This is a genomic window from Mycobacterium sp. E2733, assembly GCF_001667585.1.
GTDB lineage: Bacteria > Actinomycetota > Actinomycetes > Mycobacteriales > Mycobacteriaceae > Mycobacterium.
Genome location: NZ_LZJZ01000015.1, coordinates 115,344 through 171,337, shown reverse-complemented (window position 1 = coordinate 171,337; position 55,994 = coordinate 115,344). Strand labels below are relative to the sequence as shown.

Sequence of the window (55,994 nt, the reverse complement as noted above, 5' to 3'; positions counted from 1 at the left end):
GCCCGGCGGTACATGGATTGTCCCTCCGGCGCATTCCCCTCGAGATCCGCAAGGACGCCACGGTTATGGCCATCGCGCTCGTCATGACGTAGACGTTCGCCGCCGCCTACACGGTGGCCCTGGGCAGGCCCACCCCCGGGAGCTGCCACGGTCACCGCCATCCACACGGCGACCTACTTTCCGCACAATCAGCGCGCATTGCCGTTCGTCGTTCTGGCCGTGTGTTTTTCGATCACGCTGGTCGCGTTGGTGACGTGCTGCCGGCGCTACAGCGGTCGCCTGAGGGGTGATCAGAGGAGTTCGCGGAGAGTCTCGATCAGCTTGATCCGCTCGGCGGGCGTGGATGCGATGGGCGAGACGTTGAGGGTGGTGACCCCCGCCTCCCGGAACGCGGCGACGCGATCCTTCACGAATTCGCGGCTACCGATGAGGTTCACATCTCGCACGAGGTCGTCGGGCACGACCTTGGCGGCGCCCTCCTTGTCCCCGGCCAGGTAGAGCTCCTGGATGCGGTCGGCCTGCGGGCCGTAACCGTACCTGGTGGCCAGGGTGTGGTAGAAGTTCTTGCCCTTGGCGCCCATCCCGCCTATGTATAGGGCCAGATGAGGTTTGACGAATTCCCTGAGTGTTTCCACGTTTTCGCCGATCGCCAGCACCGGTCCGGCGTAGATGTCGAGCTCACCCAGACTGGGGTCGCGCTTGGCGCGGCCGGCGGCCAGCGCCTCTCCCCACACCTCCCGCGCCTTCTCGGGCAAGTAGAAGATCGGCTGCCATCCCTCGGCGATCTCGGCCGCCAGCTCGACATTCTTGGGACCCAGCGCAGCGACCAGTATCGGAATACGTTGCCGGACGGGCTGATTGATGAGCTTGAGCGGCTTGCCAAGCCCGGTGCCCTGCCCGGCGGGCAGCGGGATCGTGTAGTACTTGCCCTGGTGTTTGAGCGTCTCGCGCCGCCACACCTTTCGGCATATGTCGATCACTTCGCGGGTCCGGGCGATCGGCGCGTCGTAGGGGACACCGTGGAAGCCCTCGATGACCTGTGGGCCGGAGGCACCCAAACCGAGCGTGAACCGGCCGTCGGACACGTAGTCGAGGCCGGCGGCGGTCATCGCGGTCAACGTGGGTGTTCTGGTGTAGAGCTGCAAGATCCCGGATGCCAGTCCGACCCGGTCTGTGCTGGCGGCCAGGTAACCCAGCGCGCTCACGGCGTCGAACGAATACGCTTCGGGGACAAAGACAATGTCGAGTCCGGCGCGCTCGAGGTCGGCCACTTCGGCGGCCACGTCCTTGAAACCGCCGGCGTAGTTGATGCCCAATCCAATTCGCATGCTCGCCTGCTCCTACGCGGTGCTGAACTCATCGGCGAGTTCGAGCGCCTCCCGCTGGATTCTGTCGAACTGGGCACCCATCGCCTCTGACACCGCCCTCGCGCCCGAGAGCGGGCGGACCATCACCATGAAGTCGTCGATGAGACCGTCGTCGTTGAAATGCAGGAAGTCGCAACCGGTGATCTTGAGCCCCGGCGCTCCCACTACCCCGGTCTCGAACACGAACGCGTGGTCGTGACCGTTGGGGTCGTGGATCTCACGCGTATAGCGGAAGTCCTCGAAGATGCGCATCGCACCGCGCAGGATCGCCGAGGCTATCGGCTTGCCGACGTAGGGCTTGAACACGACAGGGCTGGTGAACACCACGTCGTTGGCGAGCAGCGCCTGGATGCCCTTCTCGTCGCGTTCTTCGACCGCCTTGCGGAACGGATGCATCTCGACACCTCGCCTAGAGAATTCGTTTCAGAAGTGCCGTTGACGCTATGCCGTGGGGGCCGGCGTGTCCATAGTGCGATTAATCACTTTGTTGATTAGTCATCTCGTTGTAGCCTTTTTCGATGTCGCTGCGCGATGCGGTATTGGCGGCCCTCCTCGAGGGGGAGTCGTCCGGTTACGACCTGGCCAAAGAATTCGACGCTTCGGTCGCGAACTTCTGGATGGCCACCCCGCAGCAGCTGTACCGCGAACTCGACCGGCTCGCCGGGCAAGGTCTCATCGCGGCGCGGGTGGTGCACCAAGAGCGCCGGCCCAACAAGCGCCTGTTCTCCCTGACCGATGCCGGCCGCAGCGCGATCCAGGAGTTCACCGCGAAGCCGCCGAAGCCGTCGGTGATCCGCGATGAGCTGCTGGTGAAGGTCCAGGCCGCAGATGCCGGTGACACGCGCGCGGTGCGTGAGTCGATCGTCGAACGACTGCAATGGGCGACGGCCAAACTGCAACGCTACGAGCGGTTGCGCGCGCGCTTGCTCGAGGGGCGCGACGAGGAGGACTTTCTGGCCCACGCCCGGCGAATCGGTCCCTACCTGACGCTGCTGCGCGGAATCGCGTTCGAGGAAGAGAACATTCGGTGGGCCGAGCGCGCGCTGGCCGCGGTCGACCGCCGCCTTTCCGCGCCGGCTAAGGAGTAAGCCGGTCACCGCCAGGCGAAGACCGGTTGCTCGAGTTCGTCGACCGGGTCGTGGCGACCTTCCAGGCACCACCATCGCAGCTGCAGCAGCACGGCGCCGGTTGGTGCGTGAATGAGGTCGTTCCCCAGCGGGATCTGCACGACCGGGCGGGGGCTCTCCGGGATGGTGATGAACCGCGGCGAATCGTCGCGTTGCAATTGGTGCAGTCCCACCCGGTACACCGCCACCACCTCGTCCGGCGCCGGCCGGGGATCGAGTCGGCCGCCACCCCAGATCACCACCGGGGTGATGACGTACCCGGACCGGGTCGGGTAGTCGTCCAGGAGTCCGAGCACGGTCGAGTCGGGCAGCGTGATGTCGACCTCTTCGCGCAACTCCCGCAACGCCGCGTCGACGGCGGTCTCGCCCGCGTCGAGTCGGCCACCGGGCAGCGCCCACTGCGCGGCGTGTGAGGTGAGACGGGATGCCCTGCGGCACAACAGGAATGCCGCGCCGCCGGATACGCCGACCATCCGGCCGTCGAGTCCGGCCCCCGGCATCGGGCGGTCACCGTTCCACTCGTCCACCGGCGCCGGATCGACCCGGTCCTCGCCGAGGGTCGAGTCGACCAGCACCACGGCGACCGCCGCGTGCCGCTTTGACGGGTCGGTCACCTCGCGGCGGTCATGGCCCTCCAGATGGCCCCGGATCCGCTCACACAGCGCGTCGTCATACGGGATGGTCACGGGGTCGAGACTATGCGGAGCGGGTCCCCGCCCGTCCCGGGTACTCCCGTGAACGCCGAGCGCGCCGGGCTCGTTGCTCTCCATGTATGGGAGGAGACGGATGAAGGTCGTCGGTATCGAGGAGCACTACAGGTTTCCGGCCATAGCCGAAGAGCACCACAATCAAGGGCTCGGCTCCGCGACCGAATTGCTGAAGCACGCGGGCTACGGTTCCGCCGGGGCGGATGGGGAATGGCCGCCCGGCATCAACGACGTGGGCGAGGGGCGGGTCGCGGCGATGGACGCCGCGGGCATTGACGTGCAGATCCTCTCGCACGCGGTCCCGGGCCCCGAGACGCTGGAACCCGCGGTGGCGATAGAGCTGGCCCGGCGGGCCAACGACGCAGTGGCAGCAGCGATCGCCCGGCACCCGGATCGGTTCCGCGGGTTCGCCACCCTGCCGATGCGCGACCCGGCGGCCGCCGCCGGCGAGCTCGAACGCACCGTCCGCGATCACGGCTTCGTGGGCGCCCTGATCAACGGCCACGTCAACGGCCGCTATCTCGACGACACCTACTTCTGGCCGGTTTTCGAATCCGCCGAAACCCTGGGTGTGCCAATCTTTTTGCACCCCACCGTGCCGCCGGCGCCCGTCATCGATGCCTACTACGCCGGCTTCGACCCGAAGATAACGGCACGGTTGGCAGCCGCCGGGGTCGGCTGGCACATCGACACCGGGGTGCACTGCCTGCGGCTGATCCTCGGCGGGGTGTTCGACCGGTTCCCACAGCTGCAAATCATCGTCGGTCACCACTTCGAGGCGCTGAGCTGGATGGGATGGCGGACCGACTATTCGTTTCCGATAACCGAGACGGGCCTGAAGCGCACGGTGAAGGAATACCTGCGGGAGAACTTCTACGGCGGCATCCTCGCCGGTGATTTCTTCAGCCAGGAGCCCGGCGCGATGGATCCCAGTTGGAGCCTCTCCTTCAACGCCTACCTGGCGATGGTCAACGTCATCGGGATCGACCGCGTCGTCTTCACCGCCGACTATCCCTACGGAAACATCAAGGCGTGCCGGCAGTTTCTCGATCGGATGCCGATCAGCCAGGCCGATCGCGAGAAGATCGCCCACCGCAACGCCGAGCGCCTGCTGAGGCTTTGAGCACCGGCGACCCTGAAGGTGGTTAACTACGACCATGCAACGAGATCCGGTGCTGGCGCGACGCTTCTTCGACCGGTTCGAGCCGGTGCACGCGGTGACGTATTTCGCCCCGGAGGCGCGGGCGGCGCTGGACGGACTGGGCTACCGGGGTTTCTGGATGGGCTACTTCGCGGCCCGGTCGGCGCCCCTGGGCATGGTGCCGCCCGAGGTGGTCACCGCGATCTTCTACAACTTCGCGCCCAAGCGGGTCGCCAAGGCGTTGCCGGCGGCGTGGCAGGTCGCGGGACCCGACGCGGCCTTGCGTGCCCGGCAGGAATCCGCGGTCGCGGCGCTGCGCCGCTGTGGGCTCGAGGGGAACGAGAATCTCGCTGCCGCAGCGGAGTTGGCGGGTAAAGCGGCCCGCCAGGCACCGCTCGACGGGCGGCCGCTGTTCGCCGCGAACCGGGCACTGCCGTGGCCGGACGATCCGCTGGCCGCGCTGTGGCACGCCACCACGTTGTTGCGCGAGCAGCGCGGCGACGGGCACGTGGCGGTGCTGGCGGCCGCCGGCATCTCGGGCCGAGAATCCAATGTCTTACACGCCGCGGCGGGCGGGGTCCCTCGCGAATACCTCGCGCGCACCCGCGATTACGATGAAGCGGCGTGGCGACACCACGAGCAGCGCCTGGCCGCGCGCGGGCTGCTCGGCGACGACGGCTCCCTGACCGCCGCCGGCCGGGAACTCAAGGATCACATCGAGCGGTCCACCGACACGCTCGCTCTCTCGGCGCTCGACGCGCTCAGCGACGACGAAGTGGAGACGCTGTTCCGAGCGCTCACTCCCCTCACCCGCGCCGTGGTCGCGGGCGGGGACGTCCCCGACCTCACGCCGATGACCCTGCGCCGCGACGAATTACACGAGGACAGCGCATATTTGAACGACGGGTAGCCTAACCCTATGAGCAGCCAGCGCGTACCAGGTGGGGTGGTGCACAAACTTCCGGCGGACCTGCGCGAGTCGTTGATCGGCAACGCCACGGCCCTCGCCGCATGGAGGGACATCACGCCCTTGGCCCGCAACGAATTCATCTGCTGGGTCGAGGACGCCAAGCAGGAAACGACCCGACAGCGCCGCATCCGCCGGACGCAGGAGGAGCTGGAAGAAGGCAAACGCCGGCCGTGCTGCTGGCCGGGGTGCAGGCACCGCGAACGCACCGGCAAGTAGTTGTCAACGGGCGAGCGGTTTGTAGAACACCAGGCCGTTGCCCTTGTTGTCGTAGACCACGGCGCGGCGTTCGTGTGCGTCGTCGTACGGGGCTTTGACGATACCGCCCCCACTGGCCTCCACCGCCTTCGCCGCGGCGTCGACGTCGGCGGTCTTGATGCCGACGACGACCTGACCCGGTATGGGATGGTCCACCGAAGTCGCCAGCGCGAGCGTGACCGGCCCGCCGTCGAGGGCAGCGAAGTGCGCTCCGTCGCGGAATTTCAGCGGCATTCCCAGGGTCTCGCTGTAGAACCGGATCGACTCGTCGAGATCGTCGGTCGACAGGATGATCATCTTCACTTCTAGCTCGCTCACGGGGCCTCCTCTGGCTGGATGGCATAGAGACTAGGCCGGGAGGGCTGCCCGGGGAAGGCGTCGAGCGGCAGATTCTTTGCGCCGGGGAGGAATCAGGTGCGGTCGGCCGGAACTATCTGTCCGTCAAGGTAATCCATCGGCGGCCCGTCCCCGTGTCCGGCGTCGCGATCGGACACCGCGGTGGCCAGAACGGTGCCGTCCTGGATGGTTCCGACGATCTCAACGCGGTCGTTGACCGTGAAATGCGTAGCTGCGGCTGCGGATTGGCCGCCGTGACCGATGAGGGTGGTGTTGGGGGTGACAAGGTAGGTCTGGGTGTACCCGTTGGCGCTGCGCGCGGTGACCGAGCCCGCCGACACGGCTATCACCGTGCCCACCTGCCGCACCGGCTGCGCAGCGGCCGGGGGCTCCTGGCTCGCCTCGATCGTTCGCTTTTCGCCGTGCGGTGCGTTGAGTACCAGGGCCGCACACGCCGCCGCGCACAACATCGAGGCGGAGAGGACATCACATACCACCGCGACACCCTTCCCGCGCCGCGCGGTTCGACCCAACCGCAATCTTTGCTCCGGGGTCGCGGTCATTCGATGCTTGGCACCCACGATCGATCCTTCCCTGCGGTTTTGCGTCGACCGAAGGTCGACGCTTACCGAATCAGGTTGTTGCTCGTGGTTTTACCCCGGGCGCAGTGCCGATAAACCGGCCGGCGCGCCGGTTATGGGCCGCCGGTATCGGTGCCGGGGTGGTCAGCCCTTGGTCAGGGTGAATTGCGCGACGTCGGTGTAGCCCTCGCGAAACAGGTCGGCGCAACCGGTCAAATACTTCATGTACCGGTCGTAGACCTCTTGGGATTGAATCGCGATGGCCTCGTCGCGGCGCGACTCGAGCGCGGAGGCCCAGGTGTCGAGGGTGCGCGCGTAGTGCAGGCGCAGCGGCTGGACGAGCTTGACGCCGAACCCGGCGCGCTCGGCGTGCTCCACGACGGTCTTGGCTGCGGGCAAGTCACCGCCCGGGAAGATCTCGTCCATGATGAACTTCATGAACCGCAGCTTCGTCATGGTGATGGGCAACCCGCGCTCGGCGAACTCTTCGCTGCTGGGCTGGATGATGGTGTGCAGCATCATCACGCCGTCGGCTGGCAGCGCCTCGTAAGCCATCTTGAAGAAGTCGGGGTATCGGTCGCGCCCGAAGTGCTCGAAGGCGCCGATGGACACGATGCGGTCCACCTTGTCGTCGAACTGCTCCCAGCCCTGCAACAGCACTCGCTTGCTGCGCGGGCTGGGATGCCGGTCCAGACGCTGCTGCACGTGCGCCTGCTGGTTGCGGCTCAGGGTCAGGCCGACGACGTTGACGTCGTACCGCTCGAGCGCCCGGACGATGGTGGTGCCCCAGCCGCAGCCGATGTCGAGCAGCGTCTGACCCGCTTGCAGACCGAGCTTGCCGAGCGACAGGTCGACCTTGGCGAGCTGCGCCTCTTCCAGGGTCATGTCGTCGCGCTCGAAGTAGGCGCAGCTGTAGGTGCGAGTCGGGTCCAAAAACAGCGCGAAGAACTCGTCCGACAGGTCGTAGTGCGCCTGAACGTCGTCGAAATGCGGCTCTAGGCTCACGGGCTCGCTGCGGTTCTCAGGCACAAGCAACCTCTGACTGTGGTGGATTTTTGCGGCGTGCGACCAAGGCCGATCGACACGCTGGTGACTTAGTGTATCCGCACGGTGTATGCAGCCCCCCGCGAGCGTTCCCGGGCGGTTGACTGGCCCGCCACTCTTGGGACAGCATTGCCGCGAACCGTAGCGGTGAGGGAGGTGGGGCGACGCGATGGCTGATATCACCATGTTGATCCTCGCCGACCATGAGTGGTTCCGCGAACAGTTCGCCAAGCTGGACTACCTGCAGGCGCAGACACCGAACGACGAAACCGCCCTGGAGCGGGTGTGGCGTCCCCTCGCCGACAAGCTGGACGTGCACGCCTACATCGAAGAGAAGATCTTCTACCCGCAATTGCTGAAGCGGGGCACCGACGACGCCGAAGGCGAGACGCTCGACGCCATCGGGGATCACAACGACATTCGCGACGGGGTGCGCGACGCCGACGCGGCCCGGGTCGGCACCGAGCAGTGGTGGGCCGCGGTCGGCCGCACGCGGGAGGCCAACGACGAGCACATGGGCGAAGAGGAGCGGGAAGGGTTGTCCGACTTCCGTCGCGCCGCCCCGGTCGGCCTTCGCGAAGCGCTGGGGCGGCAATACAGCGATTTCATGGCGGAACATCCCACGACTGAGGGATTGCCGATCGTAGACCGCGACCCCCAGCGCTACGTCGAGGACATCGAGACCACCACGCAGTCGACGCCGAAGGAGCAGCCGGCGCCCGAGGATTTCTCGCTTCGCATCGGCAGCCTGAAAGGTCAGTGAGTTCCCGGCCGCGTTGCCCCGGCCGCTACGATCGGCCACCGGCCGATGGGGACGATAGAGCCGGTTGGGAGTGCGATTTGTTCGGCCCACGAGACTTCTGGGTACGCAATCCGTCGATGAGTGCACGGGGCCGCCGGAGGAAATGGGCACGCAAAGACATCAGGGTCGCCGACCCGGCCATGCGCCGAACCATCATGGGGACCGCGATCGGCAACTTCATGGAGTGGTACGACTTCGGCGTCTATGGCTACATCGCCACCACCATCGCCCAGGTCTTCTATCCGGGTAAGAGCGTCAGCGGCGTCCACCTCATCGCCACGTTCGGCACGCTGGCTGCGGCGTTCGTGGTGCGTCCGCTCGGCGGGTTCATCTTCGGCCCTCTCGGCGACCGCATCGGACGGCACCGGGTCCTTGTCGTCACCATCCTGATGATGACGGTGAGCACCACCGTGACCGGTTTGCTGCCCGGCTACAGCATCATCGGCATCTGGGCGCCGATCCTGCTCGTCATCGCCCGCATATTTCAGGGCCTGTCGACCGGCGGTGAGTACGTGGGCGCCATGACCTATCTGGTCGAGCAGGCCCCCGACCACAAACGCGGGATGATGGTCGGGTTTTTGCCGATGGGCAATCTGGTCGGCTTCGTGCTCGCCGGGATGATGGTGACCGGGCTGCAGACCTGGCTGCCCGATGACGCCATGTTGGCCTACGGCTGGCGGATTCCCCTGCTGCTGGGCGCGCCGTTCGGCCTGTTCGCGCTCTTCCTGCGGCTACGACTGAAGGAGTCGTCCGCCTATCAGAACGCGACAGAGGGAGCGCAGCCGTCGGGCGGGCGCCGGCAGCAATTTCGGCGCACCGTCGTGGATCAGTGGCGGGGCCTGCTGATCTGCGCGGCGCTGGTGCTGACCTCCCAGGTCGCCGACTTCATGCTGACCGGCTACCTGCCGACATACCTCAAGCTGTTCGTGCGCGTCGGCCACACCGCCGGCCTGGTGATGATCGTGATCACGTTGGCGATCCTGATGGTCACCGTGGTGCTCGTCGCCGCGCTGTCCGACCGCATCGGCGTCAAACCGATCATGTGGACCGGTTGTGCACTGCTGATCGTGGGTTCCATCCCCGCGTTCCTGCTTATCCGCTTCGGCGGCATCTACCCGGTGATCTTCATCGGGGTGCTGCTGATCGGGCTGATGGAGCTGTGCTTCGACAGCACCGCGCCCGCCATGCTGCCGGCCCTGTTCCCCACCAACGTGCGCTACGGGTCGCTGGCCATCTCGTACAACATCTCGATATCGGCCGTCGGCGGTACCACACCGCTGATCGCGCAGGCGCTGGTGTCGGGCACCGGCAACGTCATGGCACCCGCCTACATGCTGATCTTCGGCGGGCTGGTGGGCGCCGTAACGCTGCTGTTCACGCCCGAGGTCGCCAGGAAGCCGCTGCCCGGGTCCGGGCCCGCGGTGGAAAGCGAGCGGGAGGCGCGTGAGCTTGCCGACGACGTCAGGTAGTCATCGCGAGGGTTCGAAAGCCGTTGGGAGCAAGGCGTTTTCACCGCCCTTCTTGGCCAACGCGACAAGCGGCACACTATCTTCCGGGCCACCGGGCCGTAGGCGAAAGCGGCTGCCGCCAAACGGGTTTCGGTGGCCGGTGTGAGAACTCCCGGCTTGGGTATATATGCGATGTGCCTCCCCGTCATCGTCGTCTCATCGCCCCCGCCGGCTCCCCACCCGAGCCGGCGCGCTGATGGCGAGTCCCAAGCCGGTTCCCGATGACCTGCGTCGGTTGGCTGCGGCACACGGGGTGGCCACCTCCTACCGCAACGAGCGGCGGGAGCCTGTCGAGGTAGACGCCGACGTCGTGATCCGGGTGCTCGGCCTGCTCGACGTCCACGCCGCCGGCGAATCCGACCGTCGCCGCGAGTTGGCCAAGCTCGCCGAGCGTGAGCGCGCCGGCGCCCTGCCACCCACCGTTTCCGTACGCCTGGATGGGCGTCCCCGCCCGCTGCCCGGGGCGGCCCTGTTGGTGAGCGAGGACGGCGACGGGACCGAGGTGCGCGACGAGCTGCCCGGCGAGCTGGCCCCGGGCTGGTATCGACTGCAGCTGCGTAACGGGCAGGAGGCCACCCTGGTCGCGGCGCCACCCCAAGTGCCGGCAGCCCCCGCCACCTGGGGCTGGATGCTGCAGCTCTACGCCCTCCGATCGGCTGGCTCCTGGGGCATCGGCGACCTGGGCGATCTGCGCGAATTCATGAACTGGACCGTCGCCGAGCACGGTGCCGGCGCGGTGCTGCTCAACCCGCTCAGCGCCCCCGGGCCGACGCATCCGGTGCAGCCGTCCCCCTATACCCCCTCCAGCCGACGGTTCGCCAACCCGCTGGCGCTCCGCGTCGAGGACCTCGACGCCTACCGCCGGGCCGACCCGGACACCCGCGCCGAAGTGGATGCGCTGAAAGTCTCGGCAACGACCGAACGCATCGACCATGACCTCGTGTGGGCGGCCAAACGGTCGGCGCTGGAGCTGCTCTGGCGCGCCGAGGGCCGGCCCAGTCCGTTGGACGAGTCGGCGGCCGGAGCCGGCTTGCGCGACTGGGCCACGTATTGCGCGCTGGCCGAGCGGCACGGCGGCCGGTGGAGCCGCTGGCCGGAACCGCTGCGTGACGTCGCGGGGCCGGCCGTGGCGGGGGCGCGACGCGAGCTGGCGCCCCGGGTGGCGTTCCACGCCTGGGTGCAGGAACGCTGCGCCGAGCAGCTGGCCGCGGTGCGCGACGCCGCGCGCACCGCCGGGATGGCCCTTGGGGTATTGCACGACCTCCCGGTCGGCGTCGACGCCGAAGGCGCCGACGCGTGGGCGCTGGCCGACGTGCTCGCCACCGGGGTGGGTGTCGGGGCGCCGCCGGACAACTTCACTCCCCGCGGGCAGGACTGGGGACTGCCGCCGTGGCGGCCGGACCGCCTCGCCGCGACCGGCTACGCCGCCCTGCGCGACATGCTGCGCGCGGTCGTGACCTACGCCGACGGTCTGCGGATCGACCACGTCGCCGGCCTCTGGCGGTTGTGGTGGATTCCCCCGGGCGACGGCCCGGAACGCGGCACCTACGTGCACTATGACGCCAACGTCATGCTCGCGGTCCTCGCCCTGGAGGCGCACCGGGCCGGAGCCACCGTGGTCGGCGAGGATCTGGGCACCGTCGAACCGGAGGTGACGGAGGCGCTGGCAGGCAACGGGATGCTGGGGTGCGCGGTGTCCTGGTTCACCCGCGACGAGTCCGCCCCCGGTGAGCCGCTGCTGGCACCGGCGAAATGGCCGTCGCGGGCGGCCGCCAGCCTGTCCACCCACGACCTGCCGACGGCCGCGGGCTTCTTGCGCGCCGAGCACGTGCGGGCCCGCGCCGACCTCGGGCTGCTCGACGACGTCGCCGGCGCGCAGTCGGTGGCCGACAAGGAGCGGGCAGAGTGGCTGGAGCTGCTGCGGTCCGAGGGGCTGCTCACGGGTCCGGATCCGGACGAGGCCGCGATCATCACCGCGATGCACCGGTTGCTGGCGGCGACCCCGAGCCGCCTGAAGTTGATTTCGCCTTACGACGTGTTGGCCGAACCCCGGCAGCCGAACCTGCCGGGGACGATCGATGAGTACCCGAACTGGCGGCTTCCGCTGCCCGACACCCTGGAAGAGCTACGCGCCGACCCCAGGGTCGCGGAGATCACCTCCGCCTTTCGCGAGTCGCGGTAACCGATTCTCACGCGTGCCGCAATGCCAGCAGCTCGCTGGTCAACGCCCCCTCGTCGAGCAGCCGCCCGATCTGGGCACTCTGACGTTCGGCCAGCTGCCAGGCCTCCGTGTGTCCGTGCCGGTCGCCCAGGGCGCGCGTCACGGTGTCGACCCGCTCGTTCCAGGTGGCCGAAATCGGCGGCAGCTCCGCGGTGCCGAGCCGCCGCTCGACGTGCAGCGAGGCTCGCTGGACCAGCTCGAGTAGCCCGCCGGGCGTCGGGAAATGGTTGCCGTCCAGGGTCTCGTTCGCCTCGTCCGCGTGGGTGAGAAAGACGAGGAGGCCGATCCGACCGCCCGGTCGGACGACGCGCCGCAGCTCCTCGAGCACTGCGAGGTGATCCGGTGTCGTGCTCAACACGCCCAGTGCCCACCCGGCGTCGAAGCTCGACTCCGCCACCGGTAGGGCCGATCCCACCGCGCACACGACCGGAAAGCCGAATAACTTCTTCGCCGCGCGGCACGCACCCGTCTCCGGCTCGACGAGCACCGGCCGCACCGAGCGCTCTCGCGCCGCGTAGGCCGCGGGGCCCCCGACGCCCGCCCCGGAGTCCAGCAGCGTGGCACCGGGCGCCAGGCCCATCTGCGCTATCAGCCAGTCCAGCGCGGCCGGACTGCCGCTGCCCCGGCACCCGGCGGGCACGTAATAGTCGGGCCCGAGGTCGGCGGCCACCTGCGCCGTCCACTCGGCGACGGTGTCGAACTCCGCCTCCATCGCTTCCGTCATCGGCGCCCCTCTCCCCCGCAAGCGGGTGGTACCCCCACATCATCGCTACGCTCTGCATCGTCGGCGGCGCGGGTCATCGGCGCCCCTCCTCACGTATTCGACGACCGACCTCGGCCTTGATTTCCGCCCCGATGCGCGGGCTCGACGCGGACGCCAGCCCCGACAAGTTGACGCCCTCGACGCCTTCGATCGCCAGCAGTGCGCGGGCCTCGGCCACCGCTTCCGCGATCCCGGCGGTCACCGGATCCGGCGCACCCAATACCCGCTCCGTCGCGGCCTGATCGAGTTCCAGGCCCGGCAAGCCCTGCAGCACCGCCGAGGAGACGGTGTCGGTGAACACCGCGACGGCCGCGATCACCGGGATGGTCAGGCCCGCCGCGCGAGCCGTCGTCACGAATTCGGCGACCAGGCCGGGACGGGGCACGTGGTTGAGGACCGCCAGGCTCGCTCCGGCCCGTTGTTTCTCGACCAACCGGGCGGGCCGGGCGTGTACGGGCGGGGCGGTGGGCGTTTCGGGCGCCGCGGCGATCACTCCCGTCGAAGCGGCCAACGAAACCAGTCGGGGCCCGTCGAGGTCGAACGTCTGCGTGACGTCCGGACGCACGTCGTAGCCGCGCCCGTCGCCCGTCACGCACAACACCGTCTCCACGTTGATGCTGCGCAACCCGCGCAGTTCCTGCTCGAGCACCACGCGGTTGCGGTCGCGGCACGACAACGTGATCCACGGCGTCACGCCGGCATCGAGCAGCAGCGACCCCATGAGCGTGGGCGGAAAGTCGGGTTTGTTCTGGTGCTCCCCGACCAGGACGGCGTCGCATCCGGGCGCCAGCACGGCCGCCGTCGCGGCGACGTCCCGGCGGTCGAACGGGGTGCAACTGAAGTCCGCGAGGACCAGCGGCGCACGAACGGGACGCGTCGCGGGTTGATGGCCCGACCACGCCACCACGTCGTCGAACGCGCACGCACCCGGACGCATCTCGCACTGGCCGTCGGGGCGCACCCCGCCACACGGTCCGAACTCCATTCGTTTCGGACACTCCAGACCCGCCGACATGTCACTCCCCGTGCGCCAGTGTTCGCATGCCTGTACCCAAACGGCGGCGACCGCAAGCGCTTCGGCCTGGCACCGGATTCGGGGTGGGTCCTCCGGGATTAGCAAACGCTCGCTGCGGCTACTAGGAGATGGATGTGTACCGCGCCGACGGTGCAGCGAGACGAACGGGGTTGACCATGGAACCGATATCGCCGACGGATGCGCTGTTCCTCATCGGCGAATCACGCGAGCACCCGATGCACGTGGGATCGCTTCAGCTGTTCGAGCCGCCCGAGGATGCCGGGCCCCATTTCGTCCGCGAGGCCTACCAGGCCATGCTCGAGTGCACGGATGTGCAGCCGCTGTTCCGCAAGCACCCGGCCTTCTTCGGCGGCGTGACCAACCTCGCGTGGTCGTTCGACAACGACGTCGAGCTCGACTACCACCTGCGCCGCTCGGCCCTCCCGGAGCCCGGTCGGGTCCGCGATCTGCTGGAGCTCGCGTCCCGGCTGCACGGCAGCCTGCTCGACCGCCACCGGCCGCTGTGGGAAGCCCACCTCGTCGAGGGGCTTCAGGACGGCCGGTACGCCGTGTACACGAAGTACCACCACTCCCTGATGGACGGCGTGTCCGCGATGCGGCTGGTGCAGCGCGCGTTCACCCTCGACCCGGACGACGACGAGGTGCGCGTGCCGTGGGCCCTGGGGCCGCGCAAACGCAGCAAGGGGCAGAAACAGCAGTCGCTGCTCGAGCGCGCCGGCCGCACCGCGGGCTCGGCGCTCGCCCTGGCACCCTCCACGCTGAAACTGGCCCGGGCCGCCCTGCTCGAACAGCAACTGACGCTGCCGTTCCGGGCGCCGCGCAGCATGTTCAACGTCCGAATCGGCGGTGCCAGGCGCGTGGCCGCCCAGTCGTGGTCGCTGGACCGGATCAAGGCGATCAAATCCGCGGCCGGGGTGACGGTCAACGACGTCGTGCTCGCCATGTGCTCCGGGGCCCTGCGCGCCTACCTCCTGGAGCAGGATGCCCTGCCCGACGCCCCGCTGACCGCGATGGTGCCGGTCAATCTGCGCAAGTCCGACGACGACCGTGGCGGCAACCTGGTCGGAACGTTCCTGTGCAACCTGGCGACCGACTCAGATGATGCGGGGCGGCGGCTCGAGATCGTCAGCACGTCGATCCGTGACACCAAAGAGGTTTTCCAGCAACTGCCGCCGGTTCAGCAACTGGCACTGTCGGCGTTCAACATCGGCGGCCTGTTCTTCGGGCTGATCCCCGGGTACCTGTCGGCGGCCTCACCGCCTTTCAACATCGTCATCTCCAACGTCTCGGCCGGTCCCTCCGAGCCGCTGTACTGGCGTGGCGCCCGGTTGGACGGCAACTATCCGCTGTCCATCCCGCTCGACGGGCAGGCGGTCAACATCACGGTCACCAACAACGCCGACAACCTCGACTTCGGTCTGGTGGGGTGCCGCCGCAGCGTCCCGCACCTGCAGCGGCTGCTGGGCCACCTGGAGACGTCGTTGAAGGACCTCGAGCTCGCCGTCGGCGGGTGAGCGGCTGACGGCTAGGGCCTGGTGGTGTAGTCCAGGCACACCGTCGTGCCGTTGGGCCGCGCGTTGATGGTGCAGTGGTCGGCGAGCGCGTGCATCAGCATGAGGCCGCGGGACCTCCTGGGATCGTTGAGCCGCTGCGGCGAGGGGTGCTGCCAGGATCCACGGTCGCTGACGCACACGCTGAGCGATTGGGCGGCGGCGTCATAGCTTGCCTGCAATTTCATGGTGCCGATGGTGGTGTGGTCGCGGTACGCGTGCTCGACGCAGTTGGCCAGCGCCTCGTTGACGGCGAGAATGATGTCGTCGCGCACTTCAGCCGGAGCCTCAGTGACCTCCTGGAGCCACCGGCGCAGGGCGCGGCGCAGTTCGGCCGCCGTAACGGCGTCGGCGGCACCGGTGCAGGTCAACCGCCCGGGCGTCACGACCATGGGTGGAAGCAGTGAGGGCATGCTAAGGACATACCCAGTTACGGGCGGGGTGCTAAACCCGTTCCCGTCTCACTTTGGCCACAGGCGGGTATTCGTTCGGAATCGGGTTGCCATACAACGACATACGGAGGGATCCTATGGAGTTCCGTGCCTTCATCGAGCCGCAACAGGGCGCCGGTTACGCCGATCAGGTCGCCGTTGCCCAAACCGCCGAGCAGCTGGGCTTTTCGGGGTTTTTCAGGTCCGACCACTACCTGGCGATGAGCGGCGACGGGCTGCCGGGTCCCACCGACTCGTGGGTGACGCTGGGCGCGATCGCGCGGGAGACGTCGAACATCCGGTTGGGCACCCTGGTGACCTCCGCAACATTCCGCTACCCGGGACCGCTGGCCATTGCGGTGGCGCAAGTGGACGACATGAGCGCAGGACGCGTCGAATTCGGTCTGGGCAGCGGCTGGTTCGAGAAGGAGCACCAGGCATACGGGATTCCCTTTCCGCCGCTGCGGGAGAGGTTCGACCGGCTCAGTGAGCAGCTGGCGATCGTCACGGGGCTTTGGGCGACGAAGCCGGGTGAAACCTTCGACTACGCCGGCAAGCACTACACCATCACCGGCTCACCGGCGTTGCCCAAACCGACGCAGAGCCCGCACCCACCGATCGTCATCGGCGGCCTCGGCGCCAAACGCACCCCGCAGCTGGCGGCGAAGTACGCGGCCGAGTTCAACATTCCGTTCGCGCCAATCGACGTGGCCGAGAAGCAATTTCAGCGGGTGGCGGATGCGGTGGCAGAGGTGGCCAGGCAGGCCGACTCGATGGTCTACTCAAGTGCGTTCGTGCTCTGCGCCGGCCGCCACGACCGCGAGGTGGCCCGCCGCGCCGCCGCGATCGGCCGCGACCTTGACGAATTGCGTTCGAACAGCCCACTGGTCGGCACACCCGCAGAGATTGTCGACAACTTGGGCGCCTGGAAACAGATCGGTGTGCAGCGCGCCTACACCCAGTTGCTGGACTTAACCGATTTGGCGCACCTGGAACTGTTGGCCAGCGAGGTTATGCCGCAAATACTTTGACGCTCATCGGGAATCCGCGTCGGCGCGTTCCTCCTCGAGCCGATCCTTACTCCGCAGGAGCCGCAGCAGCGTCACGAACAGCAGCCCGCCGATCATGTTGCCCACCACGGTGTAGCCGAACCAGCCCAGCCACGTCAGGTAACCGAACGGCGCATCCCCGGTGACCAGCGCGCCGAAGATCAGCAGCGAATCAAGGATCGAATGGAACAACCGCAGGCCGGCGAGCAGGAACGCGGCGGCGACAGCCGCGGCGATCTTGGCCGGCACGGAATCAGTGCCGTGTTGCATCCGGGTCATCAGCGTGATGACCATGCCGCCGAGGATCGCCAGGACCATGCTTTGCGCCGACAACGGCGCGGTGGCGAAGTGGGTGCCGGACTCGATGGTCTGGGTGTGCAGTTCGGGGAAACCGGTCATGATCAGCCACATGATCACCCAGCCGCCGACGAGATTGGCGAACATGGTGCCGCCCCACAGTTTGGCGAGCTGGCCGAAGCTGGCGCGCTTGGCGGCCACGGTCACGACGGGAATGATGAAGCCCTCGGTGAACAACTCGCTGCGACCCAGCAGCAGGGCCAGGAAGCCGATCGAGAACGCCAATCCGGCCAACAGGGGCCGGTGGGTGGCGTCCAACACCGACAGGTAGGCGAGCACCCCGATCCCCACCTCGGTCCCGCCGAAAAAGCCGGTCACCAGCACGCCGCGCCAAGTGCGGTGCAGGCGCTGGGTGCCCTCGCTCAGCATCCTGCTGAAGGCATCCTCGAGCTCGTCCTCGATTGGACTGTCGGTGTCTCCGAGCTCGCGTTGGGTCGTGTCACTCATGGTGGATAGCCTGATACCCGTTAATCGGACGGCGGACCATCGGGTGTGAGACATCTGACATGAGCGCCCCGCTGTCACCTGCGCGGTCGCACCACCGGTGTCACCAGCTCACCGGTGTCGAGGTAACTCTCGAGGTTGCGAATCGCCAGCAGCGCCATCGCCGTGCGGGTCCGGGCGGTGGCGCTGCCGATGTGCGGGAACAACACCACGTTGTCCAGGCCCAACAGCTCGGGCGGTACGTGGGGTTCGTCGACGAAGACGTCCAGCCCCGCGCCGGCCAGGGCGCCGCCGGCCAGCAACTCCACCAGCGCGTCCTGGTCGACGACGCTGCCGCGGGCGATGTTGATGAGGTAACCGTCCGGCCCCAATGCCTCGAGGACGCCTCGGTCGACCAGATGGCGCGACTTGGGGTCACCGGTGGTGGCCACGACGAGGACGTCGACCGACGCGGCCAGCTCCACTGCCGACTCGGCGTAGCGGTACGGCGATCCGTCGATGCGATGGCGATTGTGATACGCGATGGCACAGTCGAATCCGACCAGCCTGGTCGCTATGGCCGAACCGATGCGGCCCAGGCCCAAGATCCCGACCTGCAGGCCGCTGACGTCGCGGGCATAGGGGAATGGGCCGTCGCGCACCCAGCTGCCCGCCCGCACGTAGCGGTCCGCGGCGCCGAAACGGCGCAGGGTCATGAGGATCAGACCGATGGCGGTGTCCGCCACGGTGTCCGAAAGCACGTCGGGCGTGTTGCTGACCCCGATGCCGCGGCGTCGCGCCGCCGCCAGATCGATCAGGTCAACCCCGGCACCGTTGTTGACGATGGCCTCCAGGTGGGGCAGCGCCGCGATCGTCTCGGCGTCGATGCCGGGCGACCCCGACGTGAGCACCACACGAATGTCGGCCGCATGCTCGGCCAGGAAATCGGCCCGCTCGGGGCCGTCGGGAAGCCTCGGAATCGCGTAGCGCGCGGTCAGCTCGGCTTCGAACGTCGGCTCGAAGTCACCGACCCGCAGTGCGTTCCTGATCTCTTTTGTCGTCACCCGTCCATCATCGAGCGTCGGCGAAATATTCGGACAGCGGCCGTCGTTGTGATGATTGACGGTGTCGTGCATTCCCCCGGGTACCACCTCAAAACGTCGCTTCGAGCGACCACTTGCCGAGAGGCGCGAAGACGGCACCGTCGGAAAACTTTTTCATTCTGCGCGGGAAGCAATTCCGTTGCCGCTCGGTTGCAACCCCAATGCGCATCGGAGTTGTGTTCCCGCAAACCGAGCTTGGTGGAGACCCGGCGGTCGTCCGTGCGTACGGCGAAGGCGTCGAAGGACTGGGGTTCACCCACATCCTCGCTTACGACCACGTGGTGGGCGCCGACCCGAACGTGCACCGGGGGTGGGATGGTCCCTACGACATCGACTCGACGTTCCATGAGCCGTTTGTCCTCTTCGGATACCTGGCCGCGATCACCTCGCTGGAACTCGTCACCGGTGTCATCATTCTGCCGCAGCGGCAGACGGCGCTCGTCGCCAAGCAGGCCGCCGAAGTCGATCTGCTCACCGGTGGGCGGTTTCGGCTCGGCGTCGGATTGGGCTGGAACGCGGTCGAATACGAGGCGCTGGGCGAAAAGTTCACCAATCGCGGCAAGCGCTCCGAGGAGCAGCTCGAGCTGATGCGCCGGCTGTGGACCGAACGATCGGTCACCTTCGACGGGAAGTATCACACGGTGACGGCGGCGGGGCTGGCCCCATTACCCACTCAGCGCCCGATTCCCGTGTGGATCGGCGCGGCCTCCGACCCTGGACTCGAACGGGCGGGACGCCTCGCGGATGGCTGGTTCCCGATGACAGCTCCCGGCCCCGGGCTGGACCACGCGCGGGAGCAAGTACGGCGCGCGGCCGCAGCCCTCGGCCGCGACGCGGATCGCCTCGGGATGGAAGGCCGCGTCAGCTGGACCGGCGACCCCGACAAGACCGCCGCCGACATCGCGGCCTGGCGCGCCGCGGGCGCCACCCACTTGTCGGTCAACACGATGAACGCCGGCCTCGCGACCGTCGATGATCACCTCGCCGTGCTGAATCGGATCGCCGCCGACCTGACGTAGCGAACCGGCGCTCGGCCATCCCCGGCTACACGTCCTGAGCGTGGCGACCTGTACTAGGCGGTGTCCGCCTCGACCAAGCTGAGGTGGACCGTGCGACGGTTGCCCTTCGACGACTTGCCCACGCGTCCATAGGGTTCCATTGGCCCATTATGGACCTTGACCAGTCCCCCCGTGGCGCAGTCCAGGCGCTGCCAGTCGCTGATCGCCGGCCAGCATCGCGTGCACGACGACGGGTGAGATTGCCAAGGCGGCGCGCGCAATTCGGCTGATTTCCAACATGATTTGCAGGGTCCCGGCGATAACGGTGATCAAACAGGTTACCGCCCAGACGAACTGGGATACCAAGTCGGCGACGACGACCGTCAGTCCGGCGGCCGGACCACTTACCTGCAACGGTGATCCACCGATGCAACCGGCGAAGATCCCGCCGACGATCGCCGCTATCAAGCCCGACAGCACTGGCGCGTCCGAGGCGATCGCGATCCCCAGCGACAACGGAAGCGCTACCAGGAACACCACTAACGAGGCCGGCAAGTCGTATTGCATGGCCGCGCGCAACCGGTCAACACGATTCGGTTGACCATGCGCGAAGTCTTGTTGATCTAGCTGCCCGGTGTCTGGCATCTGCCCTCCCTGGGATGGGCATGAGGAAGCGCGCCGGATATCAGCCCGTGACGCGCCCGGACAGTGCGGTGTAAAGCCCTGTGGCTCCGGCGATTACCAATCGCTGCGATCATCGTTGTTCTGCTAAGCGTGCCTGGCCTATTGCATCGAAGCTATGGGGCAGCCAAGCGGGTCGCAACGTGACGGGCCGCGCGCATATCGAATGCAAATCTTTTGCCGCGGGCGGCTGACGAAACGATCGACGGTGCCATTTACCGAAATAGATTGGCTCCCGGTTTATTGCTCCAGCACAAACACCGGTATCTGCCTCGTTGTCTTGGTCTGGTATTCGGCATAGGGGGGATAGGCTTCGACCGCCCGCTGCCACCACTGCGCACGCTCGGATCCGTCGAGTTCGCGTGCCCTCAGCGCGACGACCCTCTCGCCATCTTGCAGCATCACCTCCGGATTGGCCTTCAGGTTGAAATACCACGAAGGGTGCGCTGGGGCACCGCCTTTGGACGCGACCATGGCGTAACAGCCATCGCATTCGACGCGCATCATTGGCACGTAACGCTTTTTGCCGGTCTTTGCTCCGGTTACCGTCACCAGAACGACGGGCCGATCGAGGATCTCGACACCGTCGGTCGTGCCTCGCTTCAGGATTTGCTCGGTCTGCTCGCGTACCCAATCTCTCGGGCTCAGTTCGATGTCGTCAGCCATACCTGATCTCAACATGTCGTCGCGCCGTCGTCATCCCCGAGGGGAAGCGTTGAGTGGCAGACATCGCTTAACTGGGCTAATTAACGGTGGAGTCCGGGGGTGGCCCGCACCGAGAACGACGCGTGGGATTTGGCCTCCCGCGTCGGAGCGACGGCGACGGCAGTCGCCGCGCAACGGGCGATCGCTTTTCAAGGGCCGGGCCGCCCGCTGGGCCACACGCATGTATCAGGCCCATTGACATATATCAGCGCGCTTGATATACAAGGGATATGTCTCAGCCGATTCAAGATATGTTCGAATCCGCCTACCGGGGCGAGGCCCCCGAGATGGGTGGAGGCAATCGACCGCCGTGGAGCATCGGCGAGCCGCAGCCGGAAATCGCGGCCCTCATCGAGGCCGGGAAGTTCCACGGCGACGTGCTCGATGCGGGCTGCGGCGAGGCGGCGGTGTCGTTGTTCCTCGCCGAGCGCGGTTTCACCACGGTGGGCCTGGACCAGTCGCCCACCGCCATCAAACTGGCGCGTGAGAAGGCAGCCAGGCGCGGCCTGGCCAACGCCACATTCGACGTCGCCGACATCAGTGCTTTCAGCGGCTACGACGGCCGCTTCGGCACGATCGTCGACAGCACCCTCTTTCACTCGATGCCCGTCGAGTTGCGCGAGGGCTATCAGAAGTCCATCGTCCGCGCCGCCACGCCGGGTGCCTCCTACTTTGTGCTGGTCTTCGACCGCGAGGGCATGCCCGCGGACGGCCCGGTCAACGCGGTCACCGAGGAGGAGCTTCGGGACGTGGTCTCCAAGTACTGGGTGGTCGACGAGATCCGACCGGCGCGGATCCACGCCAACGTGCCCGACAGCTTCCTGGAAGGCTTCGCGGCGTTCGCCGGCGCAAATATCCGCGACGAGGGCAACGGCCGCAAGTCCATGGGGGCCTGGCTGCTGTCCGCGCATCTCGGCTAGCCCGCGCGGGCGGCCGGACAGGTTTCGATGTGTGGGATTCGGGAGATCCTGACTGGAGCAGCGCAGACGGTCAGAGGAGACCCCCGTGGATCAGCAAGTCAATGTCGACCCGCCGGCCGCCCCCGAGGACGCCCGGCAGGCGACCGAGGAACAACGCAAGTTGCAGGAACAACTGGAGCACCAACACGATGACCCGGACGCACCGGGATTGCACCAGTCGCGCCGCGACCTTCCCGACGAGAGCACGCGCTAAATGATGCGCCCTAGCAGACGGGGCAACCGTCGTCTTGCGGACAATACTCAGCCCTTGATGCTCCGTCGGTCCTGAGCGAGGATCACTGCCGCCAGCCCGACGAGAGTGAGGCCGCCGAGGGCGGCCGCGGGAATCGCCCACGCGCGCCGCATCATCAGCGCGTTGTCACATTGGCCGACGTAATTCGTCCTCGATGTTTCGTCGGCGCTCGACGCCTGAGTCAAATCGGTGGTGAAACCGCTTCCGCATTTGACCTGCCAACCGAATTGATCGTAGGCGTCGATGAACACAGGAAATCGCAGAGCGAGAAGCCCGGCGAATAAAGCGATTACGGCCACTGAGAGAACCAAAGGCCCGCGTTTGACCATCTCTTCCCCTATGTCATGCACACGTTCGCGAAGATCAGCACGGGCCACGAAACGATCGAACCTAGAAAAGACACCACCAAGTCGAGCCCGTGCATGTCTCGTAGATGCCCTGTGTGGGTGGACGACCAGATGACCCCGACGATCAGATACGGCGTGCCGAGCAGCACGGCGAGGCCCAGCAGCTCGGCAATCGTCAACTGGTAGTCCAGTACCTGCCGGATCCTGTTGAGCATGGGGCGTGCCTTTCGTGCGGGGACTACCGCGGGCGCCTCGGTTTAAGAGCCCGGTCGGTGAGGCTGCGGCGCCGGCACGGGATGGCGATTATGTTAATCACTATTCGGCTTTATTGGTAGCGTTCGTTACCGCATCGCCATGCATCCGCCTCGCGATTTTCGTTTCCGGCAGGTCGTTAGTGATACCTCGCGTGGCGTTGCCCATTGGTGGCGCCCGGCGCAAGTACAGCGCTATTCGGACCTGAAGTCGGCTTACCTCCTGGCGGGCTCAGCGTCGTTGCCTGCCGCCGCGATCGGCCTGGGTGGAAGCGGTGGCAGTTGTGTCGAGCAGGGTGATTTCCATCAGCCGGCGCACCGTCGTGCGGGCGGGCCGGCCCGGACCGGTCATGACGAGCTGGCCGATGTCGACGGCGAGGGCGAGGGCGGCGTGCACGGCGTATCGAGCGCGGCCCAGAGTGAGGTCGGGTCGCGCCGCCACGGCCAGCCGGGCCCAGGATTCTACGGTGGAGCGGTGAATGTTGTAGAGGAGTACCGCGTCCGTGTCGGGCAAGTTGTGGCGCTCCGTGTAGTACACCCGGGCCAGTTCCGGGTTGGCGAACGACCGTGTGACGAAGGCGTCGATCAGCTGCGCCAACGACTGCTCCGGACTGGCGCCCGCAGCCAAAATAGTGGACAAGTCACCGGAGACCTGGTCAGCACCGCGCCGGTATGCGACTGCCAGTATCGCGGCCTTGCTCGGAAAGTACTGGTAGATGCTCGCTACCGGTATGCCGACAGCCGTGGCGATGTCCTCCATACCGGTTTCGCGGTAACCCCGTTCATTGAACAACCGTATCGATTCGTGCAACAGCAATTCGTAGCTGCCGACAGCACTGGGAATCGCCGCTGCCCGTTGAGATTCCGATTCGCCCACCGGCGCCGCTGGCACGTCGGCCCTCAACACGGCGGACGCGATGTCGGCCAACGTCGCCCGGATCTCGGCGTCGCCCAGGCGGGAACGATGGTCGGTGATACTGCCGATGACACTCAGCGCCGCCGCCGAGAGCACCCAACGCTGGCGTGATTGCAGTTTGGGTCGCAGCCTGATCAACGGCCGCTGCAGACGCCGGTTGACCAACTTGACCTGCTCGGCCAAGTGGGCCTGGTCCGCACCGTGCAGGTAGCGGCCTTCCCACCGATAGAGTCCCCCCGCGGTGCGGTTGACGATCGCGGTATCGATCAGCGATCCGGTCAGCGCACGCAGCGTCTCAGCGGGATCGGCATCGTCGGGCAGGTGATCGGCGAACTCCGTGGCGTCCACGAGCCGCTGGCCGAGGGCCAGGACCGCGGAACGGAACAGATCGTATTTGCCGTGCGAATGCCGGTACAGCGCCGCCGCCGAGACCCCCACCCGAGCCGCGATGTTTTCCATGCTGACCGCGTGGTAGCCGAGTTCGCTGAAAGCATCGGAAGCGGCTCGGGCGATCTGCGCCTTGCGATCTTTCGGGCGCCGCTTTACCGGCTTTGCGGAGGAACGGCTGGCCGGCGTCATAGAGATCACCGTAGCCGCACCATGCGCGGCCGCGCGGATGCGTGGCGGTCCGATTCTCGGACACGGCTGCCACGTCGCAACTAATCCGACTCGCCGCCGTTCGCCCGCCACCTCCGATCGGCCTAATGGATTGGCACCGTGGCAAATCCGAAGCTCCACCGAGCGCTGCCTTCACGAAGTCGGTGGCGGCCCGCACGACGCATGAAGCCGCCGGCCAACCGGGGCACCTCTGACGCCCGGATGGGTTCCACACTCTTTTTCGGCGCGCGATTCGGGTGGGATGGCTGTTCAGCCAACAGGCGAAGCCCGGCAGCAGCGCCACTCCGAGACCGACGATCGGCAAGCTGCCCGACGGCCTGTGCCCGGCCGAGGGACTGCCGCCGGCCAATAACGCATCGGTTCTGGTTCGCGGCCGGGCGGGCATAGACCCGAAGTTGCTGAGCACGGTCGACGATGCGGCGCGTGACGTGCTGGCCGCCGCCGACTAACCACGGCGGCGGTGCAGCGCCTCCCAGTACTGGATTTCGCGCTCTGTCAGGTCATGCGAGGTGATCGCACCGAACCGCGCGGCCTCGCGCGCGAACCGTTCCGGTGCGTCGGTCAGCGCGTCGGGCCCCTCCAGCCGAAAACAACTCGGCGCCAGTGGACCGAACAACAGCGCGCGGCGCAGCTGCGGCCAGTTATCCAGATGCGGCTCCACACCCGCGGCTCGGGCGAAGGCGATGGCAGCAAGGTTCAATCGCGATTTCTGGGACAAGCTCCGGCGAGCCCGGTAGGCATCGATCGCCAGCCGCTGGTCCCCGTCGCACACCGCCGGTATGGCACCGCCCCACGTGTAGGCGATCCACCTGGCCTGAAGTTCCAGCGGCACAAAGTATCCGCCCGCCTGATCCCACATACCCATGAAGGCCAGCCCCGGGAGGTCCGGATGAAAGGTATACCGGTCGGCGTCCAGGTGCACCGCGTCGAGGTTCAGGATCTGCTGAATTTCCGCGCTCAGGAATGGCAGACGCAAATTGAAACCGGTCCCGAACAAAATACCGTCGAACTCCTCCGCCCGGTCGTCGGCGAAGGCGACGGTCGCGCCGGCCACCGTTTTCATCCACGGCCGCACGGAGATTCGGCCTTCGGCCACCAACGGAAGATAATGCTGACTGAGCGTCACGCCGGCCGCGAAGAGCGACGGGTGGGGCGCCGGGGCGCCGTACTGTTCGGGGCTTCCGGCCGCGCCGACCACAATCTCCTTCAGCTGCCGGTCGACGTCCTCCTCCGGGAGGGTCTCTTCTGCCAGGGCGCCGTAGCGCGTGTAGAGCAGGTAATCCGTGGGGACACCGGACACGAACTTGGGAACGACGTATCGTTGCCGCCGCTGCGTCACGACGACCCGCGCGGCCCCGAGTTGCGCGAGTTCGGAGGCGATCTCGAGCGCACTGATGGCGCAGCCGGCCACCAAAACGCGCATGCCGCGATACGCCGTGCCGTCTCGGTAGCCGAATGTCGTCCGGGCACCTGCGCAACCCGAGAATGATTCCAAGCCGGCGACAGCGGGGACAGCCGGGGCATTGAACCTGCCGCTGGCCACCACCACGCGCTCGAAGCGCCCGATCCCGTCTGCCTGATGCAGGAGCCATCCTGGCTTGTCGTCGCGGCTGACCAATTCGACCCGGTTGCGGAGACGGATACGTGGCGTCAGACCGAACTTGTCGGCGTAGCGATGCAGGTAATCGAGGATGTCGCGGTTCGGTTGATAGACAACGTCACTGTCGTGGTCGAGGTCGCTGAAGGCCGTCATGGTGCGACTGCTGTTGGTGTACATGCCCGGCCATACGCCGCTGCATTCGTTCGACGCCGCCCACTGCCCGCCCAACGTCGCACCCTGCTCGAAGATCGTGGGCTCGAATCCTTGCGACAACAGCCAGCGGGCCGCCACCAGCCCGCCCGGCCCGGCGCCGATCACGGCGACGTTTGTCATCCGGTAACTGTGGCACGGCTCGGGCTCGGCCGCGGTTGGTGTCCCGCACATGCGATGCCGCGTTTTCTACCATTTCGTCAACTCCCGGGAAGACGATGTCTATCATCGGCCGCAAAGCGCTCCGGGCCAGCGCCGCAAGCAGAGGAGTTATCGGCATGACCGATCCCGTCGTGCCGCTCGCCGGCAAAGTCGCTTACGTGACCGGGGCCGCCCGCGGCCAAGGCCGCTCCCACTGCGTTCGGTTGGCTCGGGCCGGTGCCGACATCGTCGCGATCGACGCCTGCGCGCCGGTCGCCGAACACAACGGCTATCCGCCCGCGCTCCCGGAAGACCTTGCCGAGACCGTCAACCTGGTGGAGGGCGAGGGCCGGAAAATCCTCGCCGCTGAGGTCGACGTCCGCGACCTGGCCGGCCAGCAGCGGATCGTGGCCAACACGATCGAACAATTCGGCCGACTCGACATCGTCGTCGCCAACGCCGGCGTGCTGAATTGGGGCCGCCTCTGGGAGATTTCGGCACAGCAGTGGCAAGAGACCATCGACACCAACCTCACGGGGCTGTGGAACACCATGAAATCCGTAGTGCCGCCCATGATCACGACCGGCAACGGCGGATCGATCATCAACATCAGCTCCGCGGCGGGCATCAAAGCCGTCCCGGGCTGCGGGCACTACTGCGCGAGCAAATTCGGAGTGGTCGGCCTCACCAACTCGTTGGCGGTGGAACTCGGCGAGTTCGACATCCGGGTCAACTCGGTGCACCCGTACGGCACCGACACCCCGATGGGCAACGACCTGTCGATGTACCAGGTCTTCCAGGACCACCCGCATTACATCCACAGCTTCTCGCCGGGCGCGCTGCCGACCGACTCACTGGCGGCACCCGGTCTCATCTCCGACATCGTGGTCTGGCTTGCCAGCGACGCGTCATCGTTGGTCACCGCCGCCCAAATCCCCGCCGACAAGGGCTATTTGAAGATCTAAAGCCTCAACGGGGGTCAGGGCTCAGGTGGCGGTGGCGGCGGTGCTGGCGGGTTGTCCCAACTTCCGGGTGTGCCCGCGGGTACCTGCACCCCAAGCCAGTTACACGGCATCATCGATCGCCACGCGATGAACGCGCACTGCTGCTCGGGCGTCAACGGACCAGGACCCGCGCACGGCGGCGTTCCAGGCACACCGCAGACGGGATCAGCGGACGCAGTGGGTAGCCCGAGGAAGTTGCTGGCGGCGACCATCAACGCGACGGCTGCGACAAACCCCCCGATGAGACGCTCAAGATGGCTCATGTCTAACTCGAATCTCCTCGCCGATTCACCGAGCGTAACGCCAGTAATTCACGCTCGCTGGCGGTTCGAACCGATCGCCGGAATTGTTCGCCGCGAGTGCTGTCGGGCTTGAAGGCCTGACGTTGCGAGGCGTTTGCACGGTAGTGCCGGTAGTGCCGAGCACGCAGCCAATCGCGCCCCAGGGCTGTGGCCTCGGCGTGAATCCCGGCTACTGACCACCCTTGCGGGCCAGATCGACGGCGTACTGACTCACAAAAGTGCCCGCCGCCGGATCACCTTTGCCGCATGATCCGTCCGATTCACCGGGACGTTTGATCCACAGGTACGCGTCGGCGTGGGCGCCCGCGGTGGCCGCCGTAGGCGGAGTGCCCAGTGCCCGCCCGCTGGGGTTGCACCAGTTGAGTCCGGAGTCCGGCGCTGGACCGGCGCCATTGCGCGACGTGTCGATCACGTAGTGCGATCCGGTCGTGAGCCCGGAAATCGCTTCGCCGTAACCGATTTCGTCCTCGGTGGTGAAGAAGTTCGCCGTATTGAGGCTGAAACCGCGCGCGTGGTCCACGCCGGCCTGCTTCAGCCTGCCGGCCATGTCCTCGGCGCTATGCCAGCGCAGGTGACCGGCATCGACGTAGACGGCCGCGTTCGGATCGCGCGTAAGCGTGTCGACGGCGTACCGGACCAAGTCGTAGCGTTCTTGGCGCTCATCGGCCGACAGGCAATCGGCCATCGCGAGCGCGTCGGGTTCGACGACGATCGCGACCCGAGAGCCGCCCGCACCGGCGGCGATGCCGTCGATCCAGCTTCGGTACTCTGCCCCCGATCCCATCCCACCCGCGGCGAAGCTGCCGCAATCACGGTGCGGAATCCCATAGATCGCCAGGACCGGGATGGCGCCGGCGGCGTTCGCATCGCCAACGTACTTTCCGACCGTGCCTGCCGATGAGCCCGGGACGATCCAGTACGCCTGCGGTGTGTTGGCGATAGCGGTCAACTCGGGGCTCGGCGGGTCGGCGCTCTGGGCGGCGCGCATGGCCGCCGAATTGGGATTGACGTAGAACGGGGCTCCAGCCAGCGGGTCCCCGTCGCTGGTCAAGCGCACCGTCGGGGCGGGGCCGACATGTGGCGTGCCGGCAGAGATACAAAGGCAGGCAACGACCGCAACAGTTAGGGCGGGAGCGATCCATCGCGCGAGAGCGCTAGCAGCTGACGACATCACGCTAGGGAAACTAGTGCCTCCGCGCGATGGCCGCGAAACCGGTCCGAAATTCGATGACATGGGCTTGACGACGACATAGCCGCCGTCATGTCGGGGCTATCGTGCACGCTAGGGTGCGTTCGCCGGCCTCCGTGAACAGGCCAGTAGAAAAGTTGGGCAATTCATGACCGCAGCAACAGAAACGTCAGTGCTCGAATCGCGGGTAGGCCATTACTACCAGGTCGACGACACATACCAGGTCGGCCGCGAGAAGATACGCGAGTTCGCGCGTGCCGTGCAGGACTATCACCCCGCGCACTGGAATGTCGCCGCTGCCGCTGAGCTGGGATATTCGGGCCTGGTGGCGCCGCTGACATTCACGTCGGCCCCCGCAATGGCAGCCAATCGACACCTGTTCGAATCGGTGGTCATCGGTTACGAGATGTACCTGCAGACCGAAGAAGTCTTCGAGCAGCATCGACCGATCGTCGCCGGCGACGAACTACACATCGACGTCGAGCTGTCATCGGTGCGCAGAATCGCGGGCAGAGACCTGATCACCGTGACCAACACTTTCACCGACACTGCCGGCGAGCGCGTGCATACGCTTCACACCACCGTCGTCGGCGTCACTTCCGAGGATGTCGATCCGGCGATCCGGACGATCGCGCAGCAAGTGATGATGCACGACGTGAACCTCGCCGGCATCGACTACTCCGATGCGGCCTACCACAAGACAGTGCGCCCCGAGGGGGAGATTCGCATCGCCCAGGGAGATCCGACCCGTATCCCCGGGACGCCATCCTTCGATGACGTAAATGTCGGCGACGAGTTACCGGTGCACCACGCCCGACTATCCCGCGGCGACCTGGTGAACTACGCCGGAGTGGCCTGCGACGCAAACCCGCTTCACTGGGACGAGAACCTCGCCAAACTGGCGGGGCAGCCTGATGTGATCGCTCACGGAATGCTCACCATGGGTTTGGGTGCCGGATTCGCCTCCGCATGGTCGGGTGATCCCGGCGCGGTGACCCGCTACGCGGTGCGCCTGTCCCAGCCTGTGATCGTGTCGGCCGCCGGGGGTGCGGACATCGAATACAGCGGCCGGATCAAGTCGCTGGACCCGGCAACCCGCACCGGTGTCGTCATTGTCGGCGCGAAGTCCGCTGGCCGGAAGATCTTTGGCCTGGCGACGTTGCACCTCCGCTTTCGCTGACAGGAGGACCTAACCTCTGCGCTACCGCGCCATGTTGGAGAAACGTGACAGGTGCAGTTGGTGCGCGACGGTGACCGTCTTGGTCGGGCCGTTACGGTGTTTGGCGAGAATGAAATCCGCCTCTCCCCCGCGCGGATCGTCCCGCTCGAACGCGTCGGGCCGGTTGAGCAGGATCACCATGTCGGCGTCCTGCTCGAGCGATCCCGACTCACGAAGGTCAGAGAGCATCGGCTTCTTGTCGGTGCGCTGCTCGGGGCCGCGGTTGAGCTGGCTGATCGCGACAACGGGAACCTCGAGTTCCTTGGCCAACAATTTGAGTTGGCGCGAGAACTCCGAAACCTCTAGCTGACGCGACTCAACCTTCTTGCCCGACGACATCAGCTGCAGATAGTCGACCACGACCAGACGCAAGTCGGCCTTCTGCTTCAACCGGCGCGCCTTGGCGCGGATCTCCATCATGGTCAGGTTCGGCGAGTCGTCGATATACAGTGGCGCCTCGCTGATTTCGCTCATCCGCCGCGCCAACCGCGTCCAGTCGTCGTCGCTCATGCGCCCGGAACGCATATCGGCGAGTTTGATCTTCGCTTCCGCCGAAAGCAGCCGCATGACGATCTCGGACTTGCTCATCTCCAGCGAGAAGATGACGCTGGCCAGCCTGTGCTTGATCGAGCAGGACCGCAAGAAATCCAGACCAAGAGTCGATTTGCCCACCCCGGGCCTGGCCGCCACGATGATCATCTGCCCGGCGTGCAGACCGTTGGTCACCTCGTCGAGCTCGGTGAAGCCGGTGGGCACACCGCGCGCGACTCCGCCGTTGGAAGCGATGGCGTCGATCTCGTCCATCGTCGGCTGCAGCAGGTCCTCCAACGGGACGAAGTCCTCCGACGTCCGGCGCTCGGCCACCTCATAGATCTCCGCCTGCGCCCGGTCGACCACCTCAGCTACATCGGCGCCCTCGGCGCCCGCGTAGCCGTACTGCACTACACGCGTCCCGGCCTCCACCAGTCGGCGCAGCAGCGCCTTCTCGGCCACGATGGTGGCGTAGTAGCCCGCGTTGGCCGCTGTCGGCACGGTCGAGATCAGGGTGTGCAGATAAGGCGCACCACCGATGCGCCGCAGCATCCCGCGGCGGTCCAGTTCCGCGGCCACCGTCACCGCGTCGGCCGGCTCGCCGCGGCCGTAGAGGTCCAGGATCGCGTCGTAGACGTTCTGATGCGCGGGGCGGTAGAAGTCGCCGGGCCGCAGCCGTTCCAGCACATCGGCGATGGCGTCCTTACTCAGCAGCATGCCGCCCAGCACCGCCTGCTCCGCGGCGAGGTCCTGCGGTGGCTGACGGCCGAAGTCCTCACTGGGCGCCGGCGAATCCATGCCCGACGCCAGGTCATCGACGACCGCCATGGATCCCTCCTCCCCTGCCACGCATCCGAACGTACATTCGAAAACCGCTCTCGTCAGCGTAAGTCAAGGAGCCGACACTTTCGCCCCACAGCACTCGCACGCCTCGCGCCGGGACGACGTTAGACGTTGCTGGCTACTAGGTGAAAGGGCCGCTGTTCATGAACCTGTGCATCGTGTGTGCATATCCGTCGACACCTGTGTTGAGTGGGGTGTGGAGAACCTGTGTATGAATTCAAGGGGCTCTGACATCGGTGCTGTTAAGGGCCATGTAACGCGACGAAATTCGTGTGGACAAGAATCACTACGGCGTGTCGCCGCAGGTTACTGCGCCGGGCGTGTTGGCTTTCGGCCATATTTTCGCCGCGTTACGGCAGGGTAAATAGGGTCCTCTGGAGACCCCCTGGCGATAGTTCGCTAGGACGCGCGTCTGCGACCGCCCGCCCTGCGGCCAGACCGCGTGACCGCAGCACAACTGAGCCCGGCGGCGGCCGATGATGGCCGCCGCCGGGAATGAGCAAACGCTGGAGGCTTAGCTCTCCGCAACGACCTCGAGTGCGACCTCGACGTCGATGTCGGGATGCAGGTGCACCGACACCGGGTGGGTGCCGACCGCCTTGATGTGCGACTTGGGCAACCGGACGATTCGTTTGTCCAGGTTGGGTCCGCCGGCCTGCTTGATGGCCGCGACGACGTCACCGGACGTCACCGAGCCGAACAGCTTGCCGGAGTCGGCCGCCGTCCGCACCGGCAACCGGATGGGGCCCAGCGCCTCGATCGCCGTCTTGAGTTCGTGGGCGTGCCCGAGGTCGCGCACCGCCTTGCCTTCGCGGGAACGGCGGATCTCGTCGGCCTGCTTCTGCGCGCCGCGCGAGGCGACGATCGCCAGCCCACGCGGGAGCAGGAAGTTGCGGCCATAGCCGTCCTTGACCTCGACCGTGTCGCCGACGGTACCCAGGTGGTCGACGTCGGCCGTCAGAATCAGCTTCATCCTTTTCGTACTTTCGCTTCGGGTTCGGCGGCTATCGCGCCGAGGAGGTGAAGGGCAGCAGAGCCACCTCGCGGGCGTTCTTCACCGCGATCGCGATGTCGCGCTGGTGCTGCACGCAGTTGCCGGTGACGCGCCGCGCCCGGATCTTGCCGCGCTCACTGATATAGGTGCGCAGCAACGCGGTGTCCTTGTAATCGATCGCTTGCCCCTTTTTCGCGCAGAAGACACACTTCCGCGTCTTGACCGGCTTTTCCGGAGCCGGACGTCGCTTGCTGGACTTAGCCATGACTGTCTTTCTTTCCGTTTCTTGCTGTTGAAGTTTTTAGAACGGTGGTTCGTCGTCGCCGCCGCCGAAGGACCCGGATGCCGGGGCGCTGCCCCACGGGTCGTCGGCGGGTGCGCTGCTCGCCGGCGCAGATCCCTGACGGGACCCACCGCCGCCACCGAAGCCGCCACCACCGCCACCGCTGCGGCTGGCCTTGTTGACCTTGGCCGTGGCGTACCGCAGCGAGGGCCCGATCTCGTCGACCTCGACCTCGACGACGGTGCGCTTCTCGCCTTCGCGCGTCTCGAAGGAACGCTGCTTGAGCCGGCCGGTCACGATCACACGTGCGCCGCGGGTGAGGCTCTCGGCGACGTTCTCGGCGGCTTCCCGCCAGATGTTGCATCGCAAGAAGAGCGCCTCGCCGTCTTTCCATTCCCCGCTCTGACGGTCATAGATCCGCGGTGTCGACGCCACGGTGAAATTCGCGACGGCGGCGCCGGACGGAGTGAACCGCAGTTCGGGGTCGGCTGTCAGGTTTCCGACAACGGTGATAGTGGTGTCACCAGCCACAATTTCCTCCTCGTTCCGCCCTGCTACTCGCTGCTCCGACGGTGAATGGCACGTATCCTCGCTGAGCCTACGCAAGTCCACCGACCGTGGGCCCGCGACTCAGTCACGGGTGTTAGTGCTTGTCGGTGCGCATGACCTTGGTGCGCAAGACCGACTCGTTGAGGCTCAGCTGGCGGTCGAGCTCGGAGACCGTCGCCGGCTCCGCCTTCAGGTCGACGACGACATAGATGCCTTCGGCGTGCTTGGCGATCTCGTAGGCCAGCCGGCGCCGGCCCCAGATGTCGACCTTTTCGACGGTGCCGCCGTCTTTACGGACGACGTTCAGGAACGTCTCCAAGGACGGAGCAACCGTGCGCTCGTCGAGCGTGGGGTCAAGAATGACCATGATTTCGTATGGACGCATGGAAACCTCACCACCTCCTCTGGTCTGAACGGCCACGGTCGTTCCGTGGCAGGAGGGTCGCCTGCGTCGGCAACCGGATCAGGCTACCGGATGGGCGGGGTGGCCTCCAAAATCGGGACGAATCCGGGCGCTCGAACAATCCGGCTATCGCCGGGCGTCCAGGTATTCGGTCGCCCGGTCCACCGTCGCTTGATCGGCCTTGGCCAGGGCGCCGGAATCGAACGGCGGCTGCGGGTCGTATTCGATGAGCAGCTGAGCGGCCCGCGCGGCCTGGCGGTCGACCAGGAGCTCGACCAGCCGCAGGGCCATGTCGAGGCCGCTGGAGACCCCGGCGGCGGTGATGATCCGCTGCGGCAGGTGCTCGACGACCCGGTCCGGCACATATTGGGCGCCCAGCTCGTTGAGCAGGTCCCTGGCCCGCCAGTGCGTCGTGGCGGTGAGCCCGTCGAGCAGGCCCGCAGCGGCCAGCAGCAGCGCGCCGGTGCACACCGACGTGGTGAACTTCGTGGTCGGGTGAACGGCTTGCAGCCAGGCGCGGATGGTGTGGTCGTGGATCAGCCGGCGCGTGCCGATCCCGCCGGGAAACAGCACCACATCCGGTGAGGTGACCTCGTCGAATCTCGCATCGCAGCTGAGGCCGAGCATCCCGTTCTCCGTGCGGACCTCGCCCCGGCGGTGACCGATGAACACCACCTCGACCGACGGGATGCGTTGCAACACTTCGTAAGGTCCCACCGCGTCGAGCGCGGTCACCCGGGGGAATAGCGGGATGGCGACCAGAGTCATGGCGCCGCTCCAGCCGGCACCGCGGACTCAATCTCGGGGTCCGGCGCCGGGCGCATGCCGACGGGTCCTAGCCAGTCCGGCAGCCACCGGGGCGGGGCGTCCGGGGCGCGGTCGAAGGGGCCGCCCGAGGGGTCGTCCACCCGGCCGTTCCAGCGCACCAGGTCCTCGTCGGGCCGATAGATCTGGCGGATCACCAACGCGCACAGCCCGATGACGGCGATGTCACGCAGCAAGACCGTCGTGGTGAAGAACTGCTCCGGCAGCGAGCGGTTCGGGTTGCCGTATAGGTAGTACATCCGCGGCACCCACACCACCGCATCAATGGTCATCCACGCCAGCAGGATCCGGCGATGCGGCAGGGCCAGCACCGCCAGCGGCACCAGCCAGAGTGAGAACTGCGGGCTCCACACCTTGTTGGTCAACAGGAAAACCGCCACCACCAAGAACAGGAGCTGCGCCAGACGCGGCCGCTTGGGGGCCGTCATCACCACGTATGCGATTGCCGCACAACCGATTACAAACAGAACCGTGACCACCGTGTTCAGCACGGTCGGCGGCTCCCAGAACCCGAGCTTGGCATCGAACCCGCGCCAGCCGGTGAACGACTTCACCACGTTGTAAAGCGAATCCATGTCGTCGCCGCGCCGGGTGTTGAGCCGGAAGAATTCCGACCACCCGCGCGGAAACAGCACCAACACCGGCAGGTTCACCAAGAGCCACGTCACTGCGGCGGTCCCGGTGGTGCGGGCCAGGGCGCGAAAGCGCCCCGTCCGGATCGCCAGGACCACCATGGGACCGAGGAACAACAGCGGATACAGCTTGGCCGCGGCGCCCAGTCCGATCAGCACGCCGGCCAACACCGGTTTGCGCCGCGCCCACGCCAGCAGCCCGGCCATCGCGAATGCCGTTGCCAGCGCGTCGAAATTGGTGAAGATCTGGAAGATCAGCAGGGGCGATGCGGCCACCAGGGCCGCGTCCCAGATCCGGCGCCCCGCCAGGCCGGCGGTCGCCCAAACGGTGGCGAGCCAGGCCAGCGCCAGGCCGAACGCCGCGACGTTGAAGAACATCACCACCTCGGCGACCACCGGGAGCGGAGCGAGCTTACTCAGCGCGGTATAGGTCTTCGCCAGCGCCATGGACACGTACTGATACATCCCGGTCAGCACCGGATATTCCATGTAGCGCACCGCGGGCCGGCCGTCGTAGCGGGTCTGGGGGGTGCCGCTGCCGTCGGTCTCGATCCAGCTCGACTTGTACGGAAACTTGCCCTGGCTCAACAACTCCGCGCCGTACAGCGGAACCGTATCGGAGTAGCACAACTCGTAGTACGCGCGTTGGTTCTCCCAGTTGGCGACCCGTTGGTCACCCGTCCCGGCGCCTGTGCTTTGCAGGCAGGCCGCCTTCGTCGACCAGCCGAGCGCCAGGAATACCAGCCCGATCAAGAACATCACCCGCAGCGGGGTCATCACCCGGGCGCGGCCGATCAGCGCGTGCCTGCCCACCGGTCCCCCGATGACGTCCGCCAGCGCGGCGCCCAACGCGTCGGTGCGGCTCGGGCAGTCGCGGTTGTCGACGCTGCGCAGATCGCCGGCCAGCGGCTCCGGAGAAATGGTGGCGCTGCCCCGCTCAGGGTCGGTCACGGCGGCGGTGACGACGGGGGAGCTTGTGGTCCACCCGGCGGCACGCCCGGCTCGGGTCCGCCGGGTCCGCCGGGTCCGCCGGGTCCGCCGGGGCCGCCAGGGCCGCCACCGCCGGGCGGTGATGGCCCAACGGTGACCGTCGTGGGTGGGCCGACGGGGATGGTGATGCCGGGCGCCACTTCGACGGTGGGCTGAATGACGGTCACCGACGGCGCGGGCGGCGGGGGCGGCGGCGCCGGGACACCCGCATAACCGCCGATCTCGGTCGGCTTGGGGAAGGATTCGTTGGATGTGCCCTTCAGGGCGCCGTCCATCGTGGACTTCCAGATGTCCGACGGCAGTCCGGAGCCGTAAACCGGTGCGCCCGAGGCGGTTACGAGCGGCACGTCGCCCTTGGCGGTGCCCACCCACACGGCCGTCGACAACGACGGCGTGTACCCGACCATCCAGGCGTCCTTATCGGCGTTGGTGTCACCCAGCTGCGTGGTGCCCGTCTTGGCGGCCGACGGCCTGCCACCGGACAAGGAGTGGCCGCGCGAATAGCTGGCGATCGGCTCCATGGCCGCGGTGACGTTGTCGGCCACCGCCTTGGGGATGCGCTGCTCGCCGTTGTTGTCGGAGTTGCTCGCGTCGAAGAGCACCTGGCCTTCGGAGTTGACGACCTTCTGCACGAAATGCGGCCGGTGGTAGACACCGGAGGCGGCAAGCGTGGCGTACGCCGAGGCCATGTCGATGACGCGGGTCTGGTACTGCCCCAGCACCACTCCGTTGTTCGGCGGCCCGCCCTTGCCGTCCTCGGACAGGGTGTGGTCCACGCCGGGGAAGCTGGTCGCGATGCCGGCCTGGTGCGCGGCGTCGGCGACGGCCTGCGGTCCGCCCTTGAGTTTGAGCATCAACCGGTAATAGGAGGTGTTCAGCGATTGCTTGAGCGCCTGGGCGATGTTGCAGGTCCCGCAGCCCTCGCCGTCCACGTTGGTGATCTTGATGCCGTCGACGGTCAGCGGCGAACTGTCGACCTGGTAACCCAGCCCGATCCCCTGCTCGAGCGCGGCGACCAAGGCAAACACCTTGAACGACGACCCAGTTTGCAGGCCCGCCTGCGCGAAGTCGAAACCGTTGGCGTCCGTACCGCCGTAGTAGGCGCGTATCGACCCGTCGTGGGGGTCGATTGACACCACGGCCGACCGCATGTCGGGGTCTTGCCCGTCAAGGTATTTCGACACAGCCTTCTCGGCGGCCTGCTGGGCTTTGGGGTCGATGGTGGTGGTGACCTGCAGGCCCTGGGTGTTCAGGGTGCGCTCGTCGATGTTGAACAGCTCCATCAACTCTTTGGTCACCTGACGCTCGATGAGCCCGTTGGGGCCCGTCGTCTGGTTCTCCGCACGCGCCTGGTCGGGTGGCACCGTCTGCGGGAACTCCTGCGCGGCGCGGTCACTGGGCGACAGCGCCTTGGTCTCCACCATGCCGTCGAGCACCCAGTTCCAACGGGCCCGCGCGCCCTGCGGATCGACGGCCGGGTCCAGCGCCGACGGCCGACGGATCAGCGCCGCCAGCAGCGCCCCCTCCGAGACGGTCAACTGCTCGACGGGCTTGTTGAAGTAAGCCTTGGTGGCGGCGGAGATGCCGTACGCGCCCCGGCCGAAGTAGATGATGTTCAGGTAGGCCTGCAGCACATCGTCTTTCGACCACTCCCCCGACATCTTGGTCGCGATCACCAGTTCCTTGGCCTTGCGCATCAGACCGCTTATGCCGTGTTGAGCCGACCCCACCAGCGCGTTCTTCACGTATTGCTGGGTGATGGTCGACCCGCCCTGCAGGTCACCGTTGCCGAAGAGGTTGTTGTTCACCGCGCGCGCGAAGCCGCTGAAGTCGAACCCCGGGTTGGAATAGAAGTTGCGGTCTTCGGCGGCGATCACCGCCTGGCGCACGTGCACCGGCACTTGGTTGATGTTGACGTCGACCCGATTGCCTTCGGGCGGAATGATTTTGGCGATCTCTGACCCGTCGCTGGCCAGGATGGTGGAGACCTGGTTGGTGCGCAGGTCGCCCGGCTTGGGGATGTCGACGATGAAGTAGGCCATCGTGAACGTGACGATCGGCAAGAGCACCAGCACCGCCGCCGACAGGTAGGCCGCTCGCCGCACCCACAACCAGTTGATCTGCTGGGTCCAGTGGACCTCACGCGGCGGCCGGGGCCCGAAGCCATCCGGCCCACCGGGGCGTCCCCCCGGCCCGGGCGGCGGTGGTGGCCCTTCCGGCGGGCGGCCGCCCGCGGTCGGCCGCTCACGGCGCGGCGGCGTCCGGCTGTCGAGCGCGGCCTTGACCTCCTCGAGCGCATCGCGCTGCAAGGGCGTCGACGGTGGGCTGTCCAGCGCGGCCTTGACTTCCTCGATGCTGGGATCGGGGCGCCGGGGCGACCGGTCATCGACGACCGGCGGAAGGATGGTCGTCAGCCGGTCATCGGGCGGAACCCCGCGGCGCTGGCCGGCCGCCGACGACGCGCCGCGCGGACGCTCGCCGCTTCCGTGTTTCCCCGCCCGCTCAGTCGTCGGCCCATCCGCGTCGCCGGACGACTGGTTCTGGCGTCCGTCGTTATTCAATGGCCGTGCGCGCGCCGTTTCGCGCCGTCCGCGTGCCGCGGGTGCCCTTGGGCGGGCGCGCCGCTCCGAGCACGTACGACTTGACCAGATGATTCCACTCGCAGGTTCGGCATACCTCCACGACGTGGACAGCGAACTCCTCGAAGCGAGTCGCGAGCAAGACCAACTCTTCGGCCGTGCGTGCCGAGCCTGATACCGGACCGAGGTGTTCGCCGAACACCCACGACACCAGAGTCAGCTGCTCCTTGCGGCAGATCGGGCACATGACCTGGCTCGATTTCCCGTGAAACTTGGCGGCGCGCAGCAGATAAGGGTTTGCGTCACAAACCTCGGACACGCCCGTGCGGCCCGAGTACACCTCGGCCAGCAGTGCTCGCCGCCGGAGCGCGTAGTCCACCACTTGTCGCTGCAGTCGCACGCCCACCAGAGTACGTCGCCATCCGGACCGCCGATACGCAACCAAACCTGTGGCGGCCCGCGCGGGGTACCGGGGCGGTGGCATTGTGCGCCGAACGGCGCCCGGACTCTACGATCATCCCCGTGGCGAAGTGGCTCGGGACGTCGCTGGGCGGCGGGGTGGCGGCGAGCACTCGCGCCAAAGACATCAACCGGCAGGACGCCTGCAAGATCCTCGACAACGCCCTGACCGACGGTGAGCTCTCCATGGAGGAGCACCGCGAACGGGTCAGCGCGGCCACCAAGGCGGTCACACTCGGCGATCTGCAGGCCCTGGTGACCGACCTGCAAACCGACAGCAGCGCGCTTCAGACGCCTGTCGCCCAGGCCCGGCCGGTGCCGCCGAAGCTGCGCGGCTGGGGCATGCTTGCCGCCGCATTCGTCGTCTCGGTGCTACTGGGCGTCGGCATCGGCTGGGGCATGTACGGCAACACCAAGTCACCGCTGGATTTCACCACCGACCCCGGAGCCAAGCCTGACGGCATCGGCCCCGTGGTGCTGACCCCGCCCACCCAACTGCATTCGGTCGGCGGACTGACCGGCCTGATCGAGCAAACTCGCAAACGGTTCGGCGACGTCGTGGGGTATCGACTCGTGATCTACCCGACCTACGCCGTCCTCGACCGGCCGGACCGCTCCGACGATCGCCGGGTGCTGGCCTACACCTACCGCGGCGGCTGGGGCGACCCGACCAGCTCGGCCAAAAGTTCGGCCGACGGTCCCCTTCCGGTCGACCTGAGCAAGTTCGACGTCACGGCGACGGTGGGCATCATGCGCGGCGCACCGCAGACCCTCCACATGAAGCCGTCGGACATCAAAACCGAATACTTGAACATCGAACCGGCGACGGACCCGACCACCCCCGGTGCCCTGTCGCTATCGCTGTATGTCTCCAGCGACTACGGTGGTGGCTACATCGTCTTCGCAGGTGACGGCACCGTCAAGCAACTGAACCTGCCGTCTTAGCCGGCCCGACTTCATTCCGCGTCCCCGGACTAATAGCGGACGAACATTCGGTGGTGTTGTGGCGAATATATCGAGACGATACGATTACGCGAGGCGTCGGACCGTCGTAACCAACCATGCAAAGGGGGTGATTCGATGCTCGAGCTCGCCATCCTGGGCCTCCTCATCGAATCGCCGATGCATGGTTACGAGTTGCGCAAACGGCTAACCGGCCTCCTCGGTGCGTTCCGTGCCTTCTCGTACGGTTCGCTCTACCCGGCCCTGCGGCGGATGCAGGCCGAAGGGTTGATCGCCGAGGACGCCGCCCCGGCCGGAACGCCGGTTCGGCGCGCCCGACGCGTCTACCAGCTAACCGACGAGGGCCGTCGGCGCTTCGCGGAGCTGGTGGCCGACACCGGCCCGCACAACTACACCGACGACGGCTTCGGGGTACACCTGGCGTTCTTCAACCGGACTCCGGCAGAGGCGCGCATGCGCATCCTGGAAGGTCGCCGCCGTCAGGTCGAGGAGCGGCGGGAGGGCTTGCGCGAGGCCGTGGCGCGGGCCAGTAACTCGTTCGACCGCTACACCCGCCAACTTCACCAACTGGGGCTCGAGTCCAGTGAGCGCGAAGTGAAGTGGCTCAACGAGCTCATTGCTGCGGAGCGGGCCATGCCCGGCCTCTCCGAGCAGACGTAGAACCCCTGCACGAATCCCATCAGCTGCGACACAAAGTTATGGAGTTAGGAGAACGCCCTATGAGTGAGCACCAGCCGCCGAAGGCGGAAGAGGCGCAGTCGGACGTACGAGTCGCCATTGTCGGCGTCGGTAACTGCGCTTCTTCGCTGGTACAGGGCGTCGAGTATTACCAGAACGCTGACGAGAACAGCACCGTGCCCGGTCTGATGCACGTGAAGTTCGGCCAATACCACGTGCGCGACGTCAAGTTCGTCGCGGCCTTCGACGTGGACGCGAAGAAGGTCGGCTTCGACCTGTCCGATGCGATCTTCGCCTCGGAGAACAACACGATCAAGATCGCCGACGTGCCGCCCACCAATGTGACGGTGCAGCGCGGCCCGACGCTCGACGGCATCGGCAAGTACTACGCCGACACCATCGAGGTGTCCGACGCCGAGCCGGTCGACGTGGTCAAGGTCCTCAAGGAGAACAACGTCGACGTGCTGGTGTCCTACCTGCCGGTGGGCTCCGAGGAGGCCGACAAGTTCTACGCCCAGTGCGCCATCGACGCCGGCGTGGCGTTCGTCAACGCGCTGCCGGTGTTCATCGCCTCGGACCCGGTGTGGGCGAAGAAGTTCGCCGACGCGGGCGTGCCGATCGTCGGCGACGACATCAAGAGCCAGGTCGGCGCCACCATCACCCACCGGGTGATGGCCAAGCTGTTCGAGGACCGCGGCGTGCAACTGGACCGCACCATGCAGCTCAATGTGGGCGGCAACATGGACTTCCTCAACATGCTCGAGCGCGAACGGCTGGAGTCCAAGAAGATCTCCAAGACGCAGGCCGTCACCTCCAACCTGCAGCGCGAGTTCAAGACCAAAGACGTGCACATCGGCCCGTCCGACCACGTCGGCTGGCTCGACGACCGCAAGTGGGCGTACGTCCGGCTCGAGGGCCGCGCGTTCGGCGACGTGCCGCTGAACCTGGAGTACAAGCTCGAGGTGTGGGACTCGCCCAACTCGGCGGGCGTCATCATCGACGCGGTGCGGGCGGCCAAGATCGCCAAGGATCGCGGCATCGGCGGACCGGTGATCCCGGCGTCGGCCTACCTGATGAAGAGCCCGCCGAAGCAACTGCCGGACGACATCGCGCGTGCACAGCTCGAACAGTTCATCATCGAGGGCTGACCCTTTTTCACCGATTGTGCGGTGAGGTCGCGCTACTGCGGCTTCACCGCACTTTCGTTTGGCGCGGTCATTCGGTCACGCCAGCGTGACGCTCGGCGACCGCAGCCACGCTGGCGTGACGCTCGGTGCTGCGGCCGGTTGCCGCCGTCATTCACAGGAGTCACAAGAGGGTCGGCGTGTGCTGCGTGTCCGCCTCACAGCGACTACGCGGCAAGTGAGCGCCGAGCCGCGCGAAGGGCAGTCGCTCTGAGGCGGACAACCGGCACATGCGCTGATTCTTGTTACCGAAGTGATTCGACCGTTGATGACACCCTTGGGTGTCATCCTTTGTTCCATGTCCGGCGCCAAGCATGTCGTTCTCATCCACGGCACGTGGGGCCGCGGCGATCACTGGGGTCCCGCTCGCGTGGCCTTCGAGGAACGCGGTTATACGGTGCACACCCCGACGCTCCGCCATCACGAATTGCCTTTGGCAGAGGGCGCCATGAAAATCGCGTCGCTGAGCATGCATGACTACACGGAAGACCTCGTCGCGCTCGTCGATTCGCTAGGCTCGCCACCGCTGTTGGTGGGACTGTCACTGGGCGGTCTGCTGGCGCAGCTCGTCGCCGCACGTACCCGTCATGCCGGCGTCATCGCCGCCTGCCCGACACCGGCGGCAGGCATCTTCGCTCCGACTCCTGCAACGCTGCGCAGTTTCGGGAGCGTGTTCGGGCGGCACTTTTTACAGCCGCGACCGTGGGCCAACCCGCTGTATCCCACTACGTGGCCCCGGTTTCGCCGGTGGGTAGCCAACGCGCAGACCGAAGAGGTTGCCCGTGAGGTATTCGCCGGCTTCGTCTGCGAATCGGGGCGCGCGTATTGCGAGATCGTCTTTCCATTTCTGGACCGGGGCAAAGCCGCCACCGTCGACTTCGCCGCGATTGCGACGCCGGTGCTTGCGATCCGCGGCGAACACGATCGTATGGTGCCGCCCCAGATCGCCCCTAAGACGGCCGCGCGCTATCCGCGGGGGACCTGCGTGGACATTCCCGGCTCGGACCACCTCGTCTTTTCCGGGAATGCGCTCCCGGTAACCATGGCGTACATCGACGAATGGCTCGCCACGAACCGCGTGCTCACTAACGCCTAGCTTGAAATCGTCCACACGACGCTGGGCAGGTGCTTAGCATCATCTCTCGATGACCGTTCAGCCCGCCGCTTTCCTGCGCACGACACTTCCCCTGGACCTGTCGCGGCTCGAAGAACTGGACAGCGGCCGGTACCACTCGATCTGGCTGCCCGACCACATGGTCAGCTTCTGGCCGGACTCGATTTGGACGCCCGAGTTCACCGATCTCGCCACCGCGTCCCCGTCGCCGCACCGTCACCTCGACGGCCTGGCGGTGGCCGCCGCGGCCGCCGTCCTGACCGAGAACGTTCCGCTCGTCACCGCCGTGGTCGACACCGTGCGCCGCCACCCCAGCATGCTGGCCCAGACGGCGCTGACCATCGACCATCTCGCCAAGGGACGGTTCATCCTCGGCCTGGGCAGCGGCGAAAGCGAAAACACCGTGCCCTACGGGTTCGACTTCGCGAGACCGGTCAGCCGTTTCGAGGAGGCGCTGACGGTGATCCGCCTGCTCTGGGAGAGCGACGGCCCGGTCGATTTCGACGGCCAGTTCTACTCGCTACGCCACGCTCGGCTGGACACCGAACCCTACGCCGGCCGGGCACCGCAGATCTGGATCGGCGCCAGCGGCCCGCGCATGCTGGACATCGCCGGCCGGCACGCCGACGGGTGGTGGCCGGCCGGCGCATGGACGCCGGAGCAATATGCCGAAATGCTCTCCGCGGTAAGGGCATCCGCGGACCGCGCCGGTCGCGATCCGCTGGCGATCACTCCGTGCTTCATCCAGGTGTGTCTGATCGGCGAGGACGACGACGCCCTCGCGGAGATCCTGCGGGCACCCCTGGTCAAGGCGTTCCTGCTGCAGGTCTCGGCAGAGACGTTGCGCGGCTTCGGATTTGAGCACCCCATGGGCGAGCGATGGCGTGGATTCCTGGACATCGACCCGGCGGTGCTCACCCACGAGCGAATCGTCGCGTTCCTCGACAAAGCGCGGCCCGAGATGGTGCTGGCCGTCGTGCCGCATGGGACGCCGGCGGAGGTTGCCAAGATCATCAAGACGTACGTGGACGCCGGACTGCGCGTGCCCAAGATCCTGGACTACGGCGCCATGGGCGCCCTCAGCTACGCCGAGGCTTCGGCGGCAAACGTCCGCGCCGCCGAAGACGAACTGTTGCGGCTGTGCGGGCGGCCGTCGTGACGATTGCCCTGGACGCCGCCGAGCTGCTCGCCGCCGCGGAGGCCGAAACCGGACTGCGCGACTACGGCGATCCGACACTGCCGCAACGCTTCCGCATCGCCGTCGATCACCTGAACGGCCTCGGCATGGACGCCGACGGCAACCGGCAGGCCGCGGAGGTGTGTCGCTGGCTGTTGACGTCGCGGCTGGAATTCATCGAAGACCGCAACCGCTACCCGATCGCCGACGAGGTGATCGAGGAGCCGATGTTCGTGACGGGCGAACCCCGTTCGGGCACAACGCTCATGCACGCCCTGATGTCCGTCGATCCGCAGGCGCGGGCGCTGCGCTTCTGGGAAGTGATGTATCCGTCACCGCCACCGGGTCTGGCCGGTACCGAGGATGACCGGCGGCGGCGGGCCGACGCCGACTGGCGCGAGATCAACGCCAAGCTGCCCAAGTGGCTGCACAGCCACCCCTACAACGACATGCTGGGCGACGGTCTGCCCGAAGACGAGCGCACCTGGGCGTTCGACTTCCGGGTGATGACACCCACCGCCTGGTGGCGCGTGCCGATGCAGTCGCTGGTAGGCGGCCTGGCCACCGACGCGGCGGCGCAATATCGGCTGCACAAAGCCATGCTGCAACAGCTCCAGTACGGCCGAGAGCAAAAGCAGTGGGTCCTCAAGGGTTTTCACGGCTTCCGCCTAAAGGAGCTGTTCGACACCTATCCCGACGCGCACATGGTATGGCTGCACCGCGACCCCGTACAGGTCGCCGCGTCACGCACCATGATGATGGCCGACATCGCCGAAGGCATCGTCGGTCCGGTCGATCTGCACGCGGAAGCGAAAAAGCACCTCGAGATGACCCGCGCCAGCATCGCCAACACGATGAGCAACCCCTTGGTGGACGACCCCCGCATCCTGCACATGCGCTACGCCGACTTCATCGCCGACCACATCGGCACCGTGCGGCGCTACTATGCGTTCTGCGGTCGCGAGTTGACGGACGACGCCGAATCGGCGATGCGCGCCTACCTCACCGGCAATCGCGGCGATCGCTACGGCAAATTCCGCTACTCCACGCAACTGCTGATCGACATCGGCGAAGACCTCGACGCGCTGCACGCGGAATTCCGGTCGTTCCGAGAGCGATTCGGCGTCGCCATCGAGAACCGGGCATTGACATGACCGAAACCCACCAACGCCTATCGGTGCACAGCGTCACCTTCTACGGCGACTCGCTCCATGAACTGCAAGGACACTGGGCGGCGCTGGGCGTCTCCCGGCTAAGCATCCTGGACAGCCAACTGCTCGACCCGGAATTCCCAATCATCCTGCAGCACAACGACTACACCGTGGAGGCCGTCTACCACCTGTTTGCCGGCGGCGCGCTCTCCAACGACCCAGAGGCCGCCCGCGCCGGGCTGTGTGCCGTGATCGACGCCGCGGCAGCCGTCGGCGCGCGCACCGTGTACTTGCTCACCGGCGGGCGCGGTGACCTCAGCTGGACACAGGCCGTCGAACGGTTCTGCGCCCTGGTGGCCCCGTGCGTGGCACACGCCAAAACGGCCGGGGTGGCGCTGGCCATCGAGAACGCTTCCAGCCTGTACGCCGACATCCACCTCGCCCACACGTTGCGGGACACCGTCACGCTGGCCGAGATGGGCGACCTGAGCGTGTGCCTCGACGTGTTCCACTGCTGGGCCGAGGGCGATTTCGAGGCTATGGTGCAACGGGCGCTGCCGCGCACGGCTCTCATCCAATTGAGTGACTACGTGCTCGGTGACCGGGCGCTGCCGGGCCGGGCGGTTCCCGGTGACGGCACCATTCCGATCGAAGCGTTCGTCGCCGAAGCGCTCGGCAGCGGTTATCCGCACGGTTTCGACCTGGAACTGATCGGGCCCCGCATTGACCGGGAGGGGCGCCTGGAATCCGCCCGGCGCGCGTGCGATGTGGTCGGCGGAATGCTCGACAAGCTGGAGGCGTGAGCATGGCCTTCGGTGACGGTCCTGACGACGCGGCGCTGCAATCTGCCTGGACCGAATTCTGCGCGCGGCTGCAGCAAGCCGGTGAGCAGGTCTTCAAGCAGGCCAATCCCGCATCCGGGACGCATCGCGTCGATGCCTATCGGTTTCTCACCCAAAACCTCGGCCAAGCCTTCGATCTCGCGCTCGAAACCCACGACACCCGCTACCCGGCGCTGCATACCTTCTGCGGCCCGACCCGCAAGCTCGGCGGTGACTGCGCCGACTTCACCTACCAGCAGGCGTGGATCGACGGGCGATCGACGTACCGGCTCAGCGGCACCCGGGGCACCGCCCGGTTTTTCAACGTGACGGTCCAGGGACCCCGCACACCCGGCCCGGGTGTGCTGCACGAACCGTTCGGGGACATACCGGAAGCCAACCTGCTCGGCCATCAGCTCCACGTCGGTGGCGACGGAGCATTCGAGCTCTACATCGGCGGGCCGCAGCGCGGGCCGAACTGGCTGCCCACCACAGCCGGGTCGCGCAAACTGTTTATCCGCCAGGGGTTCGACCGCTGGGACGAGCTACCGGCACAGCTTCGCATCGAGCGAATCGACATGGACTCCCCCAAACCGTTGCCCTCCCCCGCCGAGATGGTCGGGGCGATGCGGTGGGCCGGTGATTTCGTCACCGGCCTGATGGCCGACTGGCCCGAGTTCCCCTTCACCCACGGCGGCGTGGACGCCAAGCGCCCGAACGCTTTCCCGCACATCGACGCGACCGGCGCCGACAACAAACGCGGGCGGGCCGCCGCCAACATGTATTGGGAACTCCCAGACGATGCGGCGCTGATCGTCGAATTCGATGCCCATGACGGCCTGTGGATGCTGACCAACATGGGGGTCTTCTTCAACAGCATGGACTACCTGTACCGCCCGGTGAGCTATACGCCGAGCCGCACGAAGATCGACGCCGACGGCCGCGTTCGGCTCGTCATGGCCCATCGCGATCCGGGCGTCCACAATTGGCTCGACACCCAGGGCTTCCGGTGCGGCAACTTGACCTACCGGCACATGCTCGAGGGCGAACCGGCCGCGCTGAACACCCGGGCGGTCAAGCACGACGACGTGCTCGCCGCCCTCCCGGCGGATACCGCCATGGTGAGCCCCGCCGAACGCAGCGCCGCGATGTGGGAGCGATTCCACGGCATTCGCCGTCGTTATGTCCTCTAATGTCTGTAGACCGTGACCGAAATCTCCGGAGACGACCTGGACGGACTGTCTGAGTTCTCGCTGTTGCGCGAAAACGCCGAGCAGGCCGGCGTCGAGGGCCCGCTGCCCGATGTCCAGCGGGTCGAATCGGGCATGGCCGAGGGCAAAATCAGCGCGCTGCGCTGGGGTGGTGCTCCCCCGCGGATCGTTTTCCTGCACGGCGGCGGGCAGAACGCGCACACCTGGGACACCGTCATCGTCGGCCTCGGCGAGCCCGCACTGGCCGTGGACCTTCCCGGGCACGGCCATTCGGCATGGCGCGAGGACGGCGACTACTCGCCGCAGATCAACGCCGACGCCCTGTTGCCCGCGCTGCGCGAGCACGCGCCCAGCGCCGATCTCGTCGTGGGCATGTCGCTGGGCGGGCTGACCGCGTTGCGGCTGGCCGCCGTGGCGCCCGAACTCGTCAACGAACTCGTGCTGATCGACGTCACCCCGTCGGCGCTGCAGCGGCACTCGGAGATGACGAAGGAACAGCAGGGCACGGTGGCGTTGATGCACGGGGAACGCGAATTCCCCAGCTTCCAGGCCATGCTGGACCTGACGATCGCCGCGGCGCCACACCGCGAAGTGAAGGCGCTGCGCCGCGGCGTGTTTCACAACTCGCGCCGGCTGGACAACGGCAACTGGACGTGGCGCTACGACGCCATCCGCAAGTTCCCCGACTTCGACGTCCTGTGGGAGGACGTGGACCGGCTCTCCGCGCCCATCACCCTTATCCGCGGCGGCAAGTCAGGTTTCGTCAGCGACGACGATGCGGCCGAACTCAGCCGTCGCACAAAGCATTTCCGCACGGCGCACGTCGTCGAGAATTCCGGACATTCCGTGCAAAGCGACCAGCCCCTCGCCTTGATCGACCTGCTGCGCGGGGTGCTCAACACGGCTTGACATAGGAGAAACTAATGAGCCCTGATCGCCCCGTCCGCATCGGCGTGCAGCTGCAGCCTCAGCACGCGCCGCAATACCGCCAAATCCGGGACGCCGTGCGCCGCTGCGAGGACATCGGCGTCGACATCGCCTTCAACTGGGATCACTTCTTCCCCCTTTACGGCGATCCCGACGGCGCGCATTTCGAATGCTGGACCATGCTCGGGGCGTGGGCCGAGCAAACCTCGCGCATCCAGATCGGCGCGCTGGTCACATGCAACTCGTACCGCAATCCCGAGCTACTGGCCGACATGGCCCGGACGGTCGATCACATTTCCGACGGCCGGCTCGCGCTGGGAATCGGCTCGGGTTGGAAGCAAAAGGACTACGACGAGTACGGCTACGAATTCGGCACCGCGGGCAGCCGCCTCGACGACCTCGCGGGCGCGCTCCCCCGGATCAAGGCTCGACTGGCGAAACTGAATCCCCCGCCGACCCGGGACATCCCGGTTCTGATCGGCGGGGGCGGTGAGCGCAAGACGCTGCGACTGGTCGCCCAGTACGCCGACCTATGGCACAGCTTCACCTCCGCCGACGAGTTTCCGGCGAAGGCGGAGGTCCTGGCCCGGCACTGCGCCGACGTCGCCCGAGACCCGGCGAGCATCGAACGGTCGGCCGCCGTGCCGGACCGCGGTCAGCTGGTCGACAATGCCGAGAAGCTGGTCGGCCTGGGAGTCACGCTGCTGACCGTGGCGTGCGACGGACCGGATTACGACCTCGACGCCGCGGAAGCGCTGTGCCGGTGGCGCGATAGTCGTTAAGAGTGTCGCTGACCATTTATCGGTGAAACACCGGAAAATACGAGCCCACTCGTGAGAAACTTCTCGCGCTGATAGCCGAACCGGGTTTGAAAGAGACTCAACGACGAAATGCCAAAGAAATACGGGGTCAAAGAAAAGGACCTGGTTGTTTCGCACGTCCTTCACCTCTTGCTGACGGGGAAGTTGCGCACCGGCGACCGCGTCGATCGAAATGAGATCGCGTTAGGACTCGGCGTAAGCCGCGTCCCCATTCAAGAGGCGCTGGTGCAACTCGAACACGACGGCATTGTCTCCACTCGCTATCACCGCGGGGCGTTCGTCGAGCGGTTCGACGAAGCCACCGTCCTCGAGCACCACGAAATCGAGGGCCTGCTCAACGGCATCGCGTCCGCGCGTGCGGCCACCAGTCCGACACCGCGGATCCTGGGTCAGCTCGACGCCTTCATGCGGTCGCTGCGCACCGCCAAGGATTCGCGGGCCTTCTGCGACATCGCCGCGGAATACCGGCGCACCATCAACGACGAATACGCCGGACCGCGGCTGCATGCGACGATCCGCGCCTCACAAAACCTGGTGCCCCGGGTATTCTGGCTGATTTATCAAGGCAGCCGCGAAGATATGCTGCCGTTCTACGAAGAGGAGACGTCCGCGATCATCCGGCGCGACCCCGAGGCCGCTCGGGCCGCGTGCGTCGGCCGCTCCTACCTGATGGCGCAGACCATGCTGGCCGAACTTTCCCGGCGCAGGGTGTTCACCGCACCGGACGACGTCAGCCCCGTCGTGGCCGGGCCGCTCGAGGTACTCGCCGACGCCGAAGCCGTGGCCGTCGAGCCGTCGCTGGCGCTGTAGACCTCGCTCACCCGACGAAGCCGCAGCCCTGTCGTTACGGTGGCAGGGATGAATGCGCGCGTGGACCGGCGCACCCAGCGCCGCGCAAGGCTGTTCGGACTCGCCGCGACAACGGTGCTGGTGTGCGGCATGGCATTAGGCGGGCCGGCAGCGCCCGCGGCTGCCGACTGGAATCAATGCGCGCCGGCCGGCCTGGACAGCGCGAGGGCCCTGCCCAAGGATCTGACCGAGAGTCAGCCCACGCCTCAGGAAGACCGGGCCACGACAAGTTCCGTCGAACCGCTCAGCGCGGTGGACGTCGGCGCGCTCGGCCTCGGCACGCCGGGTGTGCTGACGGTGGGCACGTTGTCGGACGCCCCGCCCAACATCTGCATCAATCCCACCGGTGAATTCAGCGGCTTCGACAACCTGCTGCTGCGCGCCATCGCCGGCAAGCTGCATCTGCAGCTGCGGTTCGTCAGCACCGACTTCTCCGCGCTGCTCGCCCAAGTGGCGTCCCGGCGCTTCGACGTCGGATCGGCGTCGGTGAAAGCCACCGATCAACGTCGCCGCACCGTCGCGTTCACCAACGGCTACGACTTCGGCTTCTACTCCCTGGTGGTCCCCCCCGGCTCATCGATCCGCAAGTTCAGTGATCTGGCGGCCGGTCAGCGCATCGGCGTCGTTCAGGGCACCGTTGAGGAGTCGTACGTCGTCGACACCCTGCATCTGCAACCGGTGAAATATCCGGGCTTTGCCACCCTGTACGCCAGCCTCAAGACCCGCCAGATCGACGCGTGGGTGGCGCCTGGAACCCTCGCCTCGAGCGTCATTCGGCCGGGCGACCCCGCCGTGACCGTCGCGAACACTTTCAGCCCAGGCAATTTCGTGGGTTTTGCGGTCGCCAAGGAGAACAGGCCGCTGATCGACGCGCTCAACTCCGGGCTGGACGCGGTGATCGCCGACGGCACCTGGTCCAAGCTGTACTGCCAATGGGTGCCGCGCACGCTGCCGCCGGGCTGGAAGCCGGGGTCCAAAGCGGCGCCCGCCCCGGACCTCCCGGATTTCGCCGCGATCGCCGCGAGCGGGCACCACGCGGCCCGCTCGCCCCAGGGTCCAGCGGCGCCCAAGTCGACGCTCGCCCAGTTGCGGGATTCATTCTTCGACTGGGAGATGTACCGGCGCGCCATCCCCGTTCTGTTCACGACGGGGTTGCCGAACACGTTGATCCTGACCAACAGCGCCATCGTGATCGGTCTGGCGCTGGGGATGGTGCTGGCCATGGCGGGCATTTCGCACCGGCGCTGGCTGCGCTGGCCGGCGCGGGTCTACACCGACATCTTCCGCGGTCTTCCCGAAGTGGTGATCATTCTGCTGATCGGAATGGGCGTCGGGCCGTTGGTCGGCGGGCTGACGAACAAGAACCCTTACCCTTTGGGAATTGCCGCGTTGGGGTTGATGGCCGCCGCCTACATCGGCGAAATCCTGCGCTCCGGAATACAAAGCGTGGACCCCGGCCAATTGGAGGCCTCCCGCGCGCTGGGGTTCAGCTATACGACCGCGATGCGGCTGGTGGTGGTGCCGCAGGGAATACGGCGCGTGTTGCCGGCACTGGTCAATCAGTTCATCGGGTTGTTGAAGGCCTCGGCACTGGTGTACTTCCTTGGCCTGATTGCCGATCAGCGGGAGCTCTTTCAAGTGGGCCGGGATTTGAACGCCCAGACGGGAAGCCTCTCACCGTTGGTGGCGGCCGGGCTCTTCTATCTGATATTGACCATCCCGTTAACGCATTTGGTGAATTACATCGACGCGCGCCTGCGGCGCGGTCGGGGTGCCCCCGACCTCGACGACAATGCCGACATGCTGGCGACGAAGTTCGGCCAGGAGATCACGTGAGCGCCGCAAGCCGTCCGTCGGTTTCTCTGGCCGCCAAGGACATTCATCAGACCCTGGGCGGGAACAAGGTGCTCCGTGGCGTCGATTTCGAAGCTCCGGCGGGCACCACCGTCGCCGTCATCGGACCGTCCGGCTCGGGCAAGTCGACGCTGCTGCGCACCTTGAACCGGTTGTACGAACCCGACAGCGGCGACATCCTGCTGGACGGTCGATCGGTGTTACGCGACGATCCCAACGAGTTGCGCCAGCGCATCGGGATGGTGTTTCAGCATTTCAACCTCTTCCCCCATCTGAGCGTGCTGAAAAACGTTGCGATGGCGCCGCGCAAGTTGCGGCACCTGCCGGCCGACGAGGCCCGCGACCTGGCGCTGAACCAATTGGAGCGAGTTGGCCTGAAGCACAAGGCCGATGCCCGGCCCGGCATGCTGTCCGGGGGGCAACAACAACGCGTCGCCATCGCCCGCGCGCTGGCCATGGCCCCCCAGGTGATGTTCTTCGACGAGGCGACGTCGGCGCTGGACCCGGAAACGGTGAAAGGGATTCTGCAACTCATCGCCGACCTCGGCGCCGACGGCATGACGATGATCGTCGTCACCCACGAAATGGGCTTTGCCCGCTCGGCATCCGACGCCGTTGTCTTCATGGATCGCGGCAAGGTGGTGGAATCCGGGGCCCCGGAGGAGATTTTCGAAGCCGCGCAGACCGAACGGCTGCAGCGTTTCTTGTCCCAAGTACTTTGACGGCCCTATTGCTACTAATTAGTAGGGTTAGCTAGCTTGTACGCGCCTGATATAGCGTTAGACTCCCCCTTTATGGCGGATAGCGAATCCACCGCGGCCGACGTGACCGAGCTTGCGGAAGGTTTGCACCGCGCGCTGTCCAAATTGTTTTCGATTCTGCGTCGCGGGGACCCGAGCGGCGCGGCCGCGGGCGAGTTGACGCTCGCGCAACTGTCGATCCTCGTCACCTTGCTGGACCAAGGGCCGATCCGGATGACCGACTTGGCGGCCCACGAACGCGTGCGAACCCCCACCACCACGGTGGCGATCCGCCGGCTGGAGAAGCTGGGCCTGGTGAAGCGCTCGCGCGACCCATCCGACCTGCGGGCGGTACTCGTCGACATAACTCCCCGCGGGCGAGCCGTTCATGGCGAGTCTCTGGCCAACCGGCGCGCCTCCCTGGCCGCGATGCTCAGTCAGCTCCCCGCGTCTGACCTCGGCACATTGATGCAGGCGTTGGCACCGCTGGAGCGGCTGGCCTGCGGTGAACCGGCGGCCGGACCCGCGGGTGAATCACCGGCCCGTAAAGAGGCGTGAAAGTACCAGCCATTCAATGGGTTTGGCGGCGCCCGTAGACTGCCGTACATGCCAACTGCACTCATCACCGGTGCCGGCGGCGGTATCGGTTCCGCGATCGCCACCGCGCTGGCCCCCACCCACACTCTTTTGCTGGCCGGTCGGCCCTCTGAGCGGCTCGACGCCGTTGCCGAGAGGCTGGACGCGACGACGTTTCCGCTGGACCTGACCGACACCGCGGAAATCGAGGCCGCCTGCGAGATCGTGGACGAACTCGATGTGCTGGTGCACAACGCCGGGGTGTCGATACCCGGCCATGTCGCGGAGACCGACGTCGATGAGTGGCGCGCCACCTTCGCCGTCAATGTGCTTGGGCCGGTAGCACTTACACTGACTTTGCTGCCGGCGTTGCGGCGCGCCCGTGGCCAAGTGGTCTTCATCAACTCCGGTTCGGGACGCAATGTTTCGCCTGGCATGGCCTCCTACTCGGCCAGTAAGTTCGCGTTGCGCGCCTTCGCCGACTCGCTGCGCGCCGACGAACCGCAGCTTCGGGTGACGACGGTCTACCCCGGTCGCACCGACACCGAAATGCAGCGCGAACTCGTTGCATTCGAGGGCGGCACGTACGACCCGGCGAAGTTCCTCAGGCCGGAAACCGTCGCGGCAGCGGTCGCCAACGTGGTGGCGACGCCGCCCGACGGTCACGTCCACGAGGTGGTTCTGCGGCCGGCGGGCCGGTGACTCGGGTCCCCTAGACGACCAGGTTGACCAGCCGGCCGGGAACCACAATCACCTTGCGGGGGCTGGCGCCCGCCAAGAATGCCTGGACCTTCTCGTCCGACAAAGCCGCGGCCTTCAGGGTGTCCTGGTCGGCGTCGGCGGCCACCACCACTCGGCCACGCAGCTTGCCGTTGACCTGGACCGGGTACTCGACACTGTCGTCGACCAGGTAGGCCGGGTCGGCCTGCGGGAACGGGCCATGCGCCAGGGAAGTGGTGTGACCCAGCCGCAGCCATAGCTCCTCGGCCATATGCGGGGCCAGCGGCGCCAACATCAGCACCAGCGGCTCGACCGCCGCCCGGGGAACGGCGTCGCGGTGCTCTTTGGTGAGGTGATTGGTGTACTCGATCAGCTTGGCTGCCGCGGTGTTATTGCGCAGTGCGGCATAGTCTTCCGAAACTCCGGCGATGGTGCGGTGCAGCGCTCGCAGGGTGTCGGCGTCAAGCTCTTGTTGTCCGGCCACGTCGAGCACCCGGGTCTGGCCGGTCTGCTCATCGACCACCAGCCGCCACACACGCTGCAAGAAGCGGTGCGCCCCGACGACGTCCTTGGTGGCCCACGGGCGGGAGGCCTCCAGCGGACCCATCGACATCTCGTACACCCGCAGCGTGTCCGCGCCGTACTCGTCGCAGATCTCGTCGGGTGAAATCGAATTCTTCAGGCTTTTACCGATTTTGCCGAATTCCTGAAAGACCTCGATCTCGCCGCCGGGGCCCGGGTAGAAGAATCGGCCGGCGCGCTCGACCACCTCGTCGGCCGGCACATACGAGCCGCGCGAGTCGGTGTAGGCGAAAGCCTGAATGTAGCCCTGGTTGACCAGGCGGCGGTACGGCTCTCGGGAACTGACGTGGCCCAGGTCGTATAACACCTTGTGCCAGAATCGCGCATACAGGAGGTGGAGCACCGCGTGTTCGGCGCCGCCGACATACAGGTCGACGCCGCCGGGATCCTGCGGACCGTGCTCGGCCGGCCGCGGTCCCATCCAATAAGCCTCATTCTCCTTGGCGCACAACCTTTCCGAATTGTGAGGATCGGTGTAGCGCAGTTCATACCAGGAGCTGCCGGCCCATTGCGGCATCACGTTGGTGTCGCGGGTGTAGGGCTGCAACCCATCGCCGAGGTCCAGTTCGACGTGCACCCACTCGGTCGCCTTGGCCAGTGGTGGCGACGGCTCGCTGTCGGCGTCGTCGGGGTCGAACAGCACCGGCGAATAGTCGGGCACATCGGGCAGCTCGACCGGCAGCGCGGCCTCGTCGAGAGCGTGCGCGCGTCCGTCGCTGTCGTAGACGATCGGGAACGGCTCGCCCCAGTAGCGCTGCCGGGCGAAAAGCCAGTCGCGCAACTTGAATTCGATCCGCGCCCAGCCGCGACCGTCAGCTTCGAGGCGGGCGGTGATCGCGTCCTTGGCTGCCGGCACGTCCATTCCGTCGAGGTAACCGGAGTTGACCAGGACACCGTCGCCCGGGTAAGCGGCCTCCGAAATATCGCCGCCGGCAATGACTTCCACGATGGGAAGGCCGAGCTCATGGGCGAAGTCCCAGTCGCGCTGGTCGTGGCCGGGAACCGCCATGATCGCGCCGGTGCCGTACCCGGCCAGGACGTAATCGGCGATGAAGATGGGCACCGGCTTGCCGTTGGCGGGGTTGGTCGCGTAGCTGCCCAGGAAGACGCCCGTCTTCTCCCTGTTCTCCTGGCGCTCGAGATCCGACTTCGCCGCGATCACCTGCCGGTAGGCGGCCACCGCCTCCCCCGGCGTCGCGGCGCCGTAAGTCCAACGGGCGTCGGTCCCCTCGGGCCAGCTCGCGGCCACCAGGCCGTCGACCAGGTCGTGCTCGGGGGCCAGCACCAGGTAGGTCGCGCCGAACATGGTGTCCGGCCGGGTGGTGAACACCTCGATGTCGACCGCTTCGCCGCCTGCGTTGCTCGCCGAGAACA

Annotated in this window: 56 protein-coding genes and 3 pseudogenes (1 of these 59 only partly in view); 31 read left to right on the top strand and 28 right to left on the bottom strand. The window is 66.7% G+C overall.

Going from position 1 to position 55,994, the window contains the following annotated elements; all coding sequences use genetic code 11:
- Positions 1-290: 290 nt before the first annotated feature.
- The gene (locus tag A5678_RS03010) at positions 291-1,328 is read right to left on the bottom strand and encodes an LLM class F420-dependent oxidoreductase (protein WP_068038162.1); all 1,038 of its coding nucleotides are present in this window, start codon (positions 1,326-1,328) and stop codon (positions 291-293) included.
- 12 nt (positions 1,329-1,340) lie between these two features.
- Positions 1,341-1,763, bottom strand: coding sequence for a nuclear transport factor 2 family protein (locus A5678_RS03005; RefSeq protein ID WP_068038158.1), 423 nt, complete (start codon positions 1,761-1,763; stop codon positions 1,341-1,343).
- A 122-nt stretch (positions 1,764-1,885) separates the two neighbouring features.
- On the opposite strand from A5678_RS03005, the gene A5678_RS03000 reads away from it, so the two are divergent.
- Positions 1,886-2,455: a PadR family transcriptional regulator gene (locus A5678_RS03000; protein WP_068038155.1), complete on the top strand. Its 570-nt coding sequence runs from the start codon at positions 1,886-1,888 to the stop codon at positions 2,453-2,455.
- Positions 2,456-2,460: 5 nt separating this feature from the next.
- Here the strand turns inward: A5678_RS03000 and A5678_RS02995 are convergent, their stop codons facing one another.
- A complete protein-coding gene (locus A5678_RS02995) occupies positions 2,461-3,180 on the bottom strand; it encodes a CoA pyrophosphatase (RefSeq protein ID WP_068038152.1) in 720 nt (239 codons plus the stop codon).
- A gap of 100 nt (positions 3,181-3,280) precedes the next feature.
- Between A5678_RS02995 and A5678_RS02990 the strand changes: the two genes are divergently transcribed.
- Genes A5678_RS02990 through A5678_RS02980 form a run of 3 tightly spaced genes read left to right on the top strand, consistent with a single transcriptional unit; the run spans position 3,281 to position 5,528 of the window.
- Positions 3,281-4,324: an amidohydrolase family protein gene (locus A5678_RS02990; RefSeq protein WP_068038149.1), complete on the top strand. Its 1,044-nt coding sequence runs from the start codon at positions 3,281-3,283 to the stop codon at positions 4,322-4,324.
- 34 nt (positions 4,325-4,358) lie between these two features.
- Positions 4,359-5,252, top strand: coding sequence for a hypothetical protein (locus tag A5678_RS02985; RefSeq protein ID WP_068038145.1), 894 nt, complete (start codon positions 4,359-4,361; stop codon positions 5,250-5,252).
- A 9-nt stretch (positions 5,253-5,261) separates the two neighbouring features.
- Positions 5,262-5,528, top strand: coding sequence for a YdeI/OmpD-associated family protein (locus A5678_RS02980; RefSeq protein ID WP_068038143.1), 267 nt, complete (start codon positions 5,262-5,264; stop codon positions 5,526-5,528).
- A 3-nt stretch (positions 5,529-5,531) separates the two neighbouring features.
- On the opposite strand, the gene A5678_RS02975 is transcribed toward A5678_RS02980, so the two are convergent.
- The 3 genes from A5678_RS02975 to A5678_RS02965 all read right to left on the bottom strand — a co-directional run bounded on the left by A5678_RS02975 (position 5,532) and on the right by A5678_RS02965 (position 7,513).
- Entirely contained in the window at positions 5,532-5,885 is a 354-nt protein-coding gene (locus A5678_RS02975; protein ID WP_068038140.1) for a VOC family protein, read from the bottom strand.
- Positions 5,886-5,977: 92 nt separating this feature from the next.
- Positions 5,978-6,484, bottom strand: a complete 507-nt coding sequence (locus A5678_RS02970; protein ID WP_068038136.1) for a DUF5666 domain-containing protein — start codon at positions 6,482-6,484, stop codon at positions 5,978-5,980.
- Positions 6,485-6,628: 144 nt separating this feature from the next.
- On the bottom strand, positions 6,629-7,513 hold the full coding sequence (locus tag A5678_RS02965) for a cyclopropane mycolic acid synthase family methyltransferase (RefSeq protein ID WP_068038133.1): 885 nt from the start codon (positions 7,511-7,513) through the stop codon (positions 6,629-6,631).
- Positions 7,514-7,697: 184 nt separating this feature from the next.
- On the opposite strand from A5678_RS02965, the gene A5678_RS02960 reads away from it, so the two are divergent.
- The 3 genes from A5678_RS02960 to malQ all read left to right on the top strand — a co-directional run bounded on the left by A5678_RS02960 (position 7,698) and on the right by malQ (position 12,020).
- Positions 7,698-8,291: a hemerythrin domain-containing protein gene (locus tag A5678_RS02960; RefSeq protein ID WP_068038130.1), complete on the top strand. Its 594-nt coding sequence runs from the start codon at positions 7,698-7,700 to the stop codon at positions 8,289-8,291.
- A gap of 179 nt (positions 8,292-8,470) precedes the next feature.
- Complete coding sequence (locus A5678_RS02955) at positions 8,471-9,799, top strand: MFS transporter (RefSeq protein WP_068038125.1); 1,329 nt, start codon at positions 8,471-8,473, stop codon at positions 9,797-9,799.
- Between the two features lie 235 nt (positions 9,800-10,034).
- Positions 10,035-12,020: a 4-alpha-glucanotransferase gene (malQ, locus tag A5678_RS02950; protein ID WP_068038122.1), complete on the top strand. Its 1,986-nt coding sequence runs from the start codon at positions 10,035-10,037 to the stop codon at positions 12,018-12,020.
- Positions 12,021-12,027: 7 nt separating this feature from the next.
- On the opposite strand, the gene A5678_RS02945 is transcribed toward malQ, so the two are convergent.
- Together A5678_RS02945 and A5678_RS02940 are read right to left on the bottom strand one after the other, a co-directional pair.
- The gene (locus tag A5678_RS02945) at positions 12,028-12,783 is read right to left on the bottom strand and encodes a class I SAM-dependent methyltransferase (RefSeq protein WP_068038118.1); all 756 of its coding nucleotides are present in this window, start codon (positions 12,781-12,783) and stop codon (positions 12,028-12,030) included.
- Between the two features lie 73 nt (positions 12,784-12,856).
- Positions 12,857-13,837, bottom strand: a complete 981-nt coding sequence (locus A5678_RS02940; RefSeq protein WP_068038115.1) for a methylenetetrahydrofolate reductase C-terminal domain-containing protein — start codon at positions 13,835-13,837, stop codon at positions 12,857-12,859.
- A gap of 176 nt (positions 13,838-14,013) precedes the next feature.
- Between A5678_RS02940 and A5678_RS02935 the strand changes: the two genes are divergently transcribed.
- Positions 14,014-15,372, top strand: coding sequence for a wax ester/triacylglycerol synthase family O-acyltransferase (locus A5678_RS02935; RefSeq protein ID WP_068038111.1), 1,359 nt, complete (start codon positions 14,014-14,016; stop codon positions 15,370-15,372).
- An 11-nt stretch (positions 15,373-15,383) separates the two neighbouring features.
- Here A5678_RS02935 and A5678_RS02930 read toward each other — a convergent pair whose 3' ends face one another.
- Positions 15,384-15,821, bottom strand: a complete 438-nt coding sequence (locus tag A5678_RS02930; protein WP_068038107.1) for an ATP-binding protein — start codon at positions 15,819-15,821, stop codon at positions 15,384-15,386.
- Positions 15,822-15,937: 116 nt separating this feature from the next.
- On the opposite strand from A5678_RS02930, the gene A5678_RS02925 reads away from it, so the two are divergent.
- A complete protein-coding gene (locus tag A5678_RS02925; protein ID WP_068038104.1) occupies positions 15,938-16,870 on the top strand; it encodes an LLM class F420-dependent oxidoreductase in 933 nt (310 codons plus the stop codon).
- A 3-nt stretch (positions 16,871-16,873) separates the two neighbouring features.
- Here the strand turns inward: A5678_RS02925 and A5678_RS02920 are convergent, their stop codons facing one another.
- Positions 16,874-17,692: a formate/nitrite transporter family protein gene (locus A5678_RS02920; RefSeq protein WP_068038103.1), complete on the bottom strand. Its 819-nt coding sequence runs from the start codon at positions 17,690-17,692 to the stop codon at positions 16,874-16,876.
- Positions 17,693-17,766: 74 nt separating this feature from the next.
- Positions 17,767-18,732 carry a 2-hydroxyacid dehydrogenase gene (locus tag A5678_RS02915; protein WP_068038257.1) on the bottom strand — a complete coding sequence of 322 codons (966 nt, stop codon included), beginning with the start codon at positions 18,730-18,732 and terminating at the stop codon, positions 17,767-17,769.
- A gap of 200 nt (positions 18,733-18,932) precedes the next feature.
- On the opposite strand from A5678_RS02915, the gene A5678_RS02910 reads away from it, so the two are divergent.
- A complete protein-coding gene (locus tag A5678_RS02910; RefSeq protein WP_068038100.1) occupies positions 18,933-19,790 on the top strand; it encodes an LLM class F420-dependent oxidoreductase in 858 nt (285 codons plus the stop codon).
- Between the two features lie 204 nt (positions 19,791-19,994).
- On the opposite strand, the pseudogene A5678_RS02905 reads toward A5678_RS02910, so the two are convergent.
- Together A5678_RS02905 and A5678_RS02900 are read right to left on the bottom strand one after the other, a co-directional pair.
- Positions 19,995-20,414: pseudogene (locus A5678_RS02905) on the bottom strand (SulP family inorganic anion transporter); the annotation flags it as partial.
- 276 nt (positions 20,415-20,690) lie between these two features.
- A complete protein-coding gene (locus tag A5678_RS02900) occupies positions 20,691-21,116 on the bottom strand; it encodes a nitroreductase family deazaflavin-dependent oxidoreductase (protein WP_068038094.1) in 426 nt (141 codons plus the stop codon).
- 99 nt (positions 21,117-21,215) lie between these two features.
- Here A5678_RS02900 and A5678_RS27735 point away from each other — a divergent pair.
- From A5678_RS27735 to A5678_RS27430, 3 genes and pseudogenes are all read left to right on the top strand, one after another.
- A pseudogene (locus tag A5678_RS27735) lies at positions 21,216-21,314 on the top strand (SAM-dependent methyltransferase); the annotation flags it as partial.
- Between the two features lie 71 nt (positions 21,315-21,385).
- Complete coding sequence (locus A5678_RS02895) at positions 21,386-22,075, top strand: class I SAM-dependent methyltransferase (RefSeq protein ID WP_068038091.1); 690 nt, start codon at positions 21,386-21,388, stop codon at positions 22,073-22,075.
- Between the two features lie 85 nt (positions 22,076-22,160).
- Positions 22,161-22,328, top strand: a complete 168-nt coding sequence (locus tag A5678_RS27430) for a hypothetical protein (RefSeq protein ID WP_197502016.1) — start codon at positions 22,161-22,163, stop codon at positions 22,326-22,328.
- Positions 22,329-22,375: 47 nt separating this feature from the next.
- On the opposite strand, the gene A5678_RS02890 is transcribed toward A5678_RS27430, so the two are convergent.
- The 3 genes from A5678_RS02890 to A5678_RS02880 form a co-directional block, all read right to left on the bottom strand.
- Positions 22,376-22,696, bottom strand: a complete 321-nt coding sequence (locus A5678_RS02890) for a hypothetical protein (RefSeq protein ID WP_068038088.1) — start codon at positions 22,694-22,696, stop codon at positions 22,376-22,378.
- 8 nt (positions 22,697-22,704) lie between these two features.
- The gene (locus tag A5678_RS02885) at positions 22,705-22,929 is read right to left on the bottom strand and encodes a hypothetical protein (protein ID WP_068038085.1); all 225 of its coding nucleotides are present in this window, start codon (positions 22,927-22,929) and stop codon (positions 22,705-22,707) included.
- A gap of 268 nt (positions 22,930-23,197) precedes the next feature.
- Positions 23,198-24,460, bottom strand: coding sequence for a TetR/AcrR family transcriptional regulator (locus A5678_RS02880; protein WP_068038082.1), 1,263 nt, complete (start codon positions 24,458-24,460; stop codon positions 23,198-23,200).
- A 329-nt stretch (positions 24,461-24,789) separates the two neighbouring features.
- On the opposite strand from A5678_RS02880, the pseudogene A5678_RS02875 reads away from it, so the two are divergent.
- Positions 24,790-24,948 (top strand): annotated as a pseudogene (locus A5678_RS02875) (LysR family transcriptional regulator); the annotation flags it as partial.
- On the opposite strand, the gene A5678_RS02870 reads toward A5678_RS02875, so the two are convergent.
- Positions 24,945-26,432: an NAD(P)/FAD-dependent oxidoreductase gene (locus tag A5678_RS02870; RefSeq protein WP_068038253.1), complete on the bottom strand. Its 1,488-nt coding sequence runs from the start codon at positions 26,430-26,432 to the stop codon at positions 24,945-24,947. The pseudogene A5678_RS02875 and the gene A5678_RS02870 overlap by 4 nt on opposite strands.
- A gap of 155 nt (positions 26,433-26,587) precedes the next feature.
- Here A5678_RS02870 and A5678_RS02865 point away from each other — a divergent pair, with 155 nt between their 5' ends.
- Entirely contained in the window at positions 26,588-27,415 is an 828-nt protein-coding gene (locus tag A5678_RS02865) for a mycofactocin-coupled SDR family oxidoreductase (RefSeq protein WP_068038078.1), read from the top strand.
- A gap of 510 nt (positions 27,416-27,925) precedes the next feature.
- Here A5678_RS02865 and A5678_RS02860 read toward each other — a convergent pair.
- Complete coding sequence (locus tag A5678_RS02860) at positions 27,926-28,930, bottom strand: glycoside hydrolase family 6 protein (protein WP_156746733.1); 1,005 nt, start codon at positions 28,928-28,930, stop codon at positions 27,926-27,928.
- Positions 28,931-29,093: 163 nt separating this feature from the next.
- Here A5678_RS02860 and A5678_RS02855 point away from each other — a divergent pair, with 163 nt between their 5' ends.
- Positions 29,094-30,125, top strand: coding sequence for a fused (3R)-hydroxyacyl-ACP dehydratase subunits HadA/HadB (locus A5678_RS02855; RefSeq protein ID WP_068038074.1), 1,032 nt, complete (start codon positions 29,094-29,096; stop codon positions 30,123-30,125).
- A 21-nt stretch (positions 30,126-30,146) separates the two neighbouring features.
- On the opposite strand, the gene dnaB is transcribed toward A5678_RS02855, so the two are convergent.
- The 9 genes from dnaB to A5678_RS02810 form a co-directional block, all read right to left on the bottom strand.
- On the bottom strand, positions 30,147-31,523 hold the full coding sequence (gene dnaB, locus A5678_RS02850) for a replicative DNA helicase (protein ID WP_068038072.1): 1,377 nt from the start codon (positions 31,521-31,523) through the stop codon (positions 30,147-30,149).
- A 529-nt stretch (positions 31,524-32,052) separates the two neighbouring features.
- Positions 32,053-32,511, bottom strand: coding sequence for a 50S ribosomal protein L9 (gene rplI / locus A5678_RS02845; protein ID WP_068038070.1), 459 nt, complete (start codon positions 32,509-32,511; stop codon positions 32,053-32,055).
- Between the two features lie 31 nt (positions 32,512-32,542).
- Positions 32,543-32,797, bottom strand: coding sequence for a 30S ribosomal protein S18 (gene rpsR, locus A5678_RS02840; RefSeq protein WP_068038067.1), 255 nt, complete (start codon positions 32,795-32,797; stop codon positions 32,543-32,545).
- Positions 32,798-32,833: 36 nt separating this feature from the next.
- The gene (locus A5678_RS02835) at positions 32,834-33,346 is read right to left on the bottom strand and encodes a single-stranded DNA-binding protein (protein ID WP_068038065.1); all 513 of its coding nucleotides are present in this window, start codon (positions 33,344-33,346) and stop codon (positions 32,834-32,836) included.
- A 112-nt stretch (positions 33,347-33,458) separates the two neighbouring features.
- The gene (rpsF, locus tag A5678_RS02830) at positions 33,459-33,749 is read right to left on the bottom strand and encodes a 30S ribosomal protein S6 (protein WP_036362157.1); all 291 of its coding nucleotides are present in this window, start codon (positions 33,747-33,749) and stop codon (positions 33,459-33,461) included.
- Positions 33,750-33,893: 144 nt separating this feature from the next.
- The gene (locus A5678_RS02825) at positions 33,894-34,535 is read right to left on the bottom strand and encodes a DJ-1/PfpI family protein (RefSeq protein ID WP_068038062.1); all 642 of its coding nucleotides are present in this window, start codon (positions 34,533-34,535) and stop codon (positions 33,894-33,896) included.
- Positions 34,532-36,175, bottom strand: coding sequence for a glycosyltransferase family 87 protein (locus A5678_RS02820; RefSeq protein ID WP_068038059.1), 1,644 nt, complete (start codon positions 36,173-36,175; stop codon positions 34,532-34,534). The genes A5678_RS02825 and A5678_RS02820 overlap by 4 nt, the downstream gene beginning before the upstream one ends.
- Positions 36,172-38,628 carry a transglycosylase domain-containing protein gene (locus A5678_RS02815; RefSeq protein ID WP_231983564.1) on the bottom strand — a complete coding sequence of 819 codons (2,457 nt, stop codon included), beginning with the start codon at positions 38,626-38,628 and terminating at the stop codon, positions 36,172-36,174. The genes A5678_RS02820 and A5678_RS02815 overlap by 4 nt, the downstream gene beginning before the upstream one ends.
- 139 nt (positions 38,629-38,767) lie before the next feature.
- Positions 38,768-39,193, bottom strand: a complete 426-nt coding sequence (locus A5678_RS02810; protein ID WP_068038250.1) for a DUF5318 family protein — start codon at positions 39,191-39,193, stop codon at positions 38,768-38,770.
- A gap of 122 nt (positions 39,194-39,315) precedes the next feature.
- Here A5678_RS02810 and A5678_RS02805 point away from each other — a divergent pair, with 122 nt between their 5' ends.
- The 15 genes from A5678_RS02805 (at position 39,316) to A5678_RS02735 (ending at position 54,020) form a co-directional block, all read left to right on the top strand.
- On the top strand, positions 39,316-40,197 hold the full coding sequence (locus A5678_RS02805; RefSeq protein WP_068038051.1) for a DUF1707 domain-containing protein: 882 nt from the start codon (positions 39,316-39,318) through the stop codon (positions 40,195-40,197).
- 135 nt (positions 40,198-40,332) lie between these two features.
- A complete protein-coding gene (locus tag A5678_RS02800) occupies positions 40,333-40,875 on the top strand; it encodes a PadR family transcriptional regulator (protein ID WP_067949264.1) in 543 nt (180 codons plus the stop codon).
- A gap of 59 nt (positions 40,876-40,934) precedes the next feature.
- Positions 40,935-42,041, top strand: coding sequence for an inositol-3-phosphate synthase (locus tag A5678_RS02795; RefSeq protein WP_068038048.1), 1,107 nt, complete (start codon positions 40,935-40,937; stop codon positions 42,039-42,041).
- A 334-nt stretch (positions 42,042-42,375) separates the two neighbouring features.
- Entirely contained in the window at positions 42,376-43,173 is a 798-nt protein-coding gene (locus A5678_RS02790) for an alpha/beta hydrolase (RefSeq protein WP_068038046.1), read from the top strand.
- 49 nt (positions 43,174-43,222) lie between these two features.
- A complete protein-coding gene (locus A5678_RS02785) occupies positions 43,223-44,350 on the top strand; it encodes an LLM class flavin-dependent oxidoreductase (protein ID WP_068038042.1) in 1,128 nt (375 codons plus the stop codon).
- Positions 44,347-45,522 (top strand): sulfotransferase, encoded by a 1,176-nt coding sequence (locus tag A5678_RS02780; protein WP_068038246.1) that lies wholly within the window; start codon positions 44,347-44,349, stop codon positions 45,520-45,522. Before A5678_RS02785 ends, A5678_RS02780 begins: the two co-directional genes overlap by 4 nt.
- Positions 45,519-46,322: a sugar phosphate isomerase/epimerase gene (locus A5678_RS02775; RefSeq protein WP_068038039.1), complete on the top strand. Its 804-nt coding sequence runs from the start codon at positions 45,519-45,521 to the stop codon at positions 46,320-46,322. Before A5678_RS02780 ends, A5678_RS02775 begins: the two co-directional genes overlap by 4 nt.
- 2 nt (positions 46,323-46,324) lie before the next feature.
- On the top strand, positions 46,325-47,533 hold the full coding sequence (locus A5678_RS02770) for a DUF1214 domain-containing protein (protein WP_068038036.1): 1,209 nt from the start codon (positions 46,325-46,327) through the stop codon (positions 47,531-47,533).
- A gap of 12 nt (positions 47,534-47,545) precedes the next feature.
- Positions 47,546-48,460, top strand: a complete 915-nt coding sequence (locus tag A5678_RS02765) for an alpha/beta fold hydrolase (RefSeq protein WP_068038033.1) — start codon at positions 47,546-47,548, stop codon at positions 48,458-48,460.
- Between the two features lie 14 nt (positions 48,461-48,474).
- A complete protein-coding gene (locus A5678_RS02760) occupies positions 48,475-49,260 on the top strand; it encodes an LLM class F420-dependent oxidoreductase (protein WP_068038030.1) in 786 nt (261 codons plus the stop codon).
- Positions 49,261-49,368: 108 nt separating this feature from the next.
- Positions 49,369-50,109, top strand: a complete 741-nt coding sequence (locus tag A5678_RS02755; RefSeq protein WP_068038029.1) for a GntR family transcriptional regulator — start codon at positions 49,369-49,371, stop codon at positions 50,107-50,109.
- Positions 50,110-50,157: 48 nt separating this feature from the next.
- Positions 50,158-51,984 (top strand): ABC transporter substrate-binding protein/permease, encoded by a 1,827-nt coding sequence (locus A5678_RS02750; RefSeq protein ID WP_068038026.1) that lies wholly within the window; start codon positions 50,158-50,160, stop codon positions 51,982-51,984.
- Positions 51,981-52,724 carry an amino acid ABC transporter ATP-binding protein gene (locus tag A5678_RS02745; RefSeq protein ID WP_068038024.1) on the top strand — a complete coding sequence of 248 codons (744 nt, stop codon included), beginning with the start codon at positions 51,981-51,983 and terminating at the stop codon, positions 52,722-52,724. Before A5678_RS02750 ends, A5678_RS02745 begins: the two co-directional genes overlap by 4 nt.
- A gap of 72 nt (positions 52,725-52,796) precedes the next feature.
- Entirely contained in the window at positions 52,797-53,300 is a 504-nt protein-coding gene (locus tag A5678_RS02740; protein ID WP_068038020.1) for a MarR family winged helix-turn-helix transcriptional regulator, read from the top strand.
- A gap of 48 nt (positions 53,301-53,348) precedes the next feature.
- Positions 53,349-54,020: an SDR family oxidoreductase gene (locus tag A5678_RS02735; RefSeq protein ID WP_068038018.1), complete on the top strand. Its 672-nt coding sequence runs from the start codon at positions 53,349-53,351 to the stop codon at positions 54,018-54,020.
- Positions 54,021-54,030: 10 nt separating this feature from the next.
- Here A5678_RS02735 and leuS read toward each other — a convergent pair whose 3' ends face one another.
- Positions 54,031-55,994, bottom strand: partial view of a leucine--tRNA ligase gene (gene leuS / locus A5678_RS02730; RefSeq protein WP_068038244.1) — the 3' portion only. 949 nt of this gene lie beyond the right edge of the window; the window shows 1,964 of its 2,913 coding nt (coding positions 950-2,913); the start codon falls outside the window, past its right edge; its stop codon occupies positions 54,031-54,033.

Bases quoted from the DNA above. Each gene is read 5' to 3' on its own strand.
- A5678_RS03010 (WP_068038162.1), bottom strand. From the start codon at position 1,328: ATGCGAATTGGATTGGGCATCAACTACGCCGGCGGTTTCAAGGACGTG.
- A5678_RS03005 (WP_068038158.1), bottom strand. From the start codon at position 1,763: ATGCATCCGTTCCGCAAGGCGGTCGAAGAACGCGACGAGAAGGGCATC.
- A5678_RS03000 (WP_068038155.1), top strand. From the start codon at position 1,886: ATGTCGCTGCGCGATGCGGTATTGGCGGCCCTCCTCGAGGGGGAGTCG.
- A5678_RS02990 (WP_068038149.1), top strand. From the start codon at position 3,281: ATGAAGGTCGTCGGTATCGAGGAGCACTACAGGTTTCCGGCCATAGCC.
- A5678_RS02985 (WP_068038145.1), top strand. From the start codon at position 4,359: ATGCAACGAGATCCGGTGCTGGCGCGACGCTTCTTCGACCGGTTCGAG.
- A5678_RS02980 (WP_068038143.1), top strand. From the start codon at position 5,262: ATGAGCAGCCAGCGCGTACCAGGTGGGGTGGTGCACAAACTTCCGGCG.
- A5678_RS02960 (WP_068038130.1), top strand. From the start codon at position 7,698: ATGGCTGATATCACCATGTTGATCCTCGCCGACCATGAGTGGTTCCGC.
- A5678_RS02955 (WP_068038125.1), top strand. From the start codon at position 8,471: ATGCGCCGAACCATCATGGGGACCGCGATCGGCAACTTCATGGAGTGG.
- malQ (WP_068038122.1), top strand. From the start codon at position 10,035: ATGGCGAGTCCCAAGCCGGTTCCCGATGACCTGCGTCGGTTGGCTGCG.
- A5678_RS02945 (WP_068038118.1), bottom strand. From the start codon at position 12,783: ATGACGGAAGCGATGGAGGCGGAGTTCGACACCGTCGCCGAGTGGACG.
- A5678_RS02940 (WP_068038115.1), bottom strand. From the start codon at position 13,837: ATGTCGGCGGGTCTGGAGTGTCCGAAACGAATGGAGTTCGGACCGTGT.
- A5678_RS02935 (WP_068038111.1), top strand. From the start codon at position 14,014: ATGGAACCGATATCGCCGACGGATGCGCTGTTCCTCATCGGCGAATCA.
- A5678_RS02930 (WP_068038107.1), bottom strand. From the start codon at position 15,821: ATGCCCTCACTGCTTCCACCCATGGTCGTGACGCCCGGGCGGTTGACC.
- A5678_RS02925 (WP_068038104.1), top strand. From the start codon at position 15,938: ATGGAGTTCCGTGCCTTCATCGAGCCGCAACAGGGCGCCGGTTACGCC.
- A5678_RS02920 (WP_068038103.1), bottom strand. From the start codon at position 17,692: ATGAGTGACACGACCCAACGCGAGCTCGGAGACACCGACAGTCCAATC.
- A5678_RS02910 (WP_068038100.1), top strand. From the start codon at position 18,933: ATGCGCATCGGAGTTGTGTTCCCGCAAACCGAGCTTGGTGGAGACCCG.
- A5678_RS02900 (WP_068038094.1), bottom strand. From the start codon at position 21,116: ATGGCTGACGACATCGAACTGAGCCCGAGAGATTGGGTACGCGAGCAG.
- A5678_RS02895 (WP_068038091.1), top strand. From the start codon at position 21,386: ATGTCTCAGCCGATTCAAGATATGTTCGAATCCGCCTACCGGGGCGAG.
- A5678_RS02890 (WP_068038088.1), bottom strand. From the start codon at position 22,696: ATGGTCAAACGCGGGCCTTTGGTTCTCTCAGTGGCCGTAATCGCTTTA.
- A5678_RS02885 (WP_068038085.1), bottom strand. From the start codon at position 22,929: ATGCTCAACAGGATCCGGCAGGTACTGGACTACCAGTTGACGATTGCC.
- A5678_RS02880 (WP_068038082.1), bottom strand. From the start codon at position 24,460: ATGACGCCGGCCAGCCGTTCCTCCGCAAAGCCGGTAAAGCGGCGCCCG.
- A5678_RS02870 (WP_068038253.1), bottom strand. From the start codon at position 26,432: ATGACAAACGTCGCCGTGATCGGCGCCGGGCCGGGCGGGCTGGTGGCG.
- A5678_RS02865 (WP_068038078.1), top strand. From the start codon at position 26,588: ATGACCGATCCCGTCGTGCCGCTCGCCGGCAAAGTCGCTTACGTGACC.
- A5678_RS02855 (WP_068038074.1), top strand. From the start codon at position 29,094: ATGACCGCAGCAACAGAAACGTCAGTGCTCGAATCGCGGGTAGGCCAT.
- dnaB (WP_068038072.1), bottom strand. From the start codon at position 31,523: ATGGCGGTCGTCGATGACCTGGCGTCGGGCATGGATTCGCCGGCGCCC.
- rplI (WP_068038070.1), bottom strand. From the start codon at position 32,511: ATGAAGCTGATTCTGACGGCCGACGTCGACCACCTGGGTACCGTCGGC.
- rpsR (WP_068038067.1), bottom strand. From the start codon at position 32,797: ATGGCTAAGTCCAGCAAGCGACGTCCGGCTCCGGAAAAGCCGGTCAAG.
- rpsF (WP_036362157.1), bottom strand. From the start codon at position 33,749: ATGCGTCCATACGAAATCATGGTCATTCTTGACCCCACGCTCGACGAG.
- A5678_RS02825 (WP_068038062.1), bottom strand. From the start codon at position 34,535: ATGACTCTGGTCGCCATCCCGCTATTCCCCCGGGTGACCGCGCTCGAC.
- A5678_RS02800 (WP_067949264.1), top strand. From the start codon at position 40,333: ATGCTCGAGCTCGCCATCCTGGGCCTCCTCATCGAATCGCCGATGCAT.
- A5678_RS02795 (WP_068038048.1), top strand. From the start codon at position 40,935: ATGAGTGAGCACCAGCCGCCGAAGGCGGAAGAGGCGCAGTCGGACGTA.
- A5678_RS02790 (WP_068038046.1), top strand. From the start codon at position 42,376: ATGTCCGGCGCCAAGCATGTCGTTCTCATCCACGGCACGTGGGGCCGC.
- A5678_RS02785 (WP_068038042.1), top strand. From the start codon at position 43,223: ATGACCGTTCAGCCCGCCGCTTTCCTGCGCACGACACTTCCCCTGGAC.
- A5678_RS02775 (WP_068038039.1), top strand. From the start codon at position 45,519: ATGACCGAAACCCACCAACGCCTATCGGTGCACAGCGTCACCTTCTAC.
- A5678_RS02770 (WP_068038036.1), top strand. From the start codon at position 46,325: ATGGCCTTCGGTGACGGTCCTGACGACGCGGCGCTGCAATCTGCCTGG.
- A5678_RS02760 (WP_068038030.1), top strand. From the start codon at position 48,475: ATGAGCCCTGATCGCCCCGTCCGCATCGGCGTGCAGCTGCAGCCTCAG.
- A5678_RS02755 (WP_068038029.1), top strand. From the start codon at position 49,369: ATGCCAAAGAAATACGGGGTCAAAGAAAAGGACCTGGTTGTTTCGCAC.
- A5678_RS02750 (WP_068038026.1), top strand. From the start codon at position 50,158: ATGAATGCGCGCGTGGACCGGCGCACCCAGCGCCGCGCAAGGCTGTTC.
- A5678_RS02740 (WP_068038020.1), top strand. From the start codon at position 52,797: ATGGCGGATAGCGAATCCACCGCGGCCGACGTGACCGAGCTTGCGGAA.
- A5678_RS02735 (WP_068038018.1), top strand. From the start codon at position 53,349: ATGCCAACTGCACTCATCACCGGTGCCGGCGGCGGTATCGGTTCCGCG.